Origin of the sequence: Enterobacter cloacae complex sp. IR5458, from assembly GCF_049238025.1 — a bacterium.
GTDB lineage: Bacteria > Pseudomonadota > Gammaproteobacteria > Enterobacterales > Enterobacteriaceae > Enterobacter > Enterobacter kobei.
Genome location: NZ_JBMKIF010000026.1, coordinates 1 through 57671, shown reverse-complemented (window position 1 = coordinate 57671; position 57671 = coordinate 1). Strand labels below are relative to the sequence as shown.

Annotated in this window: 50 protein-coding genes, 7 tRNA genes and 1 other RNA gene (1 of these 58 running past the window's edge); 35 read left to right on the top strand and 23 right to left on the bottom strand. The window is 53.7% G+C overall.

Annotated elements, in window-relative coordinates; genetic code table 11:
* The 9 genes from ACOTYN_RS19430 to pdxK form a co-directional block, all read left to right on the top strand.
* A protein-coding gene (locus ACOTYN_RS19430; protein ID WP_045268316.1) for a DUF2919 domain-containing protein crosses the window boundary here: on the top strand, positions 1–280 show its 3' portion. It extends 170 nt beyond the left edge of the window; only the last 280 of its 450 coding nucleotides appear in the window; its start codon lies off the left edge, out of view; it ends in the stop codon at positions 278–280.
* A gap of 63 nt (positions 281–343) precedes the next feature.
* The gene (locus ACOTYN_RS19425) at positions 344–919 is read left to right on the top strand and encodes an RpoE-regulated lipoprotein (protein WP_071921981.1); all 576 of its coding nucleotides are present in this window, start codon (positions 344–346) and stop codon (positions 917–919) included.
* A gap of 92 nt (positions 920–1011) precedes the next feature.
* Positions 1012–1911, top strand: coding sequence for a Dyp-type peroxidase (locus ACOTYN_RS19420; RefSeq protein WP_023331044.1), 900 nt, complete (start codon positions 1012–1014; stop codon positions 1909–1911).
* Positions 1912–2074: 163 nt separating this feature from the next.
* Positions 2075–3088 (top strand): sulfate ABC transporter substrate-binding protein, encoded by a 1014-nt coding sequence (locus tag ACOTYN_RS19415; protein ID WP_248178352.1) that lies wholly within the window; start codon positions 2075–2077, stop codon positions 3086–3088.
* A complete protein-coding gene (gene cysT, locus ACOTYN_RS19410; RefSeq protein ID WP_023331042.1) occupies positions 3088–3921 on the top strand; it encodes a sulfate/thiosulfate ABC transporter permease CysT in 834 nt (277 codons plus the stop codon). Before ACOTYN_RS19415 ends, cysT begins: the two co-directional genes overlap by 1 nt.
* Positions 3921–4796 (top strand): sulfate/thiosulfate ABC transporter permease CysW, encoded by an 876-nt coding sequence (gene cysW / locus ACOTYN_RS19405; protein ID WP_023331041.1) that lies wholly within the window; start codon positions 3921–3923, stop codon positions 4794–4796. Before cysT ends, cysW begins: the two co-directional genes overlap by 1 nt.
* Complete coding sequence (cysA, locus tag ACOTYN_RS19400; protein WP_008501607.1) at positions 4786–5880, top strand: sulfate/thiosulfate ABC transporter ATP-binding protein CysA; 1095 nt, start codon at positions 4786–4788, stop codon at positions 5878–5880. The genes cysW and cysA overlap by 11 nt, the downstream gene beginning before the upstream one ends.
* 117 nt (positions 5881–5997) lie before the next feature.
* Complete coding sequence (gene cysM / locus ACOTYN_RS19395; RefSeq protein WP_023338620.1) at positions 5998–6909, top strand: cysteine synthase CysM; 912 nt, start codon at positions 5998–6000, stop codon at positions 6907–6909.
* A 5-nt stretch (positions 6910–6914) separates the two neighbouring features.
* A complete protein-coding gene (gene pdxK, locus ACOTYN_RS19390) occupies positions 6915–7751 on the top strand; it encodes a pyridoxine/pyridoxal/pyridoxamine kinase (protein WP_023338619.1) in 837 nt (278 codons plus the stop codon).
* 44 nt (positions 7752–7795) lie between these two features.
* On the opposite strand, the gene crr is transcribed toward pdxK, so the two are convergent.
* The 5 genes from crr to cysZ form a co-directional block, all read right to left on the bottom strand.
* The gene (gene crr, locus ACOTYN_RS19385) at positions 7796–8305 is read right to left on the bottom strand and encodes a PTS glucose transporter subunit IIA (RefSeq protein WP_003861316.1); all 510 of its coding nucleotides are present in this window, start codon (positions 8303–8305) and stop codon (positions 7796–7798) included.
* Positions 8306–8345: 40 nt separating this feature from the next.
* Positions 8346–10073 carry a phosphoenolpyruvate-protein phosphotransferase PtsI gene (gene ptsI, locus ACOTYN_RS19380; RefSeq protein WP_014884740.1) on the bottom strand — a complete coding sequence of 576 codons (1728 nt, stop codon included), beginning with the start codon at positions 10071–10073 and terminating at the stop codon, positions 8346–8348.
* A 44-nt stretch (positions 10074–10117) separates the two neighbouring features.
* Complete coding sequence (ptsH, locus tag ACOTYN_RS19375; RefSeq protein WP_000487600.1) at positions 10118–10375, bottom strand: phosphocarrier protein Hpr; 258 nt, start codon at positions 10373–10375, stop codon at positions 10118–10120.
* Positions 10376–10692: 317 nt separating this feature from the next.
* Positions 10693–11664 carry a cysteine synthase A gene (cysK, locus tag ACOTYN_RS19370; protein ID WP_014884739.1) on the bottom strand — a complete coding sequence of 324 codons (972 nt, stop codon included), beginning with the start codon at positions 11662–11664 and terminating at the stop codon, positions 10693–10695.
* Positions 11665–11827: 163 nt separating this feature from the next.
* Complete coding sequence (cysZ, locus tag ACOTYN_RS19365; protein ID WP_023338618.1) at positions 11828–12589, bottom strand: sulfate transporter CysZ; 762 nt, start codon at positions 12587–12589, stop codon at positions 11828–11830.
* 229 nt (positions 12590–12818) lie between these two features.
* On the opposite strand from cysZ, the gene zipA reads away from it, so the two are divergent.
* The 3 genes from zipA (at position 12819) to ACOTYN_RS19350 (ending at position 16104) form a co-directional block, all read left to right on the top strand.
* Positions 12819–13802, top strand: coding sequence for a cell division protein ZipA (zipA, locus tag ACOTYN_RS19360; protein ID WP_045134549.1), 984 nt, complete (start codon positions 12819–12821; stop codon positions 13800–13802).
* Between the two features lie 69 nt (positions 13803–13871).
* Positions 13872–15887, top strand: coding sequence for an NAD-dependent DNA ligase LigA (ligA, locus tag ACOTYN_RS19355; protein WP_071921986.1), 2016 nt, complete (start codon positions 13872–13874; stop codon positions 15885–15887).
* Between the two features lies 1 nt (position 15888).
* A complete protein-coding gene (locus ACOTYN_RS19350; RefSeq protein WP_014884735.1) occupies positions 15889–16104 on the top strand; it encodes a DUF3820 family protein in 216 nt (71 codons plus the stop codon).
* Here the strand turns inward: ACOTYN_RS19350 and ACOTYN_RS19345 are convergent.
* On the bottom strand, positions 16101–17096 hold the full coding sequence (locus ACOTYN_RS19345; RefSeq protein WP_014884734.1) for a bile acid:sodium symporter family protein: 996 nt from the start codon (positions 17094–17096) through the stop codon (positions 16101–16103). The genes ACOTYN_RS19350 and ACOTYN_RS19345 overlap by 4 nt on opposite strands.
* A gap of 89 nt (positions 17097–17185) precedes the next feature.
* Here ACOTYN_RS19345 and ACOTYN_RS19340 point away from each other — a divergent pair, with 89 nt between their 5' ends.
* The gene (locus ACOTYN_RS19340; RefSeq protein WP_014884733.1) at positions 17186–18121 is read left to right on the top strand and encodes a LysR family transcriptional regulator; all 936 of its coding nucleotides are present in this window, start codon (positions 17186–17188) and stop codon (positions 18119–18121) included.
* On the opposite strand, the gene ACOTYN_RS19335 is transcribed toward ACOTYN_RS19340, so the two are convergent.
* Positions 18118–18459: a FlxA-like family protein gene (locus ACOTYN_RS19335; RefSeq protein WP_014884732.1), complete on the bottom strand. Its 342-nt coding sequence runs from the start codon at positions 18457–18459 to the stop codon at positions 18118–18120. The genes ACOTYN_RS19340 and ACOTYN_RS19335 overlap by 4 nt on opposite strands.
* Positions 18460–18666: 207 nt before the next feature.
* Here ACOTYN_RS19335 and xapA point away from each other — a divergent pair, with 207 nt between their 5' ends.
* The 3 genes from xapA to ACOTYN_RS19320 all read left to right on the top strand — a co-directional run bounded on the left by xapA (position 18667) and on the right by ACOTYN_RS19320 (position 21757).
* Positions 18667–19491, top strand: coding sequence for a xanthosine phosphorylase (xapA, locus tag ACOTYN_RS19330; protein ID WP_014884731.1), 825 nt, complete (start codon positions 18667–18669; stop codon positions 19489–19491).
* Between the two features lie 51 nt (positions 19492–19542).
* Complete coding sequence (locus tag ACOTYN_RS19325) at positions 19543–20799, top strand: nucleoside permease (RefSeq protein WP_023331034.1); 1257 nt, start codon at positions 19543–19545, stop codon at positions 20797–20799.
* Between the two features lie 67 nt (positions 20800–20866).
* Positions 20867–21757, top strand: a complete 891-nt coding sequence (locus ACOTYN_RS19320) for a LysR family transcriptional regulator (RefSeq protein ID WP_032635933.1) — start codon at positions 20867–20869, stop codon at positions 21755–21757.
* A 55-nt stretch (positions 21758–21812) separates the two neighbouring features.
* Here ACOTYN_RS19320 and ACOTYN_RS19315 read toward each other — a convergent pair.
* The 6 genes from ACOTYN_RS19315 to ACOTYN_RS19290 form a co-directional block, all read right to left on the bottom strand.
* Positions 21813–21938, bottom strand: a non-coding RNA gene (locus tag ACOTYN_RS19315) — RtT sRNA.
* 29 nt (positions 21939–21967) lie between these two features.
* A tRNA-Lys gene (locus tag ACOTYN_RS19310) sits at positions 21968–22043 on the bottom strand.
* Between the two features lie 4 nt (positions 22044–22047).
* Positions 22048–22123: transfer RNA gene (locus ACOTYN_RS19305), tRNA-Val, on the bottom strand.
* Positions 22124–22152: 29 nt separating this feature from the next.
* Positions 22153–22228 (bottom strand) — tRNA-Val (locus tag ACOTYN_RS19300).
* A gap of 29 nt (positions 22229–22257) precedes the next feature.
* Positions 22258–22333 (bottom strand) — tRNA-Val (locus ACOTYN_RS19295).
* 41 nt (positions 22334–22374) lie between these two features.
* Positions 22375–22450, bottom strand: a tRNA-Val gene (locus ACOTYN_RS19290).
* Between the two features lie 258 nt (positions 22451–22708).
* Between ACOTYN_RS19290 and gltX the strand changes: the two genes are divergently transcribed.
* Positions 22709–24124, top strand: coding sequence for a glutamate--tRNA ligase (gene gltX, locus ACOTYN_RS19285; protein ID WP_332958512.1), 1416 nt, complete (start codon positions 22709–22711; stop codon positions 24122–24124).
* 44 nt (positions 24125–24168) lie between these two features.
* Here the strand turns inward: gltX and ACOTYN_RS19280 are convergent, their stop codons facing one another.
* Together ACOTYN_RS19280 and ACOTYN_RS19275 are read right to left on the bottom strand one after the other, a co-directional pair.
* The gene (locus tag ACOTYN_RS19280; RefSeq protein WP_032629138.1) at positions 24169–24561 is read right to left on the bottom strand and encodes a YfeC-like transcriptional regulator; all 393 of its coding nucleotides are present in this window, start codon (positions 24559–24561) and stop codon (positions 24169–24171) included.
* Between the two features lies 1 nt (position 24562).
* Positions 24563–24925, bottom strand: a complete 363-nt coding sequence (locus tag ACOTYN_RS19275; RefSeq protein WP_023338614.1) for a YfeC-like transcriptional regulator — start codon at positions 24923–24925, stop codon at positions 24563–24565.
* Between the two features lie 217 nt (positions 24926–25142).
* On the opposite strand from ACOTYN_RS19275, the gene ACOTYN_RS19270 reads away from it, so the two are divergent.
* The 3 genes from ACOTYN_RS19270 to ACOTYN_RS19260 all read left to right on the top strand — a co-directional run bounded on the left by ACOTYN_RS19270 (position 25143) and on the right by ACOTYN_RS19260 (position 27740).
* Positions 25143–25218, top strand: a tRNA-Ala gene (locus tag ACOTYN_RS19270).
* A 41-nt stretch (positions 25219–25259) separates the two neighbouring features.
* Positions 25260–25335, top strand: a tRNA-Ala gene (locus tag ACOTYN_RS19265).
* 215 nt (positions 25336–25550) lie between these two features.
* A complete protein-coding gene (locus tag ACOTYN_RS19260) occupies positions 25551–27740 on the top strand; it encodes a sensor domain-containing phosphodiesterase (RefSeq protein ID WP_032635939.1) in 2190 nt (729 codons plus the stop codon).
* Positions 27741–27784: 44 nt separating this feature from the next.
* Here the strand turns inward: ACOTYN_RS19260 and ACOTYN_RS19255 are convergent, their stop codons facing one another.
* Complete coding sequence (locus tag ACOTYN_RS19255; RefSeq protein ID WP_014884725.1) at positions 27785–28972, bottom strand: NupC/NupG family nucleoside CNT transporter; 1188 nt, start codon at positions 28970–28972, stop codon at positions 27785–27787.
* A 346-nt stretch (positions 28973–29318) separates the two neighbouring features.
* On the opposite strand from ACOTYN_RS19255, the gene ACOTYN_RS19250 reads away from it, so the two are divergent.
* Positions 29319–30557 carry an Nramp family divalent metal transporter gene (locus tag ACOTYN_RS19250; protein ID WP_014884724.1) on the top strand — a complete coding sequence of 413 codons (1239 nt, stop codon included), beginning with the start codon at positions 29319–29321 and terminating at the stop codon, positions 30555–30557.
* A 40-nt stretch (positions 30558–30597) separates the two neighbouring features.
* On the opposite strand, the gene ACOTYN_RS19245 is transcribed toward ACOTYN_RS19250, so the two are convergent.
* Both ACOTYN_RS19245 and mgrA read right to left on the bottom strand, forming a co-directional pair.
* Positions 30598–30948: a DUF2502 domain-containing protein gene (locus tag ACOTYN_RS19245; RefSeq protein ID WP_014884723.1), complete on the bottom strand. Its 351-nt coding sequence runs from the start codon at positions 30946–30948 to the stop codon at positions 30598–30600.
* 127 nt (positions 30949–31075) lie between these two features.
* Positions 31076–32074 (bottom strand): L-glyceraldehyde 3-phosphate reductase, encoded by a 999-nt coding sequence (gene mgrA / locus ACOTYN_RS19240; RefSeq protein ID WP_332958509.1) that lies wholly within the window; start codon positions 32072–32074, stop codon positions 31076–31078.
* Positions 32075–32258: 184 nt separating this feature from the next.
* Between mgrA and ipdC the strand changes: the two genes are divergently transcribed.
* Positions 32259–33917 (top strand): indolepyruvate decarboxylase, encoded by a 1659-nt coding sequence (gene ipdC, locus ACOTYN_RS19235; RefSeq protein ID WP_014884721.1) that lies wholly within the window; start codon positions 32259–32261, stop codon positions 33915–33917.
* Here the strand turns inward: ipdC and ACOTYN_RS19230 are convergent, their stop codons facing one another.
* Entirely contained in the window at positions 33918–35153 is a 1236-nt protein-coding gene (locus ACOTYN_RS19230) for an ion channel protein (RefSeq protein WP_023338609.1), read from the bottom strand. It lies immediately after the preceding gene.
* A 205-nt stretch (positions 35154–35358) separates the two neighbouring features.
* Here ACOTYN_RS19230 and glk point away from each other — a divergent pair, with 205 nt between their 5' ends.
* Complete coding sequence (gene glk / locus ACOTYN_RS19225) at positions 35359–36324, top strand: glucokinase (protein WP_071921989.1); 966 nt, start codon at positions 35359–35361, stop codon at positions 36322–36324.
* 31 nt (positions 36325–36355) lie between these two features.
* On the opposite strand, the gene ACOTYN_RS19220 is transcribed toward glk, so the two are convergent.
* Positions 36356–37087, bottom strand: a complete 732-nt coding sequence (locus ACOTYN_RS19220) for a LytR/AlgR family response regulator transcription factor (RefSeq protein ID WP_023338608.1) — start codon at positions 37085–37087, stop codon at positions 36356–36358.
* Between the two features lies 1 nt (position 37088).
* The gene (locus ACOTYN_RS19215) at positions 37089–38795 is read right to left on the bottom strand and encodes a sensor histidine kinase (protein WP_014884717.1); all 1707 of its coding nucleotides are present in this window, start codon (positions 38793–38795) and stop codon (positions 37089–37091) included.
* Positions 38796–39182: 387 nt separating this feature from the next.
* Here ACOTYN_RS19215 and alaC point away from each other — a divergent pair, with 387 nt between their 5' ends.
* Positions 39183–40421: an alanine transaminase gene (gene alaC, locus ACOTYN_RS19210; RefSeq protein WP_014884716.1), complete on the top strand. Its 1239-nt coding sequence runs from the start codon at positions 39183–39185 to the stop codon at positions 40419–40421.
* 52 nt (positions 40422–40473) lie between these two features.
* Here alaC and ypdK read toward each other — a convergent pair whose 3' ends face one another.
* Together ypdK and lpxP are read right to left on the bottom strand one after the other, a co-directional pair.
* Positions 40474–40545, bottom strand: a complete 72-nt coding sequence (ypdK, locus tag ACOTYN_RS19205; RefSeq protein WP_099458937.1) for a membrane protein YpdK — start codon at positions 40543–40545, stop codon at positions 40474–40476.
* A gap of 358 nt (positions 40546–40903) precedes the next feature.
* Positions 40904–41824, bottom strand: a complete 921-nt coding sequence (gene lpxP, locus ACOTYN_RS19200; RefSeq protein ID WP_087529900.1) for a kdo(2)-lipid IV(A) palmitoleoyltransferase — start codon at positions 41822–41824, stop codon at positions 40904–40906.
* Positions 41825–42591: 767 nt separating this feature from the next.
* On the opposite strand from lpxP, the gene tssB reads away from it, so the two are divergent.
* The 11 genes from tssB (at position 42592) to ACOTYN_RS19145 (ending at position 57646) form a co-directional block, all read left to right on the top strand.
* Positions 42592–43089 (top strand): type VI secretion system contractile sheath small subunit, encoded by a 498-nt coding sequence (gene tssB / locus ACOTYN_RS19195; protein ID WP_014884714.1) that lies wholly within the window; start codon positions 42592–42594, stop codon positions 43087–43089.
* A gap of 32 nt (positions 43090–43121) precedes the next feature.
* On the top strand, positions 43122–44666 hold the full coding sequence (tssC, locus tag ACOTYN_RS19190) for a type VI secretion system contractile sheath large subunit (RefSeq protein WP_014884713.1): 1545 nt from the start codon (positions 43122–43124) through the stop codon (positions 44664–44666).
* Between the two features lie 18 nt (positions 44667–44684).
* A complete protein-coding gene (gene tssK, locus ACOTYN_RS19185) occupies positions 44685–46022 on the top strand; it encodes a type VI secretion system baseplate subunit TssK (protein ID WP_071921990.1) in 1338 nt (445 codons plus the stop codon).
* Positions 46019–46672 carry a type VI secretion system protein TssL, short form gene (tssL, locus tag ACOTYN_RS19180; RefSeq protein WP_071921991.1) on the top strand — a complete coding sequence of 218 codons (654 nt, stop codon included), beginning with the start codon at positions 46019–46021 and terminating at the stop codon, positions 46670–46672. The genes tssK and tssL overlap by 4 nt, the downstream gene beginning before the upstream one ends.
* A 3-nt stretch (positions 46673–46675) precedes the next feature.
* The gene (locus ACOTYN_RS19175) at positions 46676–48400 is read left to right on the top strand and encodes an OmpA family protein (protein WP_170860649.1); all 1725 of its coding nucleotides are present in this window, start codon (positions 46676–46678) and stop codon (positions 48398–48400) included.
* Positions 48401–48404: 4 nt separating this feature from the next.
* Positions 48405–48896: a type VI secretion system effector Hcp gene (hcp, locus tag ACOTYN_RS19170; RefSeq protein WP_014884709.1), complete on the top strand. Its 492-nt coding sequence runs from the start codon at positions 48405–48407 to the stop codon at positions 48894–48896.
* A 168-nt stretch (positions 48897–49064) separates the two neighbouring features.
* The gene (tssH, locus tag ACOTYN_RS19165) at positions 49065–51704 is read left to right on the top strand and encodes a type VI secretion system ATPase TssH (protein ID WP_071921996.1); all 2640 of its coding nucleotides are present in this window, start codon (positions 49065–49067) and stop codon (positions 51702–51704) included.
* Positions 51697–52251, top strand: a complete 555-nt coding sequence (locus ACOTYN_RS19160) for a hypothetical protein (RefSeq protein WP_045134535.1) — start codon at positions 51697–51699, stop codon at positions 52249–52251. Before tssH ends, ACOTYN_RS19160 begins: the two co-directional genes overlap by 8 nt.
* The gene (locus tag ACOTYN_RS19155) at positions 52245–52712 is read left to right on the top strand and encodes a putative T6SS immunity periplasmic lipoprotein (protein WP_081367660.1); all 468 of its coding nucleotides are present in this window, start codon (positions 52245–52247) and stop codon (positions 52710–52712) included. The genes ACOTYN_RS19160 and ACOTYN_RS19155 overlap by 7 nt, the downstream gene beginning before the upstream one ends.
* 370 nt (positions 52713–53082) lie before the next feature.
* A complete protein-coding gene (locus ACOTYN_RS19150) occupies positions 53083–55623 on the top strand; it encodes a type VI secretion system Vgr family protein (RefSeq protein ID WP_071921993.1) in 2541 nt (846 codons plus the stop codon).
* Between the two features lies 1 nt (position 55624).
* The gene (locus ACOTYN_RS19145) at positions 55625–57646 is read left to right on the top strand and encodes a lipase family protein (RefSeq protein ID WP_063433765.1); all 2022 of its coding nucleotides are present in this window, start codon (positions 55625–55627) and stop codon (positions 57644–57646) included.
* The last annotated feature ends 25 nt before the right edge of the window (positions 57647–57671 follow it).

Below are 57671 nucleotides of genomic sequence, written 5' to 3'. Positions count from 1 at the left end.
TCACGATGCCTTCTGGCTTGGCTTACTTCCGGGCGTACCGGCGGTGGTGGCATTTTTATGCAGCGGCCGACGGCATGCGATCCCGCGTGTGTGGCGCGCGCTTCGCTGGCTGCTGATCCTTGCCCAGATAGCGCTACTGTTCTGGCAACCCGTGCTCTGGTGGTTCGGTGAACCCCTTTCGGGTATCGGCATTGCGCTGGTGATCGCGGATATTGTGGCGTTGCTGTGGCTGCTGACAAATCCCCGGCTACGCGCCTGTTTTACGCAAGAGTCAGATTAGAACGGCACTTTTTACCGAAGTCGTACTCCAACAAGCGTTGATTTAACACGTAAGGACGTTTCAATGAAATCGCTGCGTTTACTTTTATGCGCTCTCCCGCTGGCATTAACCGGCTGTTCAACGCTCTCCTCCATCAACTGGTCCGCAGCCTATCCGTGGAACTGGTTTGGCGCGTCCACGGAAGTGACCGAGCAGGGCGTAGGAAAAATTACCGCATCAACCGCGCTCGATCAGGATGCCATTCAGGACGCCCTGAGCAGTGACTACCGCCTGCGTAGCGGCATGAAAACCGAGAATGGCAACATTGTGCGGTACTTTGAAGCGCTAAAAGGGGACAAACTGGCGCTGGTGATTAATGGCGATAAAGGCACGGTGAACCGCATTGCGGTGCTCGACGACGAAATCCCGACCGCCAGCGGTGTGAAAGTGGGTACGCCGTTTAGCGAACTGTATAAACAAGCCTTTGGCAACTGCACCAGCGCGCCTTCCGACGAGGGCGTCGCGGTGGAATGTAAGGCGGAAGGCAGCCAGCACATCAGCTATGTCTTCACCGGTACCTGGAGCGGTCCGGAGGGATTAATGCCGTCTGACGACACGCTGAAAAGCTGGAAAGTGAGCAAAATAGTCTGGAAGCAGTAATTTGCGCCTGAACAAACCGCCTCGCTGAAATCCGGGTATAATACCCGCCATCAATGCCACGCTGACGTGGCATCTTTATTTCAGGAGGAGCGATGTCTCAGGTTCAGAGTGGCATTTTGCCAGAACATTGCCGCGCGGCGATTTGGATCGAAGCCAATGTCAAAGGGGACGTGGATGCCCTGCGTGCGGCCAGTAAAGCGTTTGTTGATAAACTGGCGACTTTCCAGGCCAAATTCCCGGATGCCCATCTCGGCGCCGTTGTTGCTTTTGGCAATAACGTCTGGCGTCAGCTGAGCGGCGGCGAAGGGGCGGAAGAGCTGAAAGACTTTATCCCTTACGGTAAAGGTCTGGCTCCGGCCACCCAGTACGATCTGCTCATTCATATTCTCTCTCTGCGTCACGATGTTAACTTCTCCGTTGCCCAGGCCGCGGTGGCAGCGTTCGGCGACAGCATTGAGGTGCAGGAAGAAGTTCACGGTTTCCGTTGGGTAGAAGAGCGCGATCTGAGCGGCTTCGTCGACGGCACGGAAAACCCGGCGGGTGAAGAGACGCGTCGTGACGTGGCGGTCATCAAAGATGGCGTGGATGCGGGAGGCAGTTACGTGTTCGTGCAGCGCTGGGAGCATAACCTCAAGCAGCTTAACCGCATGAGCGTGCACGACCAGGAGATGATGATTGGTCGCACCAAAGAGGCGAACGAAGAGATCGACGGCGATGACCGTCCGGTGACCTCTCACCTGACCCGCGTTGACCTCAAAGAAGAGGGCAAAGGGCTGAAGATTGTCCGCCAGAGCCTGCCGTATGGCACCGCAAGCGGCACCCACGGTCTTTACTTCTGCGCGTACTGCGCACGCCTGTATAACATCGAGCAGCAGTTGATGAGCATGTTCGGCGACACTGACGGCAAGCGCGACGCGATGCTGCGCTTCACCAAACCGGTAACCGGCGGCTACTACTTCGCGCCGTCCGTTGAGCGTCTGCTGGCGCTTTAACGCCCCTCACCCGAACCCTCTCCCCGCAGGGGAGAGGGGGATTGCAGCCTTATTCCCTTTTCTGCTTCTAAATCACCAAACGGTATATAAAACCGTTACTCCTTTCGACCTCGTTATAAATATTATGACTATAAGATAGTCATCACATTTATAAGGGTGCGCAATGGCCGTTACTGTACTGAAAAAAGGAACTCTGGCGCTGGCAGGTTTATTGCTGGTGGCCCAGGCGCAGGCGACTGAGCTGCTGAACAGTTCGTATGACGTCTCCCGCGAGCTGTTTGCCGCCCTTAACCCACCGTTTGAACAGCAGTGGGCGAAAGACAATAACGGCGATAAGCTGACCATCAAACAGTCCCATGCCGGTTCTTCCAAACAGGCGCTGGCGATATTGCAGGGACTGAAGGCGGATGTCGTGACCTACAACCAGGTCACTGACGTGCAGATCCTGCACGACAAGGGCAAACTTATCCCTGCTGACTGGCAGAGCCGTCTGCCGAATAACAGCTCGCCGTTCTATTCCACCATGGGCTTCCTGGTGCGTAAAGGTAACCCGAAAAATATCCACGACTGGAGCGACCTGGTGCGTTCTGACGTGAAGCTGATTTTCCCGAACCCAAAAACCTCCGGTAACGCGCGTTACACCTATTTGGCGGCGTGGGGTGCGGCGGACAAGGCCGACAGTAACGATAAAGCCAAAACCGAGCAGTTCATGACCCAGTTCCTGAAAAACGTTGAAGTGTTTGATACCGGCGGCCGCGGGGCAACCACCACCTTCGCAGAACGTGGGCTGGGCGATGTGCTGATCAGCTTTGAGTCGGAAGTGAACAACATCCGCAAACAGTATGAAGCGCAGGGCTTTGAGGTGGTTATCCCGAAAACCAACATTCTGGCCGAATTCCCGGTGGCGTGGGTGGATAAAAACGTGAAGGCAAACGGTACTGAGAAAGCGGCAAAAGCCTATCTCAACTATCTGTACAGCCCGCAGGCGCAGACCATCATTACCGATTACTACTACCGCGTGAATAACCCGGACGTGATGAACAAACTGAAGGATAAATTCCCGCAGACCGCACTGTTCCGCGTGGAAGATCATTTCGGCTCCTGGCCTGAGGTGATGAAAACGCACTTTGCCAGCGGCGGTGAGTTAGACAAGTTGCTGGCGGCGGGGCGTAAGTAATGTTTGCAGTCTCGACCAAACGCGTGCTGCCGGGCTTTACCTTAAGTCTGGGGACCAGCCTGCTGTTCGTCTGCCTGATCCTGTTGTTGCCGCTCAGCGCACTGGTGATGCAACTTGCGCAGATGAGCTGGGCGCAATACTGGGACGTGGTCACCAACCCGCAGGTGGTGGCCGCCTATAAAGTGACGCTGCTGTCGGCGTTTGTCGCCTCCATTTTTAACGGTGTGTTCGGCCTGCTGATGGCGTGGATCTTAACCCGCTATCGTTTCCCTGGCCGCACGCTGCTTGACGCACTGATGGATCTGCCGTTTGCGCTGCCGACGGCTGTTGCGGGCTTAACCCTTGCGTCGCTCTTCTCCGTGAACGGACTGTACGGTGAGTGGCTGGCAAAGCTTGATATCAAAGTCACCTATACCTGGCTTGGTATCGCGGTGGCGATGGCCTTTACCAGCATCCCGTTTGTGGTGCGTACCGTGCAGCCGGTGCTGGAAGAGTTGGGTCCGGAATATGAAGAAGCGGCGGAAACGCTGGGGGCCTCGCGCTGGCAGAGTTTCCGCAAGGTCGTGTTGCCGGAACTCTCCCCGGCGCTGATGGCGGGCGTTGCGCTGTCGTTTACCCGCAGCCTCGGTGAATTCGGCGCGGTGATTTTTATCGCCGGGAACATTGCCTGGAAGACGGAGGTCACCTCGCTGATGATCTTCATCCGTCTTCAGGAGTTTGATTATCCGGCGGCGAGCGCCATTGCTTCGGTGATCCTCGCAGCCTCACTGCTGCTGCTGTACTCAATTAACACTCTGCAAAGTCGCTTTGGTCGACGTGTGGTAGGTCACTGATGGCGGAAGTTACGCAATTGAAGCGATACGATGCTCCCCGTATCAACTGGGGTAAATGGTTTCTGATTGGTGTGGGCGTGCTGGTGTCCGCCCTCATTCTCGTCGTGCCGACGGTGTATATCTTCGTTCAGGCGTTCAGCAAGGGGCTGATGCCCGCGCTGGAGAACCTGGCGAATCCGGACATGCTCCATGCCATCTGGCTGACCGTACTGATTGCCCTGATCACCGTGCCGGTGAACCTGGTGTTCGGGACGCTACTGGCGTGGCTGGTGACGCGTTTTAACTTCCCGGGACGTCAGCTGCTGCTGACCCTGCTGGATATTCCGTTTGCCGTGTCGCCGGTGGTGGCGGGTCTGGTGTACCTGCTCTTTTACGGCTCTAACGGCCCGCTGGGCGGCTGGCTGGATGAGCATAACCTGCAGGTCATGTTCGCCTGGCCGGGTATGGTGCTGGTGACCATCTTCGTGACGTGTCCGTTTGTGGTGCGCGAACTGGTGCCGGTGATGTTAAGCCAGGGGAGCAACGAAGACGAAGCGGCGGTGCTGCTGGGCGCGTCAGGCTGGCAGATGTTCCGTCGCGTGACGCTGCCAAATATCCGCTGGGCGCTGCTTTACGGCGTGGTGCTGACCAACGCCCGAGCGATTGGTGAGTTTGGTGCCGTTTCCGTCGTCTCTGGCTCCATCCGCGGTGAAACCCTGTCGCTGCCGTTACAGATTGAATTACTGGAACAGGACTACAATACCGTCGGTTCCTTTACTGCCGCAGCGTTACTGACGCTGATGGCTATTTTGACCCTGTTTTTGAAGAGTGTGGTGCAGTGGCGTTTAGAGAATCAGGAAAAACGTCAGCATCAGGAGGGAAATCATGAGCATTGAGATTGCCAATATTAAGAAGTCTTTTGGTCGCACCCAGGTGCTGAATGATATCTCGCTGGATATCCCTTCCGGACAAATGGTGGCGCTGCTGGGGCCGTCTGGCTCGGGTAAAACCACGCTGCTGCGAATTATCGCCGGGCTTGAGCATCAGACCAGCGGGCACATTCGCTTTCACGGCACCGATGTGAGCCGCCTGCATGCCCGCGATCGTAAAGTGGGTTTTGTGTTCCAGCACTATGCGCTGTTCCGCCACATGACCGTGTTTGACAACATTGCGTTTGGCCTGACCGTGCTGCCGCGTCGCGAACGCCCGGATGCCGCCACCATCAAAGCGAAAGTGACTAAGCTGCTGGAGATGGTGCAGCTGGCACATCTGGCGGATCGTTTCCCGGCGCAGCTGTCTGGCGGACAGAAACAGCGTGTCGCGCTGGCACGTGCGCTGGCCGTTGAGCCGCAAATTCTGCTGCTGGACGAACCGTTCGGCGCGCTGGATGCGCAGGTGCGTAAAGAACTTCGCCGCTGGCTGCGTCAGCTGCATGAAGAGCTGAAGTTTACCAGCGTCTTTGTGACCCACGATCAGGAAGAGGCGATGGAAGTGGCGGACCGCGTGGTGGTCATGAGCCAGGGCAACATCGAGCAGGTTGACGAGCCGGAGCAGCTCTGGCGTGAACCGGCGACCCGTTTCGTGCTGGAATTTATGGGTGAAGTGAATCGTCTGCAGGGCACCATTCGCGGTGGACAGTTCCACGTCGGCGCGCACCGCTGGCCGCTGGGCTATACCTCCGCGCATCAGGGGCCGGTCGATCTGTTCCTGCGTCCGTGGGAAGTGGACGTGAGCCGCCGCACCAGCCTGGATTCACCGCTGCCAGTGCAGGTACTGGAAGCTAGCCCTAAAGGGCACTACACCCAATTGGTGGTACAGCCGCTAGGCTGGTATACCGAGCCGCTGACCGTCGTCATGCGTGATGATGTGCCGCCGCACCGGGGCGAGCGTCTGTTTGTCGGCCTGCAGCATGCCCGTATTTATCACGGGAAGGAGCGCATCGAGACGCGCGAGGATATTGCTCTGGCGGAGTCAGCCTGATAGGTTATTAGGATGTTTATCGCCCGGTGGCGCTGCGCTTACCGGGCCTACAGTTATCACTGCGTCTTGTAGGCCGGGATCGCTGCGCGCCCCCGGCTTTTTTATTGAGTAAAAATCGTGACTACACTCGAACACACCATCGGCAACACTCCTCTGGTCAAGCTTCAGCGCATGGGGCCAGACAACGGCAGTGAAATCTGGGTCAAACTTGAGGGCAATAATCCGGCAGGCTCGGTGAAAGACCGTGCGGCGCTGTCGATGATTGTTCAGGCTGAAAAACGCGGTGAGATAAAGCCCGGCGACGTGTTGATTGAGGCCACCAGCGGCAATACCGGGATTGCACTGGCAATGATTGCGGCATTGAAAGGCTACCGCATGAAGCTGCTGATGCCGGACAACATGAGCCAGGAGCGCCGCGCCGCAATGCGCGCCTACGGGGCCGAGCTAATTTTGGTCACTAAAGAGCAGGGGATGGAAGGCGCACGCGATTTAGCCTTAGAAATGGCGGAGCGCGGCGAAGGTAAGCTGCTCGATCAGTTCAACAACCCGGATAACCCCTACGCGCATTACACCACTACCGGCCCGGAAATCTGGCAGCAAACCAACGGACGTATTACCCATTTTGTCTCAAGCATGGGCACCACCGGCACCATCACCGGCGTGTCGCGTTTTCTGCGCGAGCAGGAAAAAGCCGTCACTATCGTTGGCCTGCAGCCGGAAGAGGGGAGCAGCATTCCGGGGATTCGCCGCTGGCCAGCAGAATACATGCCGGGCATTTTTAATGCGCAGCTGGTGGATCAGGTGCTGGATATTCACCAGCGCGAGGCGGAGAATACCATGCGTGAGCTGGCCGTGCGTGAAGGCATCTTCTGCGGGGTCAGCTCGGGTGGCGCGGTAGCGGGGGCGTTGCGCGTTGCGCAGGCGAATCCAGGCGCCGTTGTGGTCGCGATTATCTGCGACCGCGGCGATCGCTATCTGTCTACCGGCGTCTTTGGTGAAGAGAGTTATTCGCAGGGGGCGGGAATTTAAGCGTCATGGAGATGATTTTATTCCGGGATAACACCCGGGCGCAGCAAACCGATATTGTCGCAGTGCAGTCGCAGGTGGTTTATGGCAGCGTGGGGAACAGCATTGCGGTTCCGAATATTCGTACCCACAGGCTGAACGTCACCGCCGTGCCGACGGTATTGTTCAGCAATACGCCGCACTATGACACTTTCTACGGCGGCGTGATCCCCGATGAGTGGTTCAGCGGCTACCTGAAGGCGCTGGAAGAACGCGAGATCCTGCGCGAGCTTAAAGCGGTTACCACCGGTTATATGGGCAGCGCCAGCCAGATCGCCCTGTTGGCTCAGTGGCTGAAGGCGGTCAAAGCGCACCATCCTGACCTGCTGGTACTGGTCGACCCGGTTATTGGCGACATTGACAGTGGAATGTACGTGAAGCCGGATATTCCGCAAGCGTATCGGGAGCACCTGTTGCCGCTGGCGCAGGGTATTACGCCAAACGTCTATGAACTGGAAGTATTAAGCGGAAAACCGTGCCGCACGCCGGAAAGCGCCGTCGCGGCAGCGCAGGGGCTGCTTTCCGATTCCCTGAAATGGGTGGCGATTACCAGCGCGCCGGTCGCTGACGACCCGCACAACATCCACGTGGTGCTGGTGACGAAAGAGGGCGTTACCGTTAGCGCGCATCCGCGCGTAGAAACCGATCTGAAAGGGACGGGCGATCTGTTCTGTTCCGAGCTGGTCAGTGGTATCGTTGAGGGGAAAACCGTTGCCGATGCTATCCGCATGGCGGGGGATCGGGTGACTGACGTGATGTTGTACACCCAGTCGAAAGGGTACGACGAGCTTATCCTTCCCGCATAAACAAAAATGGCGCCCGAAGGCGCCATTTTTCTGTACGGCAAGAATTACTTCTTGATGCGGATAACCGGGGTTTCACCCACGGTGACGCTGCCAGACAGTTTGATCAGTTCTTTGATTTCGTCCATGTTGGAGATAACAACCGGCGTCAGGGTAGACTTGGCTTTTTCTTCCAGCAGTGGCAGATCGAATTCAATTACCGGGTCGCCAACTTTCACACGCTGGCCTTCTTCCGCGATACGTTTGAAGCCTTCGCCTTTCAGTTCAACGGTGTCGATACCGAAGTGAACGAACAGTTCGATACCGCTATCAGATTCGATAGAGAACGCATGGTTGGTTTCAAAAATTTTACCGATGGTGCCGTCAACTGGAGCAACCATTTTGTTGCCAGTTGGTTTGATAGCAATGCCATCACCAACGATTTTCTCAGCAAACACTACATCCGGCACGTCTTCGATGTTGACGATCTCGCCGGAGAGCGGAGCAACAATCTCAATAGTTCCGGAGTCTTTCTTATCATCAGAAACCAGAGATTTCAGTTTATCGAACAAACCCATGATCTTCTCCTAAGCAGTAATTTGGGCCGCATCTCGTGGATTAGCAGATTGTTTTTTCTTCAATGAACTTGTTAACCAGCGTCATTAACTCGTCCGTTGTCGGTTGAGCAAGAGCCTGCTCTGCTAACACCTTCGCATCTTCGAAGTTCGTGTTACGGATAATCTTCTTAATGCGCGGGATGGAAATGGCGCTCATAGAGAATTCGTCCAGACCCATACCCAGCAACAGAAGTGTAGCACGTTCGTCGCCTGCAAGCTCACCACACATGCCAGTCCATTTACCTTCTGCATGAGAAGCATCAATAACTTGCTTGATCAAGTTCAGTACGGACGGTGACATTGGCTGGTAGAGATGTGAAATCATATCATTACCACGGTCAACTGCCAGGGTGTACTGCGTTAAATCATTGGTGCCGATACTAAAGAAATCAACTTCTTTGGCTAAATGACGCGCAATGGTCGCGGCTGCTGGGGTTTCCACCATCACGCCGATCTCGATTGACTCGTCAAACGCTTTACCTTCGTCGCGCAGTTCCTGTTTGTAGATTTCGATCTCTTTCTTCAGTGCACGCACTTCTTCAACAGAGATGATCATCGGGAACATGATGCGCAGTTTACCGAAAGCAGAGGCACGCAGAATTGCGCGCACCTGGTCACGCAGGATCTCTTTGCGATCCATGGCGATACGCACTGCACGCCAGCCCAGGAACGGGTTCTCTTCTTTCGGGAAGTTCATGTATGGCAGCTCTTTGTCGCCACCGATGTCCATAGTACGGACAATAACCGCCTGAGAGCCACACGCTTCCGCTACGGCTTTATATGCAGCAAACTGCTCTTCTTCAGTAGGCAGCGCGTCACGATCCATGAACAGGAATTCTGTACGATAGAGACCCACACCTTCCGCACCGTTGCGCTCAGCGCCTTCAACGTCACGTACGGTACCGATGTTTGCGCACACTTCAACCTGATGGCCGTCCAGGGTGATGGCTGGCAGGTCTTTCAGCTTAGCGAGTTCCGCTTTTTCAGTCGCAACTTGCTCCTGAACCGCGCGCAGTTTTTCGATCTCTTCGTTTGTTGGATTGACGTAAACCAGATTGTTTACGGCATCCAGAATCAGATAGTCGCCGTTTTTCACCTGAGAGGTGACGCTACCGGTACCCACGATGGCAGGCAGTTCCAGAGAACGGGCCATAATAGAGGTGTGGGAGGTACGGCCACCCGCGTCGGTAATGAAACCGAGGACCTTTTTCAGGTTCAACTGTGCGGTTTCGGACGGGGTGAGGTCAGCGGCAACCAGGATCACTTCATCCTGAATCGCGCTCAGGTCGATGATGGCCAGACCCAGGATGTTGCGCAGCAGGCGCTTACCGATGTCACGTACGTCAGCCGCACGTTCTTTCAGGTATTCATCATCCAGTTCTTCCAGGGCAGTTGCCTGACCTTCGATAACTTCATGCGCAGCCGCGTCGGCCGTCATGCCTTTATCTTTAATCAGGGCTATGATTTCCTGCTCCAGCTCCTCATCTTCGAGCAGCATGATATGCCCTTCGAAGATGGCTTCTTTTTCTTCACCGAAAGTTTCGCCAGCTTTAGTTTTGATTGCTTCCAGTTGCGCAGATGCCTTGGCACGACCGCTCAGAAAACGTTCAACTTCCTGATCAACCTTGTCGGCAGAAATTTTTTTCCGGTCGATGACGATCTCGTCTTCTTTCAGCAGCAGTGCTTTGCCGAAAGCGATACCCGGGGATGCTAAAATGCCTGAAATCATAACCCTACCTTACTTGTGACTGATATTTAAAAGAACCCGGAAACTTACTCGAGCTCAGCCATCAGTTTTACCAGATGCTCAACTGCTTTCTGCTCGTCTTCACCTTCCGCAGAAATGGTGACTACGGTGCCCTGAGTCAGGCCCAGAGTCTGCAGTTTGAACAGGCTTTTTGCGCTGGCGCTTTTGCCGTTGGAAGTCACAGTGATTTCAGAAGTGAAGCCTTTCGCTTCTTTAACAAACTGAGCAGCAGGGCGGGTGTGCAGACCGTTCGGAGCGGTAATGGTAACTTCTTGCTGGAACATTGTATTTCCCCAACTTATAGGTTTAGTGTTGTGGAACTAAAGTCTAGCCTGGCGACTGAACTTTAGCCTGTATTGTTAGCGCTGACGTTTCGATCGTCATTAAACATTATGCAGCGAAAGCAAGACTTGAACCAAATCATAAAATCGATTCAGCAAGGCTATTTCGTTCACTGATTAATTTCACGCATCAAAATAATTGCTGGTTTAAATACCAGACCCAACGGGGTGAAGCAATGCCAGGAGGGGCAAAAGTTTGAAGCAGGCCACAAAAAAGCACCTGAAAAGGTGCTTTTTTACGCGTTATTAACATGCTGGCATTACTGTTGCAGCTCTTTTTCAGTGAACAGATCGGCAAACAGTGCGGTGCTCAAGTAACGCTCACCCGAGGAAGGAAGGATAACCACAATATTCTTATTGGTAAAGGCTTCATCTTCCTGAAGTTTGAGCGCTGCCGCAACAGCAGCACCGGAAGAGATACCGGCGAGAATGCCTTCTTCATCCATCAGACGACGCGCGGTAGAGATGGCTTCTTCGTTAGTGATGGTGACCACTTTATCGATCAGCTTCAGGTCCAGGTTGCCCGGAATGAAGCCCGCGCCAATACCCTGGATTTTATGCGGACCCGGCTTGAGTTCTTCGCCCGCCAGTGCCTGGGTGATAACCGGTGAGTCGGTGGGTTCAACCGCAACGGTGATCAGATCTTTTTTACCTTTTGTGCCTTTTATATAGCGTGACACGCCGGTCAGGGTGCCGCCGGTACCAACGCCGGAGATAAACACGTCAACCTGACCGTCAGTATCTTCCCAGATTTCCGGTCCGGTGGTCTTCTCGTGAATTTCCGGGTTAGCCGGGTTGCTGAACTGCTGCAGCAGCAGATATTTTGCCGGATCGCTGGCGACAATCTCTTCCGCTTTCTGAATGGCACCTTTCATGCCCTTCGCACCTTCGGTAAGTACGAGGTTCGCGCCGAGTGCTTTGAGCAGTTTGCGGCGTTCGATACTCATGGTTTCCGGCATGGTCAGCGTCAGTTTGTAGCCACGCGCGGCAGCGACATAGGCCAGAGCGATACCGGTGTTACCGCTGGTCGGTTCAACCAGTTCAACGCCAGGCTTCAGCACGCCACGTTTTTCAGCATCCCAAATCATGTTTGCACCGATACGGCATTTTACGCTGAAGCTCGGGTTACGAGATTCGACCTTCGCCAGAATGCGTCCATTACCGATACGGTTCAGTCGAACCAGGGGCGTATGACCGATAGTCAGCGAGTTGTCTTCATAAATCTTACTCATGGCCTGTCCTTAACTGTATGAAATTGGGATACCGCCCCAGCATACCTGCTAAGCAGGGAGGGGGAAGTAAGGAATTCGCATATCTATATACTGCAAGGAAATAATGGGGATCAGTATGGAATAAGGGGCGGCATAAGCCACCCCTGCTTTACACATTTTTGCATTATTTCCATAACGCGTGCTTAGCACGGTAGCAGTCCACCCACATTGCCGTCGCGCCGCACACAGCAACCGGCATGATGAACAGGTTCAGGAAGGGAATCATCGTGAACAGGCTGGTTAGCGCGCCGAACTGCATATTGGCGACCTTCTGGGTACGCAGGGCGTTGCGCATCGCTTTAAACGGTACCTTGTGGTTATCGAACGGATAATCACAATACTGGATGGCGAGCATCCAGGCGCTGAACAGGAACCACAGCACCGGCGCCACGGTCTGGCCAATGCCGGGCACAAAATAGAGGATAAGCAGCACTACCGCGCGGGGGAGGTACCAGGCAAATTTCTGCCACTCGCGCTTCATGATGCGGGGGATATCTTTCATGATCCCGAGCACGCCCGTGTCCGGCGGCGTAGCGCCGGTAAGCCGCGCCTCCAGCTGTTCTGCCAGCAGGCCGTTAAACGGTGCGGCTATCCAGTTAGCGATGGTTGAGAAGAAATAGCCGAACACCAGCAGCACGGAGATAACCGCCACCGGCCAGAGCAGATAGTTCAGCCACTGTAGCCAGTCGGGCACATAGCTCATTAACGCAGGGATCCAGCTCTCGAGCTTTGTAAAAAGCCACCAGAACGCGCCGCCCATCAGAAGAATGTTGATCAACAGCGGAAGGATGACGAAGCGTCGGATACCCGGCAGTGAAACCAGTTTCCAGCCCTGAGAAAAATACCAGACGCCGCTGCGTGGGGGAGAAGACGATGTTGAAACCATAACCAGGCTGTACTCCTTTTTTCACAACCAGTGGAATTGCCGCCTATATTATCCACTTGTAGGCTAATGACCAGTTCGGAAATGTTCGAAAAACCAGCAAAAAGCACGATTTCCTTCATCTTTATGCTGTGAATGCTCTGCACACACTTGCACTTGACGTAAACGGCAAATACTCTTAGTGAGTAAATGTTTGCCGTGGTGGCAAGGTGTTAGAACAACAGAGAATATAATGATGCAGGATTTGCGTCTGATATTAATCATTGTTGGCGCGATCGCCATAATCGCTTTACTGGTACATGGTTTCTGGACCAGCCGTAAAGAGCGTTCTTCGATGTTCCGCGATCGCCCACTGAAGCGCATGAAGTCCAGTCGTGATGACGATGACATTGAAGATGACATCGACGGTCGCGACGATGACGGCGTGGGTGAAGTTCGTGTTCATCGGGTCAATACTGCGCCCGGCGCGGCTCATGGGGAGCATGAAGCCCCCCGTCCTGCGCAGCACCAGTATCAACCGCCGTACGCCTCTGCTCAGCCGCGCCAGCAGGCGCCGCAGCCGGTAGAAGAGCCTGTGCGCCAGCCGCCGCAACAGCCTGTCCATCAGCAGCCTGCTGCGCCACAGCCGGTTCAACCGCAGCCCGTGCAGCAGCCTGTGCAACAACAGCCCGCGCAGCCGGTACAACAGCCGCAGCAGCCTGTTCATGTGCAGCCAGCGCCGCAGCCTGCTCCAGCACAGCATGTTGAGCCAGAACCAGTAGCAGAGCCAGAACCGGTTGTTGAAAAACCGCAGCGTAAAGAAGCGGTGATCATCATGAACGTGGCCGCGCATCACGGTAGCCATCTCAACGGTGATGTGCTGCTTAACAGTATTCAACAGGCAGGCTTCAAGTTTGGCGACATGAATATTTTCCATCGCCACCTGAGCCCTGACGGTAGCGGCCCGGCGCTGTTCAGCCTGGCCAATATGGTCAACCCGGGTACTTTTGATCCGGAAATGACCGGTGATTTCGTGACCCCAGGTGTCACCATCTTTATGCAGGTGCCCTCTTACGGTGATGAACTGCAAAACTTTAAGCTGATGTTGCAATCCGCTCAGCACATCGCTGACGAAGTAGGCGGTGTGGTGCTCGACGATCAGCGTCGAATGATGACCCCGCAGAAACTGCGCGAGTATCAGGACCGCATCCGCGAAGTTAAGGAAGCCAACGCGTAATCATCGCGTTTACGTCAACTCCTCCTCAACCCCCGCATGTCGGGGGTTTTTTCTCATTGATGGTGCGATATGGACTCAATCGAACAACAACTCACTGACCTGCGAACCACGCTTCGCCATCATGAATATCTCTATCATGTTATGGACGCGCCGGAGGTGCCGGATGCGGAGTATGACCGCCTGATGCGCGAGCTGCGCGAACTGGAGGCGCAGCACCCGGAACTCATTACGCCGGATTCTCCCACCCAGCGCGTCGGTGCCGAGCCGCTGGGAGCGTTCAGCCAGGTACGCCATGAAGTACCGATGCTGTCGCTGGATAACGTCTTTGATGAAGAGAGCTTCCTCGCGTTTAACAAGCGCGTGCAGGACCGTCTGAAAAGCAGCGACGCTCTCACCTGGTGCTGCGAGCTGAAGCTTGATGGCCTGGCGGTCAGTCTTCTCTACGAAAACGGCGTGCTGGTGCGTGCCGCGACGCGTGGCGACGGCACGACGGGTGAAGACATCACCACCAACGTGCGTACCATCCGCGCAATTCCGCTGAAGCTGCAGGGGGACAATATTCCTGCGCGTCTGGAAGTGCGCGGCGAAGTGTTCCTGCCGCAGGCGGGCTTCGAGAAAATCAACGAAGAAGCGCGTCGCACCGGCGGGAAAGTATTTGCTAACCCGCGTAATGCGGCGGCAGGCTCTTTGCGCCAGCTTGACCCGCGTATCACCGCGAAGCGACCGCTCACTTTCTTCTGCTACGGCGTGGGGATCCTGGAGGGAGGTGAGCTGCCGGATACGCACCTCGGGCGCCTGATGCAGTTTAAGGCGTGGGGCCTGCCGGTGAGTAACCGCGTGCAGCTCTGTGACTCGCCAGAGGCGGTACTCGCGTTCTACCACAAGGTGGAAGCGGACCGTCCGACGCTCGGTTTTGATATTGATGGCGTAGTCATTAAGGTGAACTCTCTGGCGCTTCAGGAGCAGCTGGGGTTTGTGGCGCGTGCGCCGCGCTGGGCGGTGGCGTTTAAGTTTCCTGCTCAGGAGCAGATGACCTTCGTTCGCGACGTGGAGTTCCAGGTCGGCCGTACGGGCGCCATTACCCCGGTCGCCCGTCTTGAGCCTGTGCAGGTCGCGGGCGTGCTGGTGAGTAACGCCACGCTGCATAACGCCGATGAGATTGAACGTCTGGGCCTGCGGATTGGTGACAAAGTGGTGATTCGTCGCGCGGGCGATGTTATTCCGCAGGTGGTAAACGTCGTTGAGTCTGAACGCCCTGATGATACGCGTGAAGTGGTCTTCCCGACCCATTGCCCGGTGTGTGGCTCTGACGTGGAGCGTGTTGAAGGTGAGGCGGTAGCGCGCTGTACGGGCGGCCTGATCTGTGGCGCGCAGCGTAAAGAGTCACTGAAGCACTTCGTCTCCCGTCGCGCCATGGACGTCGACGGCATGGGCGATAAGATTATCGATCAGCTGGTTGAAAAAGAGTATGTGCATACGCCAGCGGATCTCTTCAAACTGACGGCGGGCAAGCTGACCGGTCTGGATCGCATGGGGCCGAAGTCGGCGCAGAACGTGGTTAACGCTCTGGAAGCCGCAAAAGAGACCACCTTCGCCCGTTTCCTTTACGCGCTGGGCATCCGTGAAGTGGGGGAAGCAACGGCAGCAGGTCTGGCGGCGTACTTTGGCACGCTGGAGGCGCTGGAAAAGGCAAGCATCGACGAGCTGCAGAAAGTGCCGGATGTCGGCATTGTAGTCGCCACGCACGTCTTTAACTTCTTTGCGGAAGAGAGCAACCGCGAAGTCATTGGCAAACTGCTGGCAGAGGGCATCAAATGGCCCGCGCCGATGGTGGTTAATGCCGAAGAGATCGACAGTCCGTTCGCCGGTAAAACGGTGGTGCTGACCGGCAGCCTGAGCCAGCTTTCACGCGACGATGCGAAAGCGCGTCTGGTGGCGCTGGGCGCAAAAGTGGCGGGCAGCGTGTCGAAGAAAACCGACCTGGTGATTGCCGGGGAAGCAGCGGGTTCGAAGCTGGCGAAAGCCCAGGAACTCGGCATTGAGGTTATCGACGAAGCGGAAATGATGCGTCTGTTAGGAGAGTAACGTGGAAAAAGAGCAGCTCGTTGCGATCGCCAATACGGAGATGCCGTTCGGTAAATATAAGGGCCGCAGGCTGATCGATTTGCCGGAGGAGTATCTGCTGTGGTTTGCCCGTAAGGATGAGTTCCCGGCCGGGCGACTGGGCGAGCTGATGGCTATCACGCTACTGATCAAAACCGAGGGGCTGACCCAGCTGGTTCAGCCCCTGAAACGTCCTTAAGCCTTCGCGGCGCGGGTCTCTTCCTGCGCCAGTTTTTCCGTCTGACGTTTATAGCGACGCGCCAGCACGGCGCAGACCATCAGCTGGATCTGATGAAAAATCATCAGCGGCAATACCATCATCCCAATTACCGAGGTCGGGAACAGAATGTTGGCCATCGGGATACCGTTCGCCAGGCTCTTCTTCGAACCGCAGAAAACAATCGTAATTTCATCTGCTTTGTTGAAGCCGCATTTACGTGCCACAAAGACGTTTACGGCAATGACAATCGCCAGCAGGACAATGCTGACCACCACGATAAACAGCAGTGAGCCTGCGCCCACCTTGTGCCAGATCCCGTTCACGACCGCTTCGCTGAAGGCGGAGTAAACCACCAGCAAAATTGAGGTCTGGTCGGTTTTGGAGATCCACTTTTTATGCTTCGTCACAAACGCACCTGTCCACGGGCGCGAGAGATGGCCCAGGACAAACGGCAGCAGCAGTTGCAGACAGATCCTGCCCACCTGCTCAAGGTTACCTTCCGCGCCATGCATGTTCATCAGCAGGCCCACCAGCAGCGGGGAGACGAAAATCCCTAACAGGCTGGATGCCGATGCGGAGCAGACCGCGGCCGCAACGTTGCCACCCGCGAGGGAGGTAAACGCAATGGCCGACTGCACGGTGGCTGGCAGAATACAGAGATACAAAAAACCGGTGTAGAGTGCCGGGTCGACGTTAACCGGCGCCCACCACGCAAACAGCACTCCGAGGATGGGGAACAGAATAAAGGTGCTGCACATCACCCAGAGGTGCAGTCGCCAGTGGCCACCACCCGCGATAATCGCTTCGCGGGAGAGTTTTGCGCCGTGCATAAAGAACAGCAGCGCGATAGCGGCCGTCGTCAGCCCCTCAAAAAACGGGACGAAACCACCGCGGGCCGGGAAAAACGAGGCCAGTAAAACGGTGACCACCAGAGTAAGCGTAAACGGATCAACAATACGAAATAGTTTCATAATGACTCCTGAAAACAGATGTCGCTATTGTGCTTTTTTCCATTTGAGAAATAAAATTGATTTATTGCATTCATTCATGAATTAAACAGATGAATTACTCCTTACGCCAGCTTCGTATTTTTGTCACCGTCGCCCATGCCCGTAGCTTCAGCCGGGCAGGAGAGATGATTGGCCTCAGCCAGTCAGCCGTCAGCCACAGCGTGAAAGAGCTGGAAAATCAGACCGGCGTGCGGTTGCTTGACCGTACCACACGCGAAGTGGTGCTGACCGAAGCAGGGCAGCAGCTGGCCCAGCGCCTCGAACGTCTGCTGGATGAACTGAACAGCACGCTCAGAGACGTGGGAAGGCTGGGGCAGCAGCTTTCGGGTACCGTGCGGGTCGCAGCCAGCCAGACAATATCGGCACACCTTATCCCGCAGTGTATCGCGGAGGGAAACCACCGCTATCCGGACATTGATTTTGTGTTGCATGACCGGCCGCAGCAGTGGGTGCTGGAAAGCATCCGTCAGGGAGATGTGGATTTTGGTATTGTGATCGACCCCGGCCAGGTGAGCGACCTGGCGTGCGAAAGCGTGCTTTCTGAGCCTTTTTTACTGCTCTGCCGGGATGACGATCCGCTGGCAACCTTGCCGGCGGTCAACTGGCAGTCCCTGCAGGGCGCGAACCTGGTTTTGCAGGATTATGCCTCCGGCAGCCGTCCGCTGATCGATTCCGCGCTGGTTAATCAGGGCGTAAAGGCCACCATCGTGCAGGAAATTGGGCATCCGGCCACGCTGTTTCCCATGGTGGAAGCCGGAATTGGGATCAGCGTGTTGCCCGCTCTGGCACTCCCCCTGCCGCAGGGGAGCCGACTGGCCGTGAAGCGTTTAACGCCTGTTGTCGAGCGAAAACTGATGTTAGTCCGGCGCAAAAATCGTTCCCTCTCGGGGGCGGCGCAGGCTATATGGGAAGTGGTGCGTATCCAGGCACAGCGATTAACCGAGGCCCGCATACGCGACCCACTGTTTAACGCATCCGACGATTAAATATAGATATCGATCTGATGATCGTCTGTCGGGCTATTCACCCCTTCCACTTTACCCGGCGCTTGCTCCTGTTTCTTTTGCTCCTCTTCAGCCTGCTGGTGCTGCAGCGCGGCGAGCTGCGCCTGTAGCACGGTGATTTGGGTCTGAATGAGCTCCTGCTGCTTTTTCTTTTCATCTGCACTGCCGGAACTGTCCGCCAGCTCTTTTAACTGCTGAGTCAGCTGTTGGATTTTGTCGAGAATACGGCTGATTTGCGCAGCAATATCGTTCCCGCCGGAAGCCCCACTCCCGCCGCCGCTGGTTTGAATGGGTGGGGCTGAAGCCTGAATGGTCGTCATACTTTTTCCTCGCGTTATAAAACAGAGGTATCGGCACTGACGGGATTAGCTTGAGCAAAACAGCCATATCTGGCAGGGCGTTACATTGATACAAAAACAGTATTGATGGTGTCGGGAAAGTGTATTGGAGGTCACCCGCAGGCTCCGGATATAAGACTAGGGTCATGCGATCCATGCTATCGCGATCTTCATTCTCAAGGAGCCTCTATGACCCTCTCAAATAACCCGTGGTACTGCGCCGATATTATCCGTGCGGCTAAGCCTGACTTCACGCCTCGCGTGGCGTTTATTCTCGGCTCTGGCCTTGGCGCGCTCGCCGACCAGATTGATGATGCCGTTTCCCTGAGCTATGAAAAACTGCCGGGCTTCCCGGTGAGCACCGTCCACGGCCACGCAGGCGAGCTGGTGCTGGGGCATCTTGCCGGGGTGCCTGTTGCCTGTATGAAAGGGCGAGGGCACTTCTATGAGGGGCGCGGGATGACCATCATGACCGATGCGATCCGCACGTTCAAACTGCTGGGATGTGAGTTGCTGTTTAGCACCAATGCGGCAGGCTCATTGCGCCCGGAAGTTCTGCCGGGGAGCCTGGTTGCCCTGAGCGACCATATCAATACCATGCCTGGCACGCCGATGGTGGGGCTGAACGATGAGCGCTTTGGCGACCGTTTCTTCTCCCTGGCCAATGCTTACGACGCGGATTACCGTGCGATGCTGCAAACCGTGGCGGCGAAAGAGGGTTTCCCGCTGCATGAAGGGGTATTTGTCTCTTATCCGGGCCCGAACTTCGAGACGGCGGCAGAGATCCGCATGATGCAAATTATCGGCGGCGATGTGGTCGGCATGTCCGTGGTGCCGGAAGTGATTTCCGCACGCCACTGTGGCCTGAAGGTTGTAGCCGTTTCTGCAATTACCAACCTCGCCGAAGGTTTGGGCGAGGTAAAGCTGTCGCATGAGCAGACGCTCGCGGCGGCTGAGCTCTCACGCCAGAACTTCATCAATCTTATCTGCGGTTTTCTCCGCCATATTGCCTGAGTAAAACAATAAAGTGGCCCGTCAGGGCCACACTGCTATAAGGAATGGGCTATGAACATCACGACTCGCTTAAAGATGATGTCCTTTATGCAATATTTTATCTGGGGGAGTTGGCTGGTTACCCTCGGTGCTTACATGATCAACACCCTACACTTTACCGGCTCCGACGTGGGCATGGTCTACAGCTCCAAAGGCCTTGCCGCGATCGTTATGCCTTCGCTGGTGGGAATCATTGCCGACAAATGGCTACGGGCAGACCGCGCCTACGTCATTTGCCACCTCGTCTGTGCCGCCGCACTCTGTTACGCCGCGCAGGTGAATGAGCCCGGCCTGATGTTCTGGGTCATGCTGGTCAATGCGATGGCCTTTATGCCCACCATTGCGCTGTCGAATACGATCTCCTATTCCTGTCTTGAGCAGGCGGGTCTGGAGACGGTAAGCCATTTTCCGCGCGTGCGGGTGTATGGCACCGTGGGCTTTATTGCGGCAATGTGGGCCATAAGCCTGATGGGGGCGGAGCTAAGCAACGTGCAGCTTTATATTGCAGCTGGCGCGTCTCTGCTGCTGGCGCTCTATTCTTTGACGTTGCCGGCCATTCCCGTGGCAAAGCAGAAAACGTCCCAGTCTCTGGCCAGCAAGCTGGGCCTTAATGCCTTTGTTCTTTTTAAACAGCCTCGCATGGCGGTGTTCTTTTTGTTCGCGATGCTGCTGGGTGCTGTGCTGCAGATCACCAATACCTTCGGTAGCCCCTTCCTGCATGATTTTGCCCGTAATCCGGCGTATGCAGATAGCTTTATCGTCAGGTACCCGTCCATTTTGCTCTCCGTTTCGCAAATGTCAGAGGTGTTCTTCATTCTGACCATTCCGTACTTCCTCGGACGGTTTGGTATTAAAGCCGTGATGCTGATGAGCATGGTGGCCTGGATGCTCCGGTTTGGTCTGTTTGCCTTTGGCGACCCCTCCGCAACGGGCTTTGTGCTGCTCATGCTTTCCATGATTGTCTATGGCTGTGCATTCGACTTCTTCAATATTTCCGGCTCAGTGTTTGTCGAACAGGAGGTCAGCACCGATATTCGCGCCAGCGCACAGGGGCTGTTTATGACGACGGTTAACGGTATTGGGGCTTATTTCGGATCGGTATTGAGCGGTATGGCAGTTGATTATTTCTCGGTGGATGGGGTGAAAGACTGGCAGACGATCTGGCTGGTGTTTGCAGCCTATGCCCTGGTACTGGCCGTAGTGTTTTATTTCAGCTTTAACTACCACCACGCCAGTAAAAACAGCGAGATGCGCACAGTTGCGCACTAAATTTCCCCTCTCTGCGGTGAAAGGCTTTAAGGTAGGCGCTTAAGTGTTATCGCCAGGATATGTTTTGATGGAACGCGTCTATCGAACCGACCTCAAGCTGCTGCGCTATTTTCTGGCCGTGGCGGAGGAACTGCATTTTGGACGGGCTGCGGCCCGTCTCAATATGTCCCAGCCGCCATTAAGCCTGCACATTAAAGAGCTGGAAAGCCAGCTGGGCACGTTACTGTTTATTCGCCACTCGCGAAGCGTCGCGTTGACGCATGCGGGTAAAGTGCTGATGGAAGAGTCTCGTCGGCTGCTTGCCAGCGCAAATCAGGCTCTGGCGCGCGTCGAACAAATTGGCCGGGGTGAGGCAGGGCGTATTGAGCTGGGTATTGTCGGTACCGCCATGTGGAGTGAGGTGCGCACGGTTATGCGCACTTTTTTGAAAGAACATCCGAATGTTGATGTCGTTTTTCGCGAAAAGTCGCCGGTCATGCAGATGGCGCTGCTTGAGCGTCAGGAGCTGGATATTGGGATCTGGCGAATGGCAACGGAACCCACCGCGGGGTTTACCAGCGTGCGGTTGCGCGAGGCGGCGTTTCTTGTGGCGATGCCGGAAGATCACCGGCTGGTTAGGGAACCCTCCGTTGCGCTTGCTGATTTACAGGACGAGTATTTCGTCACGATGCCGTCAGCACATTCTGACTGGGCATTTTTACATCGCGTCTGCCAGCAGGCCGGTTTTTCACCGATGATTGTACGCGAAGCCGTAGAGCCACAAACGGTACTGGCGATGATAAGCATGGGGATGGGGATTACGCTCGCTGCCGACAGTTACGCGCAAATGCAGTGGCCGGGCGTGGTGTTTCGCCCGCTGAAAGAGCGTATTCCGGCAGATTTGTATGTCGTGTATAACGAGAAACAGGTGACGCCGGCGGTGAAGACGTTGATTGAGACGTTGACGGCAGGAAAGTAGACAAACTGCAGATGCGCAGATAGCAAAAAAGCGCCTTTAGGGCGCTTTTTTACATTGGTGGGTCGTGCAGGATGACTCGCTTCGCTCGCCCTTCGGGCCGTCGCCGTAAACGACTCCGGTGCCTCACTGCGTTCGGCCCGAACCTGCTGCAGGTTCGAATCATCCATATCGCAGATAGCAAAAAAGCGCCTTTAGGGCGCTTTTTTACATTGGTGGGTCGTGCAGGATTCGAACCTGCGACCAATTGATTAAAAGTCAACTGCTCTACCAACTGAGCTAACGACCCGAAATGGTGGGCGATGACGGGCTCGAACCGCCGACCCCCTCCGTGTAAAGGAGATGCTCTACCAACTGAGCTAATCGCCCATTTCGGAACTACTGCGATAAGATGAGAATGGTGGGCGATGACGGGCTCGAACCGCCGACCCCCTCCGTGTAAAGGAGATGCTCTACCAACTGAGCTAATCGCCCATTTCGGAACTACTGCGATAAGATGAGAATGGTGGGCGATGACGGGCTCGAACCGCCGACCCCCTCCGTGTAAAGGAGATGCTCTACCAACTGAGCTAATCGCCCAATCTCAAAACTTATCTATACTGCGAGTCTACCGAAGTAGATGGTGGGTGATGACGGACTCGAACCGCCGACCCCCTCCGTGTAAAGGAGATGCTCTACCAACTGAGCTAATCACCCCCGCTGTGTGGAGTCGCATTATAGGGAGAGTTGAAAATGAGTCAACGCATTTTCTAAAGTTTTTATTCGTTCGTCGTAAAATTAAACAAAACGATCGCAAAACGGGCGGTGGCGCATGATTTCTAAACAAAAACAGCAAACTCGCTCATGATAAAGGGATGAACATTGAGGAATCCCCCCACAGTGATAGAATATTGCCCATTGTTTTTTCCCCGGGATTTGCCGATTGCCGGCATCTTTATAACGTAAGGCCATTTCATGAAAATCAAAACTCGCTTCGCGCCGAGCCCGACAGGCTATCTGCACGTCGGTGGTGCTCGTACTGCTCTCTATTCCTGGCTTTTTGCACGCCACAACAAAGGTGAGTTCGTGCTGCGTATTGAAGACACCGATCTTGAGCGCTCCACGCCGGAAGCAATTGAAGCCATTATGGATGGGATGAACTGGCTGAACCTGGAGTGGGATGAAGGCCCGTATTTCCAGACCAAACGTTTTGACCGCTATAACGCAGTTATTGATGAGATGCTGGTCGCGGGCACGGCGTATAAATGCTACTGCTCCAAAGAGCGTCTTGATGCGCTGCGTGAAGAGCAGATGGCAAACGGTGAAAAGCCGCGTTATGACGGCCGCTGCCGCCATGACCATAGCGAGCATGCTGCTGATGAACCGTGCGTGGTGCGTTTTGCTAACCCGCAGGATGGCTCGGTGATCTTTGACGACCAGATCCGTGGCCCGATCGAATTCAGCAACCAGGAGCTGGACGATCTGATCATCCGCCGCACCGATGGTTCCCCAACCTATAACTTCTGCGTTGTGGTTGACGACTGGGATATGGAAATTACCCACGTTGTCCGTGGTGAAGACCATATCAACAACACGCCGCGCCAGATCAACATTCTGAAAGCGCTGAACGCCCCTGTGCCTGTCTATGCACACGTTTCCATGATCAACGGCGATGACGGGAAAAAACTGTCTAAACGTCACGGCGCGGTCAGCGTTATGCAGTATCGCAATGACGGTTATTTGCCGGAAGCGCTGCTGAACTATCTGGTGCGTCTGGGCTGGGCCCACGGCGACCAGGAGATCTTCAGCCGCGAAGAGATGATCGAACTCTTTTCTCTGAGCTCAGTGAGCAAATCAGCGAGCGCATTTAATACCGATAAGCTGCAGTGGCTGAACCATCATTACATCAATACCATGCCGCCAGAATACGTGGCGACTTACCTTCAGTGGCACATTGAGCAGGCAAATATTGATACCCGTACAGGCCCTGAACTGGCGGACCTGGTGAAACTGCTCGGCGAGCGCTGCAAAACGCTGAAAGAAATGGCTGAAAGCTGCCGCTACTTCTATGAAGAGTTTGATGAGTTTGACGCGGATGCGGCGAAGAAACACCTCCGCCCGGTTGCGCGTCAGCCGCTGGAATTGGTGCGAGACAAGCTGACTGCGATCGCTGACTGGACCGCAGAGAACGTGCATCACGCTATTCAGGCGACGGCGGACGAGCTGGAAGTTGGTATGGGTAAAGTCGGTATGCCGCTGCGTGTTGCGGTGACCGGTGCGGGCCAGTCCCCGGCACTGGATGTGACCGTGCATGCAATTGGTAAATCACGCAGCGTGGCGCGTATTAACAAAGCGCTGGACTTTATTGCGGCACGTGAAAACCAGCAGTAATCACATTTTAGTCTGGCAGAACGGCAGGGGGACCTGCCGTTTTTTTATGCCGTATATTCAGCCAGATTCAGACGGGTAAGAAAGCCGCGTAACCCTTCGCGCTTCAGGAATGCATCCAGACGTTCCTGTTCAGACGGCGTCAGGTTTTCCAGCGTCGCAATGATATCCGGTCGCAGAGTAGAGGAGGGGACAATGTATGGCGCTGTTGTCTCTGCCAGGTGGTATACTGCCTGACGGTTTCGGATAGCCGGGAGGCGCATGATATGTTCCTTCACGCGCGCATCGACGTGTATGAGCCTCGCCCGACCGCCTTTCACACCATTGAGACCTTCGGTCTCCCATCCCTGCTGGCGTATCCAGCGATTCACCGTTTGCCTGGCAACGCCTAAACTCTCCGCCAGCTCTTCCGTGGTCATTTTGCTACGTAATCTTTTCATATTAATTCTGGTCGCGAATTCCTAGACGTTGTAACAAACCGGTAATCCCTTCCCGCAGTAACAGTGATGTCATCTGCTTCTGCTCTTCTGGCGTCATTTCATTTGCCAGCGTCAGGAGGAGGGTATGAAGCGAACGCTCATTGCTGACGCCGTCAGGCATTGCGGATGTCTCCGTTGCCCGTCGCGCGCTGCGGATAAAGTCACGCACCTTTTCATTCACATGTACCAGGCGTGCTTTGCCCCCCTGGACGCCTGGTTTTGGTGACGTTATCCAACCCTCTTTGCGTACCCATTTATTGATGGTCTGTCGGCTATAGCCGGTGAGCAGGGCTAACTCTTCCGGCGTCATTCGTTCCTTGATCATACAATTTCCTGAATATTCGTGGGGTTAATTAACGGCTCATTTTATAGCACCGTTTAACGTGAAAACGTGACAGGCTTAACTCATGACTGCGAGCAGGCTCGCAAAGTGATTCATTTGCATGAATTTTCGGCGATTGAATCACGGTCAATGAATTTGCCGTTGACACTCCGCGGCGGAATTCATATTATGCCGCCCGTCAACATGACAGCTTTACGATGGGGCTATAGCTCAGCTGGGAGAGCGCTTGCATGGCATGCAAGAGGTCAGCGGTTCGATCCCGCTTAGCTCCACCAAACTCTGAACCCAACAGAGTGCGGTCAGTAAAGTCACATGTGGGGCTATAGCTCAGCTGGGAGAGCGCTTGCATGGCATGCAAGAGGTCAGCGGTTCGATCCCGCTTAGCTCCACCAAAATTTTAAACCCTCGTCAAAAGACGAGGGTTTTTTTTATCTGTTTGTAACGTTCACCACCGCATTTTGTTATCAAAAAGAAGGTATTCCTGTACCTGACCTCAATCGAAATCAATAAACCTGTCCATAAATAGACTTCAACTTGATTCGCACAATTAATAAACCTATTATCCATCCGGTCAATGATATGAACGGATAATAATCGCATCAGCTTAATGAATAGAAAAACGTACAATAATGTAAAGATATTTATAATTGCCCTGGCGATATGCCTGATTGCGGTTCCTTTCTCCCGTTATCTCTCCCCGCGCGCGATTGTGAATGGTCACGACGTTTATTTAGCGTGGTTACCCCTGAGCGTTATGCTGGCGGTAATTCTGTTATTTGGTCGTCGGGCAATTCTTCCCATTCTGTTAGGTTTTACTGTCACTAATTTATTCTATATTAATTTAGCACCGCTACAATATTCAGTATTGCTGTTTTGTCAGACCTTTGCGTTGTTCGCGGCGTGCGGCCTGTTGCGCCTCATGCTGGGCAGGCGCTGGCGCTACTGCATTCCTAACAAGCACATTGGATTACGGATATTCTGGCTCGGTTTTATTGTGCCACTCGGCATTAAAATGTCGATGTATTTAGCGGGCTATTTGTTTGATTTCCCGGTAACTATCTCCACCTTCTTCGGTGAAGGGACGGTAATTTATAACGTCGTGGATATTCAAAGTCTGATAGGCGCGGCGCTGATTTTTACCATGATGTTCTATTACCCGTTAAGAATGATTATTAATCCTCGTTATGCCATCACCTTCTGGCGACGAAGCGTGAAGCCCATTTTTTTCCATAAGAATTCATTGTTTATATTTGTCTGGCTCATGCTTCTAGGCTTCATTCTCGCTGTTTTATGTGGCCCTTTTGAATCCCCTGTTATTGCGGGCTATTTAATGCCGCTGATTTTTATTCTCTTTACCTTAGCGATAAGTCGCCTGACCTATGCACTTATCTCTCTGCTTTGGGCTGCTTCAGCGCTTCTGCTGTTGACCTACAACTATAACTTCCTGAATGGTGTGGAGTCGGGCCATTCACTCTCCTTTATCCTGTCCGTGCTGATCTCGTTTGCCATCTGCTTGCTTTACATGTCGCGGATTTACCAGCGTAGCGAGTGGCTGAAGCGGGGATGGCAGGGCAGAGCGCTGACCGATCCGCTGACCGGTTTGCCCAATATCCGTGCGCTGGAGGAGTATCTTGAGATTCACCAGGATGCCAAAGTGTGCATTCTGCGCATGGATAACCTGGAATTTTTGAGCCGCCATTACGGGATCCTGATGCGGGTCCACTGCAAACGCACGATCGCCTCGTCGCTGCAGCCCCTTCTGCAAAAGGACGAGATGCTCTTCCAGTTGCCCGGAAGCGAGCTGGTGGTGGTCTTGCTGGGGCCGGAAATTGCTGAGCGTCTCCAGCATATGGTTGATCGGTTGAACAGCCGGAAAATTTTCTGGAACAACACCGGGCTGGATATTGAGTTTGGTGCCTCCTGGGGGATGGTCGAAAACGGTGAAAAATTGCATCACACGCTGGGGCAACTAAGCTGGCTGGCTGAGCAATCTTGTGCAGGACAGAACGTACTTGCGCTGACGAATAGCCTGGAGGCTGCATCAGGACAAACAACAGAGCGCGTCCTGATGTTAGCGCGGATTAAGCATGCCCTGGAGGCGGGTCAGTTCCATTTATACGCGCAACCGATCCAGAAGGCAGACGGTAGCGGTTACTACGAAATTCTGACGCGTATGGAGAGCGAGGGCGAAATCATCACCCCTGATCGCTTTATTCCGCTGATTGCCCAGTTCAACCTTAGCCACCGGTTTGATATGTGCGTTATGGAAAAATTACTGCTGTGGCTGCGCGATCATCCAGCGACGCAGCCTGGGGCCCGTTTCTCCGTCAATCTGATGCCGCTCACGCTGATGCAAAAAGAGGTGGCGACCGAGATTTGTGCGCTGTTTGAACGATACGGCGTTGCCCCTCAAACCGTGGTCATTGAGATCACCGAAGAGCAGGCTTTCTCCAATTCAGGTTGCAGCATCAATAATATTCAGCAACTGCGGGATTGTGGATTCCGGATTGCTATTGATGATTTTGGTACAGGCTACGCTAACTACGAGCGTCTCAGACGTCTGCAGGCGGATATCATCAAAATTGACGGCTGCTTTGTTAAAGACATTTGTACTGATGACATGGATGCGATGATCGTCCAGTCGATGTGTAATCTGGCGAAGACGAAATCGCTATGTGTGGTGGCGGAGTATGTCGAAACACCCGCACAACGGGAGATGTTGCTTCGCTTCGGCGTGGATTACCTGCAGGGCTACCTGATAGGTAAACCCAAACCGCTGGAAGAAATTCGGGCATAAAAAAACCGGGAGCTTGCTCCCGGTTTTTTGTTTTGCAGTAAACGTTACAGGACCAGCGCTGCGATGGACGCGGACAGAACGCTCACCAGAGTGGAGCCATACACCAGTTTCAGGCCAAAGCGTGAAACCACGTTACCCTGTTCTTCGTTCAGGCCTTTAATCGCCCCGGCGATAATACCGATGGATGAGAAGTTCGCGAAGGAGACCAGGAACACGGACAGGATGCCTTCCGCGCGCGGAGAAAGCGTGCTGGCAATTTTCTGCAGATCCATCATCGCAACGAATTCGTTAGAAACCAGTTTGGTTGCCATGATACTGCCCACCTGCAGCGCTTCGTGAGCCGGAACACCCATCACCCAGGCAACAGGATAGAAGATGTAGCCCAGAATACCCTGGAAGGAGATACCCAGCACCGCGGCGAACAGGGCGTTCAGCGCAGAGATCAGCGCAATGAAGCCGATCAGCATGGCGGCAACGATAACCGCCACTTTGAAACCGGCCAGAATGTACTCGCCCAGCATTTCGAAGAAGCTCTGGCCTTCGTGCAGGTTGGACATCTGGATGTTCTCTTCGCTGGCGTCAACGCGGTATGGGTTGATCAGCGACAGCACGATAAAGGTGCTGAACATGTTCAGAACCAGCGCAGCGACAACATATTTTGGCTCCAGCATGGTCATATACGCGCCCACGATAGACATGGAAACGGTAGACATTGCGGTTGCCGCCATGGTGTACATGCGGTTACGCGACATTTTGCCGAGAATATCTTTATACGCGATGAAGTTCTCAGACTGACCGAGGATCAGGGAACTGACGGCGTTGAAAGACTCCAGCTTGCCCATGCCGTTGACTTTGGATAACAGGAAACCAATTCCACGAATCACGAACGGCAGAACACGGATGTGCTGCAGAATACCGATGAGCGCGGAGATGAAGACGATGGGGCACAGCACCTTCAGGAAGAAGAACGCCAGACCTTCGTCGTTCATTTTACCGAAGACAAAGTTGGTCCCTTCGTTGGCGAATCCGAGCAGTTTTTCGAACATTTCGGAGAAGCCTTTTACGAAGCCGAGACCTACGTTGGAGTTCAGGAAGAACCACGCAAGTAAAACTTCAATGACCAGCAGCTGGACAACATAACGAATACGAATTTTTTTGCGGTCTGTGCTGACCAGCAATGCGAGTGCAGTAACGACAACAAGTGCCAGGACAAAATGAAGGACGCGGTCCATATTTGCTCCAAATATGAGGCAGGTTTAATTTTCGTGCACATTCTATGCAACAAGCGAAAAGAAAACGAGATCAAGGACACACTATAGTTACATCCTGTGACGAGTCTCAAAAATAGTGATCCACAATACATTTTCGTTATGTTAGGTAAATGAGTGAAAAGTTAAGTTTGTGTGCTACGCTTCACAAATGACTGCGCATTTTCACATTCTGTGATGTCGCACCACCTGCCCATCTATCGTTCTTAGCTATCAGAGAAATCATGTTTAACCACTTAAATGATCTTGATAATCATTCTCATTTTGATAGCATTAAACATAGCAAAGGCTATATTTCCAGAGGCAGATAATGACTAACAGTCGCGTAGAGGGTAGCAGTGGCAGAGCGGCGCGCAAGCTGCGGTTCGCATTAATGGGACCTGCGTTCATTGCTGCCATTGGCTATATCGATCCGGGTAATTTTGCGACCAATATTCAGGCCGGGGCCAGCTTCGGCTATAAGTTGCTGTGGGTGGTCGTCTGGGCGAACCTGATGGCGATGCTGATTCAAATGCTCTCAGCAAAACTGGGGATTGCTACGGGCAAAAACCTGGCAGAACAAATCCGCGACCACTACCCACGTCCGGCCGTCTGGCTCTACTGGGTGCAGGCTGAAATCATCGCCATGGCAACCGATCTCGCTGAATTTATCGGTGCGGCGATCGGCTTTAAGCTGATTCTGGGCGTATCGCTATTGCAAGGGGCGGTCCTGACCGGGATTGCCACTTTCCTGATCCTGATGTTACAGCGTCGGGGGCAAAAGCCGCTTGAAAAGGTGATTGGTGGGCTGCTGCTGTTTGTCGCGGCGGCCTATATTGTCGAGCTGATATTCTCCCAGCCAAACCTGGTACAGCTTGGTAAAGGCATGGTGATCCCCAGCCTGCCAACGTCGGAAGCCGTCTTCCTGGCTGCCGGGGTGCTTGGGGCGACCATTATGCCACACGTCATTTATCTGCACTCTTCGCTGACCCAGCATCTTCACGGTGGGACGCGTAAAGAACGTTATTCGGCAACCAAATGGGATGTGGCGATTGCCATGACCATCGCGGGTTTTGTGAACCTGGCGATGATGGCCACCGCAGCCGCCGCTTTTCACTTTAACGGTCATACCGGTATTGCCGATCTCGACCAGGCGTATCTCACGCTGGAGCCGTTACTGAGCCATGCTGCTGCCACGATTTTTGGTTTGAGCCTGGTGGCTGCCGGTCTCTCTTCCACGGTGGTGGGCACGCTGGCGGGGCAAGTGGTGATGCAGGGATTTGTGCGTTTCCATATTCCCCTGTGGGTTCGTCGTTCCGTCACCATGCTGCCATCGTTTGTTGTGATTCTGATGGGGCTTGATCCCACGCGAATTCTGGTGATGAGTCAGGTGCTGCTGAGTTTTGGTATCGCACTGGCGCTGGTTCCTCTGCTGATTTTTACCAGCAATCCAGCCCTGATGGGCGATCTGGTTAACTCGACGCTGGTGAAACGGACAGGATGGGCAATTGTAGTAGTGGTTGTGGCGCTAAATTTATGGCTGTTGATTGGCACAGCGCTGGGGTTATAAAATAGAAAGGAGCCGAAAGGCTCCTTTTTTACATTTTACATTAATGACGACCGTGGCCGTGACCACCGTGTCCTTTTGGGCCGTGACCCCAGCCACCGCGGCGGTCGTCACGATCGTTCCAGCCCTCGCGGTAGCCGCGTTCATAGGCGTTGTTTTTGTACCAGCCGCGATGCAGGCCATTATCGTGCCTGCGCCAGCGGTCACCGCGCCATTCATAATGACGGTTCCAGTAGTCACGGTCGCGCCAGTAGCCACCGTCCCAGTATCTGCCGTAGTCGTCACGATCGCCAATTTGTAATTTTACTGATGGCAACAGGGTGATTTCGCCAGCAGTGGCGATGAGCGGGGCGGAAGCCAGTAATACCGCTGCAAGAATCAGTGACCTGAACATACTCTTTCTCCTTCACGATCGGGGCCTTTGTGGGGCCTGTTAACGCAATATTACGAGTTGGTAAAGCCTCGTTTCATCGCCTCAACTCCGAATTCCAGGTTCAGAGCACTTTTTGCTAAAAGTGGTTTTATTTTGAGCTACTCAGTATTTCTTCAATAAGGTTCAGCTCTTCCGCGGAGAAATGGCGGTTTTCCAGCATGCCAACGGCGTCATCAATTTGAGCCGCTTGACTTGCCCCAATCAGCACCGACGTCACGTCGTCATGGCGCAACACCCAGGCCAGCGCCATCTGCGATAGCTTCTGGCCGCGGTCTTCCGCCAGGGCATTGAGCTTACGCACTTTCTCCAGCTTCTCTTCGGTGATCTGATCCGGGTTGAGGAACTGACTGCCACTTGCCGCACGGGAGTCTGCGGGAATACCGTTCAGATATCGGTTGGTGAGCTGTCCTCCCGCCAGCGGCGAGAAGGGAATACAGCCGACGCCTTTTTCCTGTAGCACGGCCAGTAAACCCCCTTCCGGTCCTCGTTCAAACATGGAGTATTTCGGCTGGTGGATCAGGCAGGGCGTGCCAAGGTCATTCAGGATATCAATCGCTTTTCGCGCCAGCTCTGCAGGATAGTTGGATAACCCGACATACAGCGCTTTTCCCTGGCGCACCAGATGGTCAAGCGCTTTCATGGTTTCAATCAGCGGGGTTTCCGGGTCAGGACGGTGATGATAGAAGATATCGACATACTCCAGCCCCATGCGTTTCAGGCTTTGATCCAGGCTTGCAAGCAGATATTTACGCGATCCCCAGTCGCCGTAGGGGCCCTCCCACATGGTATATCCCGCTTTCGTCGAGATAATCAGCTCGTCGCGCCAGGGCAGAAAATCCTCCTGCAAAATACGCCCAAAATTACGCTCGGCCGACCCCGGTGGAGGACCATAGTTATTGGCAAGGTCGAAATGCGTAATACCCAGGTCGAAGGCGCGCTGTAAAAGTTGACGGCTGTTTTCGAGACGCGTGGCGTCCCCAAAGTTATGCCACAGACCCAGCGATATGACGGGCAACCTGAGCCCGCTTTGACCGCAGCGACGATACTGCATTGTCTGGTAACGATTTTTATCCGGCTGATAACCCATTTTATGACCTCGTGCGCAGATGAGAAAAATCAGTGTATGCGTTTACATTAACGTGAAAAAAAGCAGCATAGCGCAGCCTTTTTTGTAAAGCATTCTTTCCATACCCTTCTTACCGCTGATTCTGGACAGCCATCACGCTTCTCTAATACTCAAAGTGAGGTCAACATTAGAAGGATACCTGTTCATGCGTACCCCATACTGCGTCGCCGATTACCTGCTGGACCGTCTTACTGATTGTGGAGCCGATCATCTGTTTGGCGTGCCGGGCGACTATAACCTGCAGTTTCTCGACCATGTAATAGACAGCCCCGACATCTGTTGGGTGGGCTGTGCCAACGAATTAAACGCATCATATGCTGCTGACGGATATGCCCGCTGTAAGGGCTTCGCCGCGCTGCTCACAACATTTGGTGTCGGCGAGTTAAGTGCCATGAATGGCATCGCGGGAAGCTATGCCGAGCACGTTCCGGTATTGCATATTGTCGGGGCGCCGGGGACGGCGTCACAGCAACGAGGGGAACTGCTGCACCATACGCTGGGTGATGGGGAGTTCCGCCATTTTTATCATATGAGCGAGCCGATTACCGTCGCGCAGGCGATCCTGACCGAACAAAACGCCTGCTATGAAATCGACCGGGTTCTGACCACCATGCTCCGGGAGCGTCGTCCCGGCTATTTGATGTTACCTGCCGACGTGGCAAAAAAAGCCGCCACGCCTCCTGTAAACGCTCTCACACTTCACCATGCCCATGCCGACAGTGCCTGCCTTAAAGCGTTTCGGGATGCTGCGGAAAATAAACTGGCAACCAGCAAGCGCACCGCGCTGTTAGCTGATTTCCTTGTTCTGCGCCATGGACACAAGCATGCGCTACAGAAGTGGGTGAAGGACGTGCCGATGGCGCACGCCACGATGCTAATGGGTAAAGGGATATTCGACGAACGTCATGCCGGTTTTTACGGCACATACAGCGGCTCGGCAAGCGCAGGCCCGGTAAAAGAGGCGATTGAAGGGGCGGATACGGTACTGTGCATCGGCACCCGTTTTACCGATACCCTCACCGCCGGTTTCACCCATCAGCTAACCCCGGCCCAAACGATAGAAGTTCAGCCTCACGCTGCCCGCGTCGGTGACGTATGGTTTACCGGCATTCCGATGCTTCAGGCAATCGAAACGCTGGTGGAACTGTGCAAACAGCATGTGCATGATAAACCTGCGCCAGCTTCCCATCGCGCAATGAGCTTCCCTCAGCCGGAGGGCGCGCTGACCCAGGAGAATTTCTGGAAAACGTTGCAAACGTTTATTCGCCCAGGAGACATCATCCTTGCCGATCAGGGAACTTCGGCCTTCGGCGCCATTGACCTGCGCCTTCCGGCTGACGTGAATTTTATCGTCCAGCCGCTGTGGGGGTCGATCGGCTACACGCTGGCCGCAGCGTTTGGCGCACAAACGGCTTGCCCGAACCGGCGTGTGATAGTGCTGACGGGGGATGGCGCGGCGCAGCTGACTATTCAGGAGCTCGGGTCGATGTTGCGTGATAAACAACGTCCGATCATTCTGGTGCTGAACAACGAAGGGTACACGGTCGAAAGGGCCATCCATGGACCAGAGCAACGGTATAATGATATTGCGCTCTGGAACTGGACGCACCTTCCTCAGGCGCTGAGTCTCGCGCCTCAGGCCGAGTGCTGGCAGGTGAGTGAGGCGGGCGAGCTGGTGGATGTGCTGGAAAAAGTGGCGCACCACGAGCGGCTTTCGCTGATCGAGGTCATGCTGCCGAAATCCGACATACCGCCGCTGCTGAGCGCGCTCACCAAAGCGCTGGAAGCGCGCAACAGCGCCTGATTACTTATCGTTTCGCCAGGCCATCATCATCGGTTTGCCCGCCAGCAGGAGCCAGGCGGGCAACATCACGATGCAGAGCAGCGGGAACAGCGTCGAATCCGGCACCACAACCGCCGCCATAAACAGGCTCAGCCATGCGTCACGCGTCACCACCAGAACCAGACCCAGAATCGAGCAGGAGACGGTAATTGCCGCCGGAACCGCATCCACATGTTCGTGCAACATCAGCCCCAGCGCCACGCCGACAAAGACTGCCGGGAAAATGCGTCCACCGCGGAAACCGCACGCAGCCGCGACGACCAGCGCCGCCAGTTTGATGACGGCAAACAGCAGATAGTCGGAAACGCTAAATACCTGACTGAAGGCCAGCTGCTGCATCTCGTCCAGGCCTTTAAACAGCGTCACCGTCCCGCCGATGGTGCCTAAAATACCGAGGATCAATCCCCCTGTGCCCAGAATCAACACCGGATGCTTGAGTTTATGCATTAGCCGGTGCAGGCGTGGCAGACACCATACCGCGACCATCCCCAGCGCGATGGCAATTGCAACGACGATGGCACCGCTGAAAATATCCGCTATTCGCATCTCTCCGTAGTGGGGCAGAGAGAGGGAGAAGTGGGGATGGAAAAACAGACTGGTTGTTAGCGCGCCCGCCGCCGCGGCCATCAGGGGAGCAAACAGTTTGTCCCAGAGCGGGACATCATTATTGCTGGTAAGCGTCTGTGAAAAAATCAGCGCGGCAGCGACGGGCGTGCCGAAAAGCGCCCCGATGGTGCCTGCGGAGGCGAGGATCGTCCAGTCCAGCGCACCCACGCGCGGTAAAATGCGTGAGCCCAGGAACACCGCCAGACCAATATTCACCGCCATAATGGGATGCTCGGGTCCGAGGCTGACGCCGCCCGCCAGGCCCACAATTAACGCGATGATCAACCCCGGCAGCGCAGAGGGCGGAACCGGGGCGCCAATCAGCGGCTCCAGCGCCGGGTCCGGTCCGGCGTGGCCGGGACTGAATCGGATCACCAGGCCTACCGCAATACCGGTTAACGTCAGCATCAAAATGATCCACGCTGAAGAATCAGCGGTGATCCCCAGTTTCGCCGGAAGCGCCGTCCATAGCAGGGCTTGCAGCACCGACGCGACTTTCATCACGACAATGAGTACCAGGCTTGACGCCACGCCAATGATGAGCGCCGGAATTGCCAGCAACAGCATGGTTCTGGCTCGCGGGTGGAGCATGATGATTTCCTTGTACAAAACGGTATAACGTTACTCTGCACAATCAGCTTTATGGCAATAGTGCAAAAGGTGCTGAAACGGTAAAGTTATTCTGTGACGAAGATCGATAATCCATGGGCATTCACCTTCCAGTCGTTGTTGTTATCACGCCTTGAATTTACAGTGTCCCAAAGATTTATTCTGACTTTAGCGGAGCAGTAGAAGAATGACAAAGTATGCTTTGGTAGGTGATGTGGGCGGCACGAACGCGCGCCTCGCATTATGCGATGTAAGTAGCGGTGAAATTTCCCGGGCGAAAACCTACTCGGGGTTGGATTATCCCAGCCTTGAGGCCGTTGTCCGCGTCTATCTGGATGAACATCAGGTGAGCGTCGAGGATGGCTGCATTGCCATTGCCTGCCCGATAACTGGCGACTGGGTCGCCATGACCAACCATACCTGGGCATTCTCTATTGCAGAGATGAAAAAGAACCTCGGTTTTGCGCATCTGGAAATCATCAATGACTTCACCGCCGTGTCTATGGCGATCCCGATGCTCAAGCCAGAGCATCTGATCCAGTTCGGCGGCGCTGAATCGGTCGAGGGAAAGCCGATTGCGGTTTACGGTGCCGGTACGGGCCTGGGCGTTTCGCATCTGGTGCATGTTGATCGGCGCTGGGTAAGCCTGCCGGGTGAGGGCGGTCATGTAGACTTTGCGCCAAACAGCGAAGAAGAGGGCATTATTCTCGAAGAGTTACGTGCTGAGATCGGTCACGTCTCTGCCGAGCGCGTCCTGTCTGGACCCGGGCTGGTGAACCTGTACCGTGCAATTGTGAAATCGGACGGACGTCTGCCGGAAAACCTGCAGCCGAAAGACGTCACCGAACGCGCGCTGGCGGACAGCTGCATCGACTGCCGTCGTGCTCTGTCGCTGTTCTGCGTCATCATGGGGCGTTTCGGCGGCAACCTGGCGCTAACGCTGGGCACCTTTGGTGGGGTCTATATTGCGGGCGGGATCGTACCGCGCTTCCTCGACTTCTTTAAAGCTTCAGGTTTCCGCGGTGGGTTTGAAGATAAAGGACGCTTCAGAAGCTACGTGCAGGATATTCCTGTTTATCTTATCGTGCATGATAACCCTGGCCTGCTGGGTTCGGGTGCCCATCTGCGTCAGGTTCTCGGGCAAATCCTCTGACACAAAGCCCTCTCCGCCGGGAGAGGGCGTTTTACAGGTGCATCAGCTGACGGAACTCTTTCACCTTGCTGCGGCTCACCGGCACCTGAAAATCCAGATCCTTGAGACGCAAAATATAGGTATTGTTAAACCACGGCTCGATCTCGCGGATCTTATTTAAATTCACGCAGAACGAACGGTGGCAGCGGAAAAAGTGGGCCGACGGCAGCTTGCCGCAGAATTCGGTAATGTTCATCGCCATGACAAACGATTCCCGCCGCGTATAGACAAACGTCATCTTCTCATGCGCTTCGGCGTAGTAGATATCATTCACTGGCGTCACGATGATGCGTTCATCCTTGACCAGATTAATGGTGTCGTTTTCCCGTACCGTCGGGCTGGCGGTGACCGGAGCGCTCTGTTGCTGCCATGCGGCCTCCAGCTTTTGCAGCATGCTGACAATCCGCGACTCCTGGTAAGGTTTCAGAATATAGTCAAACGCCTCCAGTTCGAAGGCCTCAACGGCATGCTCTTTCCAGGCGGTAACGAACACAATAAACGGCTTATGGGCAAACTGATTGATGTTTTGCGCCAGCAAGACGCCGTCCAGCGAAGGAATATTAATATCCAGAAAAATGGCGTCGACCCGGTTATGCTGCAGAAATTTCAGCACGTCCAGCCCATCGTCAAAGGTACCCACAATCTCCATCTGACTGTGGGTTTTGATGAGCCAGGTGAGCTCCTGTTGAGCCAGAATTTCATCTTCAACGATAATGACTTTCATATTACTCACCCTGAGGTAACAGTGATGCCGTCGCATGAACAGGGGAGCGTTCATTCGGGACGTAAAAAGCGATTTCAGTGCCGGGTTCAAGACGGTGAATATGCAGCCCATCGCCGTAGAGCAGCTTGACCCTGTGATGCACATTCAGCAGCCCGATTTTATTCCCCGGCATCTCATTAGACTCCACGCGCTCGATGACTTTTGGGTCAATCCCGTGGCCGGTATCGCGCACGGCGATACGCACCCGGTTGCCGCTTTCGGTGATGCTAATGGTGACCACACCTTTGCCTTTACAGGGCTGAATACCGTGAACAATGGCGTTTTCGACCAGCGGCTGGATCAGCAGGCTCGGGATCACGCAGTTGACCTCTTCATCAATATCGTAAATGACCGTCAGTTTGTCGCCGAAGCGCGCCTGCTCGATCGCGATGTAGTCTTTAATCTGATACAGCTCTTTTTTGATGTCGATCTGCTCGTCATCCTTCAACTCAATGTTGTAGCGCAGATAACGCGACAGGTTGAAAATCAGCTGGCGCGCGGTGTCCGGATTCAAACGAATTGAAGAGGAGATGGCGTTTAACGCGTTAAACAGGAAATGGGGATTGATTTTGCTCTGCAGCGCGCGCAGCTCTGCCTTATTTGCCATCTCGCGTAACTGTTCCGCCCGTGAGACCTCAAGCTGCGTGGAGATGATCTGCGACAGACCTATCGCCATCTCCTGCAGCGTTGAGGTGATCTGGTGCGCGTGACAGTAATAAATTTTCAGCGTGCCCGTCACCACGCCTTTCTCCCAAAGCGGGATCACCAGCATGGAGTGGATCTCCGGCGTTCGGTGGGCTTCATCATTGTTTTTAATAATGATTTTACCGTAGTTAATCGCTTGTCTGGTGGTCGGGCTTATCGTGTCATCATTGTCGCGGTAGTTGTGCTCGCCAACGCCGACGTAAGCCAGCACGTGGTCAATATTGGTGATAGCGACGGCATCCGCGTGAATGTCGTGGCGAATAATCTCGCAGACCTGACGCAACGACTCCGCGTTAACGTGGCGGAAAAGCGGCAGCGTTTTGTTGGCGATATCCAGCGCCAGCTTGGCCTGGCGAGCGGCACTGGCCTCTTTTTCCCCTTCCACACTCTGCACCAGCAGCACGATAAAACCGATGCACACGCTACCCAGAATCATAGGGATACCGATTTTCGAGACGATATCCAGCCCCAGCGCGGTCGTGGGAGCCCAGACGACAACCAGGATCATGGTCAGCGTTTCGCACACCATACCCGCGAGGATCCCGGCGCGCCAGCGCTGCTTTTTCGGGATTTTACGGCTGATCCAGCCGGATAGTACCCCGGCGATAATGCTGGTGATAAAGCACGGTACCGCCGTGACGCCGCCGATATCAATCAGGTAGCGATGGGTTCCGGCAATCACGCCGGTGATGACACCTACCCACGGACCAAACAAAATTCCGCCAGACATGACGGCGATAATCCGCACGTTAACCAGCGAGCCCTCTACCGGCACGCCGGACCAGGTGCTGAACAGCGCAAAGAGCGAAAAGATAGCGGTGACGGCCAGCAGCTCTTTCGGCGAGTGAGCAGATTTATGCAACAGCTCGCGAAACAGGCGAATGCGAATAAGGAAGAACAGGCAAATCAGCATTAATGCTGCGCGATCAAAAACCGCCAGCAGCATAGTGAATATTTCGTGCACGAGCAGACCTGGGAAAACGGGAAAGAACCATGATAAAAAACCTGGGGCATATTGACCAGCTATCCGTCAGGTTTATCAAATGAGGAAAAACCCTGTTTTAGAAAGGGGATTATCGAATGAGGATTGATACCTCCCGATCTTTTCCTGCTGTCGCATCGTCCGGTAACTATTTTGATATCATTGTGTTAAACAATAGATAACGGAAAGCCGATATGAGTCCCCCTCCTTCCGCTTTAAGGCGTACCCGTGTTCCGGTTTTCATGGGGTTCTCTTTTTTTTCATTTCCCTCTCGACAGCGTGATTTTTTTCAGGTTATTTTCTAAGCATGTCACATCAGTGGCAGCGTCGCTCGGACGGTCCGGGCGCTAACGTTAATCTGAGGAATCTATGGCTGAATTCAGTCCTGAACGCCGTTTTACGCGTATCGATCGTCTCCCCCCTTATGTTTTCAATATCACCGCTGAACTGAAAATGGCTGCGCGTCGGCGCGGCGAAGACATCATTGATTTCAGCATGGGCAACCCTGACGGCCCAACGCCACCGCATATCGTTGAGAAGCTCTGCACGGTTGCCCAGCGTCCGGATACGCACGGCTACTCAACCTCGCGCGGTATTCCCAGATTACGCCGCGCGATCTCGCGCTGGTATCAGGATCGTTATCAGGTTGATATCGATCCTGAAAGTGAAGCCATTGTGACCATCGGCTCGAAAGAGGGGCTGGCGCACCTGATGCTGGCCACGCTGGATCACGGTGATACGGTACTGGTTCCCAATCCGAGTTACCCAATCCATATTTACGGCGCGGTGATAGCCGGGGCGCAGGTACGTTCTGTACCGCTGGTGGAAGGCGTCGATTTCTTCAACGAACTGGAGCGCGCCATTCGCGAAAGCTATCCGAAACCCAAGATGATGATCCTGGGTTTCCCGTCCAACCCGACGGCGCAGTGTGTGGAGCTCGATTTCTTTGAGAAGGTTGTGGCCCTGGCTAAGCGTTATGACGTGCTGGTGGTACATGATTTGGCGTATGCGGATATCGTCTATGACGGCTGGAAAGCGCCTTCAATCATGCAGGTACCGGGGGCGCGTGACGTGGCGGTAGAATTCTTTACCCTGTCGAAAAGCTACAACATGGCGGGCTGGCGTATTGGTTTTATGGTGGGTAACAAAACGCTGGTGAGTGCGCTGGCGCGAATCAAGAGCTATCACGATTACGGCACCTTTACGCCGCTACAGGTTGCCGCTATTGCGGCGCTTGAAGGCGATCAGCAATGCGTTCACGACATTGCAGCCCAGTATAAACGCCGCCGCGACGTGCTGGTAAAAGGGTTACATGAAGCGGGCTGGATGGTGGAAATGCCGAAAGCGTCCATGTACGTCTGGGCGAAAATTCCGGAGCCGTATGCGGCAATGGGATCGCTTGAGTTTGCTAAAAAACTGCTGCAGGACGCGAAGGTGTGTGTTTCACCGGGCATTGGCTTTGGTGATTACGGTGACACCCATGTGCGCTTTGCTTTAATCGAAAATAGCGACCGTATTCGTCAGGCGGTGAGGGGCATCAAGAGTATGTTCCGGGCCGATGGCCTGCTCTCAACAAAGAGCGTCTCCGAACACCCCGCATCATCATGACATAAAAAGACAGGAGCCTATGGCTCCTGTCTTTTTGACTGCATGTTCTTCACTAGATCATCAGGGCAAAGGTTCCGGCCCAGACTAAAACGATCACCGAAATGCCCATAAAGAAATATTTCACGTTTCATCGCTCCGCGTATCTTGTGGTACGCATTTAAAAACAGAGTCCAACTGAGTATAGAGAACTGAAATCCGGCCAAAACGGAAATGAGAATTTTCCCGCTATGCCGCCGACTCCAGCTCAGAATTCTGTGCTTTCCTGTAGCCAGACGGCGCTAATGTACGCCTAAAAAAGAGGGGTGACAAGAGGGATTTTTTTAAATAATTTCCGACACTTACGGGTGTCGTGGAACGGCGACAGTTTGATTTCACAACGCAATAAATTCACTTTGAGCGACGCGACGAAAAACCGTTACACGGGGTTATTACAGGTGATTGAAAAGGTTAGTTTCTTATCGAAACTAACCGTCACGCGGGACTTAAATATAGAGCGAGGCTTCGCCAAGTGGGCGCGTTTTGAAACGGCGATGCATCCAGAGATATTGCTCTGGCGCGCGCATGATTTCAGTTTCGATGACCTTGTTGATAAACGCTGCGGCTTCGCATTCGTTTTCAGGATAGTTAGCCATTTCAGGAGAGATGTGCAGACGATAGCCTGATTTATCCGCTTTTCTCACCATCGTCACGGTCAGCATGGCGGCGCCTGACAACCGCGAAATCACAAAGGTACCGTTGGTTGTCGCCACGTCTTTAACGGCAAAGAAGGGGGCAAAGCTGCTGCCTTTACGTCCATAATCCTGGTCAGGGGCAAACCAGACGGCTTCACCTTTCTTCAGGGCACCGACCATTCCACGCAGATTATTACGGCTGATCATCGCTTTATTGGAACGCATGCGGCCGCGCGTCTGTACCCACTCCATTACCGGGCTATTGTGCGGTCTGTAGGTCGCCATCATTGGCTGGCAAAGACCCATCACCCGGCCACCCAACTCAAGCGACATAAAGTGAACGCCCACAACCATCACACCGCGGTTTTGCAACTGCGCGCGTTTAAGGTTGTCCAGCCCTTCGACATCAAACCACTTGCGGACGCGTTCATCCGACCAGAACCAGGCCATACCGGTTTCGAGCAGCGCCATACCGATAGATTTAAAGTTTTCAGAGATCAATTTTTCGCGCTCTTCAGCATTGTACTGAGGAAAGCAAAGCTCGATGTTTTTGCGCGCGATGGCTTCGCGACGTTTCAGGAAATAGCGAGAGGCGCTGCCCAGTTTCGACCCCAGCAAACGCAGCACAGGGTAGGGAAGTTGCACCAGCAGCCAGAGTACGCCAAGACCAAACCATGTAAACCAGTAACGCGGGTGTAAAAACGCACGTTCAAATTTGGATTGAGACAAGATAGTAAAACCTATGTGAAGCCTGTAAAGGTAGCGCAGCGTGTGCGATACGACGTGCCATTAAGACCGTTCTTCAAGGTGATGGTTTCAGGCTTTACCGAACTTTACGGCGTTGCCTGACCACTGCTGATTTGGGTGGGCGGCGTAATGTAGCACCGTTATATGTTATGTGCTATTACTCGTTTTTGATTAAAAAAGCGGCAGTCAAGGAGGTGGTTGATTTTACAGTTTTTATAGGCAGTCAGTCATGAGAACACCTTCCACCTGAGTCGGGCAGGAAGCCTCTTCGAGAGAGGATGGATTAAAAGCGCTATTTTTTTGTGGCAGATTCCGTATTCATATTTTTTTTTACCTCTTCGTTTAATAAATAAGAATTTTCTTTGTGAAAGTTCTTATTTATTATTCATCCAATGAATGGAGTGCCTGAGCCCATAATTTATTCATCTTTCCTTTTATCGAGTCTAAAGCAGTTCTCTCCTGTGTTTTTGATATAGTGCTGTGATGCAAATCAAAACAATATTGTTTTTTTAGCATCTGACTGGCTGCAACCTCTTTTACGATACAAATATTTGTTTTACAGAAAAAGAGTAGCTTCTTTTTCTGGGTTGGTCTGATAAGTTGCAATAATATCTTAGAGGAAAATTCTTAAGAATTTTCTAATTGCGGATAAATGATCTGTGTATTTGATTTGCGGTCGATCATTGTTCTAATATTGCGCATCAAGAACGATACCGTGAAGTTTGCATCGCAAAACAAAGAGGGATGATCAAATGTCTGACAGTTTTCAGAATGAAGTGCCTAAGGCACGTATTAACCTGAAGCTTGACCTGCATACTGGCGGAGCAAGCAAGAAAATGGAATTACCCTTAAAACTGCTTGTTGCTGGTGATTTCAGTAATGGTCAGGATGCTGCGCCAATATCTGAGCGTGAAAAAGTTAACATCACCAAAAATAATTTCGACAGTGTTCTTTCCGAATATTCCCCAAAAGTTAATCTGAGCGTCAAAAACACCCTGTCAGATGATGGTGGTGAGGACAATATTGAGCTGACTTTCCAGAGCATGAAAGATTTTACGCCAGAGCAGGTGGCTGCCCAGATACCACAGCTGAAGGCGATGCTGGCGATGCGCAACTTACTCCGCGATCTTAAGGCCAACCTGTTGGATAACCAGACTTTCCGAAAAGAGCTGGAAAAAATCGTTCTTGACCAGTCGCTTAGCGCTGAATTGCGCAATGAATTATCCGCACTGGCACCCAAAAAAGCTTAACCATCACGATGTTTTAACGGATTAATCAAGGAATGCTCATGTCTGTACAAAATAATATTGCTGGCGGTGAAAGCATGGTGCTGGAACGTCCTGCTGCGGGTGGGGTTTACGCCTCCCTGTTTGAGAAAATCAACTTAAGTCCCGTCTCTGAATTGAGCGCCCTGGATATCTGGCAGGACGCGCAGGCGATGTCGGATGCGACCGCTGATGAACGTCTGACGGCAGGTATGCAGGTCTTCCTGGAATGTCTGACCAAAGCCGGTGCGAAAGTCGAAAAACTGGATAAAAGCCTGATTGATCACCACATTGCTGAACTCGATTACCAGATCAGCCGTCAGCTGGACGCGGTAATGCACCATGAGGAGTTTCAGGCAGTTGAAGGTCTGTGGCGCGGAGTGAAGTCGCTGATTGATAAAACAGATTTTCGCCAGAACGTGAAAATTGAGTTGCTGAGTATGTCTAAAGAAGACCTGCGTCAGGACTTCGAAGACAGCCCGGAAATCATCCAGAGTGGCCTGTATAAACACACCTATATTGATGAATATGATACCCCAGGCGGCGAGCCAATTGCGGCACTGATTTCCGCATACGAGTTCGATGCTTCAGCGCAGGATGTCGCGCTGCTGCGCAACATCTCTAAAGTCTCCGCTGCTGCGCACATGCCGTTTATCGGCTCAGCAGGTCCAAAATTCTTCCTTAAAGAGTCCATGGAAGACGTCGCTGCGATAAAAGATATTGGTAACTATTTTGACCGCGCAGAGTACATCAAGTGGAAATCGTTCCGCGATACCGACGACGCTCGCTATATCGGCCTGGTCATGCCGCGCGTACTGGGACGTTTACCGTACGGGCCAGATACCGTTCCCGTTCGCAGCTTCAATTATGTCGAAGAGGTCAAAGGTCCGGATCACGACAAATACCTGTGGACGAATGCCTCCTTTGCCTTTGCTTCCAACATGGTGCGTAGCTTTATCAATAATGGCTGGTGCGTACAGATTCGTGGTCCGCAGGCCGGTGGTGCGGTTCAGGACCTGCCTATCCATCTTTACGATCTCGGTACCGGCAATCAGGTAAAAATCCCCAGTGAGGTCATGATCCCCGAAACCCGCGAATTTGAGTTTGCGAATCTGGGCTTCATTCCTTTGTCCTACTACAAAAACCGCGACTATGCCTGCTTCTTCTCGGCTAACTCAAGCCAGAAACCGGCGCTGTATGACACCGCAGATGCAACGGCTAACAGCCGCATCAACGCGCGTCTGCCGTATATCTTCCTGCTGTCGCGTATCGCCCATTACCTGAAGCTGATTCAGCGCGAAAACATCGGTACCACGAAGGATCGCCGTCTGCTTGAACTGGAGCTGAATACCTGGGTTCGCAGTCTGGTCACTGAAATGACCGATCCGGGCGATGAACTGCAGGCGTCTCACCCGCTGCGTGATGCGAAAGTGGTTGTCGAAGATATTGAAGACAACCCGGGCTTCTTCCGCGTGAAGCTGTACGCGATCCCTCACTTCCAGGTCGAAGGCATGGACGTCAACCTGTCACTGGTTTCCCAGATGCCGAAGGCGAAATCGTAAGGCGAGGGGTAATCAGGGATGAAAATTTACCGCCCACTTTGGGAGGATGGGGCCGCTCTGGCCCCGCAACAATTCCAGCAGCAAGCTCGCTGGGATGAAAACGTTGCCTACATGGTCGCTGGGATGGTTATTTCTCATCCCTGGGGGGTGATTGCTGCAGAGTTTGATGATGCCGCGCTTGCGCTTGCGCGTCTGAATGCTATCCGTCTGGTGGTGCGTTTCCAGGACGGCACGATTGTTGATACGGATCTGGCGGATAATCTTCCCCCGGTCTGTGATTTATCAGCCGCAAATGGCTCTGAGACAGTTGAGGTGGTAGCCGCATTGCCGCTGCTGAGCGCCAGTGGTGGTAACCTCGATAACGGACAGGACAGTGAACGCCCGCGTCGCTGGAAAGCAGAGCGTGTGGTAGTCCAGGAACTGGCCGGGCATGAAAGGGGGGAACTGGCCATTCTACGTAATGCCATCACTCTGCGTTTGTCCACTCAAGAAAATACCGCATACCTGACCTGCCCGCTCGCCCGTCTGGTGCGTAATGCTCAGGGACAATGGAGCCGGGACCCGGCTTTCATCCCACCGATGCTTTCCGTTTCTGCAAGCCCGTTGCTGATCACCGAACTGGGTGATCTGCTGGTGCGCCTGCAGGCACGACGTAAGCGTCTGATGGCCATGCGCCGTGAGAGTAACGAGCGAATGGCGGACTTTGCGGTCGCGGATGTCTCCCTGTTCTGGCTGCTCAATGCGCTAAACAGTGCAGAACCGGTGTTAACAGAACTGCTACAGACTCCGGGTCGTCACCCGGAACTGCTGTACCGCGAACTGGCACGCCTCGCCGGCAGTCTGCTGACCTTCTCACTGGAGCATGACGCTGGCGATATTCCTGCCTATCAGCACGATGCACCGGAGCGGGTATTCCCGCCGCTGCTGGCACTGCTCGATAAGCTGCTGGAAGCGAGCCTGCCGTCACGGGTGGTGAGTATCCACCTGGAGCATCAGGATCAGATCTGGAAAGGTGCCCTGCACGATGCGCGCCTGCGCGAAGGGGCAGATTTCTACCTCTCCGTACGCTCCTCCATGCCGAACCATGAGCTTCAGACGAAATTCCCGCAGCTGTGTAAAGCGGGCAGCTTTGAAGATGTTTCGGATGTGGTGAATGTGGCCCTGAGCGGGATGGTTATCAAGCCGCTGACCCATGTGCCGGCCGCTATCCCGTTACGCCTTGAGAACCAGTATTTCTCGCTGGATCTGAGTAGTGAGGCAGCGCGGGCGATGCTGGAAGCGGGAAGCTGCACCTTCTATACCCCGCGCTCACTGGGGGATGTGAAACTTGAACTCTTTGCGGTGCTGCGCACATGAATACATCAGAAATAAGTCAAATTGAGCGTATTTTCTACCCCGGCTGGCTGATGGCCAGCCAGCTGCGGGGCGGACAGGAGGTTCGTGACGGGGAAGGTCTCTATCGTCGGGCCTGCCGTCTGGTGCAGGAGGCAAAAGCGGCGCTCACGGAGGTAGGTTACAGCGACATCAGCTGTGACCATATGGTGTATGCCCTGTGTGCACTGCTTGATGAGAGCGTGATGAACCGGGGAACTACCGATGATGGTTACCTGACCTGGCGCCGTGACCCGCTTCAGGCACACTTCTTTGGTACCCTCAATGCCGGCGAAGAGTTGTGGGAACGGATCCGCAACCTGCTGAAAGAAACTGCCCCTGACGCCGCCGTCCTGACCTGCATGTACCGGACCCTGCAGCTGGGATTCGTCGGTCAGTATCGCGCCCAAGATGATGAGCGTCGGGAAGATATTGTTCGCGCGCTTGCAGGACGGGTGCCGGCCTTCTCACTGGCACAGGACGCCCCCCTCGTTGCCCGGGCATCACGCCTGCGCAGCGGCCGCCGCTGGTACTGGTTGAGCTGGGTTGTGGCCGCTGTCGTCCTGGTGGCGCTCTGGTTCTTCCTTTCATCTTCGCTTACCGACATGGTAAGCCAGACAGTCAGGCCGGGATAAGCGATGCGGGATGCGTACCGAAGTCTGTTAACTGCCATGGGTGTCGTACTGGCGCTGTGGCTCATCCTGGGATTCTGGCCACTGTCCTCGGGCAGCCGTGTGGCACTCAGTCTGCTGGTTGTGCTGGTGTCCGGGATGATGCTCTGGCGTCAGCGCCGGGCTTCTCAGGCACGGGCGACCGCTGTTCGGGAAATTGTGGATGAAAATCTGCCGCCGGAAGATTTTCAGGGTGCGGTGATCCTTGTTTGTGGCGACAACAGCCCACTGTTTGTGTCCGGCTCCCATAACCGGGAAACCCGACAGGGCTGGTATCTGTGGGTGAAGGATGCGGAGCAGTTGCCACTCCTGGCACAACACCTGACCCTGGTGCGTCCGGCTCAGGTGTCGCAAATCTCCGTCATGCTGGCGGTGGTACCTGAACAGCACACCTCCGGCGATGATTTTACCCAGCATCTTCGGGGCTGGCAGCGTGCTGTCGTCCGGTGCCGTGCGGCATTTGGCACTATCCCCCCGCTGTGGACCGTGACCTGGTTATCTCCTCCTGTGGCCTGTGCAGAGGCTGAGCCCGTCTGGTTTACCACGGTAAGCCCGCGAAGCGGTATTCAGGTGTATCAGCCCGGTCAGGGCAATGTGTCACTGGCGGATTGGCCTCTGGAAATTGGAACGGACAGGCGTCTTTCGCGTTTGAGCCATGGCCTGTGGCTGGACAGTCTGCTTGCCTGGCAAAACAGCGCGGTGAACGACCTGCTGTCGCTACGGCGGGGGGAGTTACCGGTGATGACGCCCTGCGTGCAGGGTATGTGCATAGTGCCGGTGAGTGGTATCGCGGGCAATCTCTGGCAACAACACATCACTTCCGTGACGGCGCTGCCACCGGATGCCTTTGTGAGCACCGAGCCACTGCCGCTGCCTGAACTGCTGCTGCCGGCGTTGCCGCGCCGATGTGGCGTGAGCCGCAGGATGGTGTTCTGGCGTTATGCCGGATTACTGGGCGGGATTTTTCTCGCGCTGGCGATGCTGGCGTCCTGGATGAACAACCAGCGCCTCATTCGTAACGTTGGCGATCACCTTGCGTTATATCACCAGCTGACGGGTCAGCCTGTTGCCCCGAAACTGCGTGCGCAGCAGCGCCTGCGGGCCGATGGCGCATTGCTGGACGACTGGCAACGTCGCGGGGAGCCACTGCGTTATCGCCTGGGTCTGTATCAGGGACTGCGACTGATTCCGCCCGTTGAGGCCGCAGTCAGTGACTGGGCACCTCCGCCACCGCCGCCTCCGGTCATTAAGAAAATTATTCAGGGTCCGAAAACCATTCGTCTCGACAGCATGTCGTTGTTCGACTCCGGAAAATTTGTGCTCAAAGCGGGGTCTACCAAAATGCTGGTGAATTCTCTGGTGGGCATCAAAGCGAAGCCGGGCTGGCTGATTGTCGTATCCGGCCATACCGATAACACCGGAAATCCGCAACTGAACCAGATGCTCTCGCTGAAACGTGCCGAAGCAGTGCGCAACTGGATGCGAGACACCGGCGACGTACCTGAAAGCTGTTTTGCTGTGCAGGGCTATGGCGAAAGCCGTCCTGCTGCAACCAACGACACCCCGGAAGGGCGTGCGCTCAACCGCCGTGTCGAAATCAGTCTGGTGCCGCAGGCGAACGCCTGTCAGCTACCCGGCAAACACCCGGCGCCATCGCAGGATGATGGCGCATCACAATTAAATGGAGAGTAATTCCATGGCAATTCCTGTTTATCTTTGGCTGAAAGACGATGGCGGCGCGGACATTAAAGGGTCTGTAGACGTTCAGGACCGTGAAGGCAGCATCGAAGTGGTGGCTCAGGAACACAACCTGTACATCCCGACCGATAACAATACCGGCAAGCTGACCGGGACGCGTATCCACACGCCATTCCTGTTCACCAAAGAAATCGATTCCTCCAGCCCATATCTTTATAAGGCTGTGACCACGGGTCAGACCCTGAAGTCTGCGGAATTCAAGTGGTACAAAATCAACGACGCGGGCCAGGAAGTGGAGTATTTCAACACCAAACTGGAAAACGTGAAGGTGGTGAAGGTGAATCCTGAAATGTATGACGTTAAGGATCCTTCTAAAGAGAAGCACAACCACCTTGAGCGCGTTGAACTGCGTTACGAAAAAATCACCTGGACCTACAAAGACGGCAACATCATTCATTCCGACTCCTGGAACGAACGCGCTACTGCGTAAGTCGCAAGCGGGCAGGTTTTCCTGTCCGCTTTTCTCTTTGCTGAACGTCTGCCGCTGCAGGCGCTGAGCAAAGAAAACATCACATCCCGGAAACAGACCTTATGGGCCTCGGTAACGGCCAGGGGCGGTAGCGTGTCCGAAAGGTCCACAACAGTGAGTAAAACCAACATGGAAAACCCGGCAATCCTCCTTCGACGTCTTAATCCATACTGCGCGTGGGCAATGGAAGGTGCAGCTTCGCTCTGCCAGACTCGCGCGCATGCAGAAATTCTGCCGGAGCACTGGCTGCTGAAGCTGCTGGAGCAGGGGGAAGGTGACCTGACGGTGCTGGCTCGCCGCTACGAATGGGATATGGACGGCATCTGGCAGGATTTACTGGGCTGGCTGGATAAACAGCCACGCTCGGTACGCCATCGGCCGCAGCTTTCAGAAAGCATCCAGTCTCTGATGCAGCAAGCCTGGCTGATAGCCTCACTGGCGGGTGAAGAACATATCCGCAGTGTGCATTTACTGATGGCACTGGTTGAGAAACAAAACCTGGTGCGCTGCAACGGTCTGTGGCCTTTGCTGACCCTGGGCCAGAGTCAGCTTGAGCGTCTTCGACCGTTGCTTGATGCGCAGTCAGATGAACGTCCGGAAGTGCAGCAGGAAGCGGAACTGGCGCAAAGTCATGGTGGAGAAGTCGAGTTCGTCGGGCGCCCTGTGGGTGCAGAAGTAAAAGAGGGAGAACTCAACCCTGCGTTGCAGAATGCGCTGGATAAATTCACCCTTGATGTCACTGCGAAGGCAAAAGAAGGCAAAATCGATCCGGTGTTCGGTCGTGACACCGAAATTCGTCAGATGGTGGACATTCTTTCCCGTCGACGCAAAAACAACCCGATTCTGGTTGGCGAGCCGGGCGTGGGCAAAACCGCACTGGTTGAAGGCCTGGCGCTCAGAATCGCCGAAGGCAATGTGCCGGAATCACTCAAAACCGTGGTGCTACGTACGCTTGACCTCGGCCTGCTGCAGGCGGGCGCGGGTGTGAAGGGGGAGTTTGAACAGCGTCTGAAAAACGTCATTGATGCAGTACAGCAGTCCCCGGTACCCGTTCTGCTGTTTATCGACGAAGCGCATACCATCATCGGTGCAGGCAACCAGGCCGGTGGCGCGGATGCAGCCAACCTGCTGAAGCCCGCGCTGGCGCGGGGTGAACTGCGGACAATCGCGGCCACCACCTGGTCTGAATACAAACAATACTTTGAGCGCGATGCAGCCCTGGAGCGCCGCTTCCAGATGGTGAAAGTCGATGAGCCGGATGACGATACCGCCTGCCTGATGCTGCGGGGCCTGAAATCCCGCTACGCCGAACATCACCATGTGCACATTACCGATGATGCGGTTCGTGCCGCAGTTACCCTGTCGCGCCGTTATCTGACGGGACGTCAACTTCCTGATAAAGCGGTGGATCTGTTGGATACCGCTGCCGCCCGCGTACGCATGAGCATCGACACGGTTCCGGAGCAACTTATTCGTTATCGCGCATCTATCACCGCGCTCGACATGGAGAAGCAGGCGCTGCTGGAAGATATCGTGATTGGCAATCAGAGTCATGCTGGACGTCTGAGCGCGATAGAGCAGGAAGAGGTAAACTTGATTGTGGCGCTCGATGAACTCGAAAGCCAGTATGGTCAGGAACTGAAGCTGACCGCTCAATTGCTCGAAAGCCGTCAGGATATCTCGCGCCAGAGCGAGACTCACCAGCTGCATCAGGAGCTTAACGAGATGCAGCGCGGTAACCCGCTGCTCTCCCTGGATGTGGATGTACGTACCGTTGCCAACGTGATAGCCGACTGGACAGGTGTGCCGTTGTCATCGCTGATGAAAGACGAGCAGACCGAACTGCTGACGCTGGAAAATGAAATAGGGAAGCGTGTGGTCGGGCAGGATACGGCGCTTAAGGCCCTCGCTCAGCGTCTGCGCGCGGCAAAAACGGGCCTCACGTCCGAGAACGGCCCGCAGGGCGTATTCCTGCTGGTGGGGCCGAGTGGTGTCGGGAAAACTGAAACCGCGCTTGCGCTGGCCGATGTCATGTATGGCGGCGAGAAGTCACTCATCACGATTAACCTTTCTGAATACCAGGAGCCGCATACGGTTTCGCAGCTGAAAGGCTCGCCGCCGGGCTATGTCGGGTACGGTCAGGGCGGTATTTTGACCGAAGCCGTGCGAAAACGACCATATAGCGTGGTACTACTGGATGAAGTGGAAAAAGCCCACCGTGACGTCATGAACCTGTTCTATCAGGTATTCGACCGGGGCTTTATGCGTGATGGGGAAGGTCGTGAAATCGACTTCCGCAATACCGTTATTCTGATGACCTCCAACCTCGGTAGCGACCACCTGATGCAGTTGCTGGAAGAACAGCCTGACGCCACCGAAGGCGACCTGCACGAATTGCTGCGCCCGATATTACGTGACCACTTCCAGCCGGCACTGCTGGCCCGCTTCCAGACCGTGATTTACCGTCCTCTGGCGGAAGCGGCTATGCGCACCATCGTGGAGATGAAGCTGTCACAGGTCAGTAAGCGGCTGAACCGACACTACGGCCTGCGGACGCATATTGAAGAGAGCCTGTATGACGCGCTGACCGCCGCCTGCCTGCTGCCGGATACTGGTGCGAGGAATGTTGACAGTCTGCTGAATCAGCAGATTCTGCCGGTGCTGAGTCAGCAGTTGCTGAGCCATATGGCGGCGAAGCAGAAACCACACTCCCTGACTCTGGGATGGAGTGAGGAAGAGGGCATAGGGCTGGAGTTTACACATGGCTGATGAAACGCAGGATGGGTTCAGAATCAAAGAGGGTGGTGTCAGACTACTCACGGCGGGGGAAATACAGCTGGCGCAATCCGTTTTTTTATCCACCATTGATTATTCGAAAGTATGGATACACAGAGAAAGTTATCTCCCTTTCAATTTACAGGATAACAATACGGCGATGACCCCGAACGGGGAGATCTATTTTCGTGATCTATATTTCGATGATTTCTCACAGACAACCGACAGTCTTCAGCATCTGTTCATCCATGAAATAAGTCATGTCTGGCAGCGTGGAAAAGGAATGAATGTGATCTTCAGAGGGCTGGTGAGCTGGATGGTGAGTTACCGTTATACACTTGATGGTCGTCTCTTAAGCGAATATCCGATGGAGCAGCAGGCGCAGATTATTGCAGATAATTTTGTTTTACAGACTTTTGGGTATGAAATCTGGAGTCACCTTGAAAATAAAAGATACCCCGATATTACGCTCGATGGGGATACTTCTGAGTCGGTGATACGTGAGGGATATAAAAATGCTTTGAGGGGCTTTCCATGGTGAGACGTAACTATTTTATTAAGCTTAACTCTTTGTTGTTAGCGTTTTTTTGTCTTCCAATCCTGACGGGATGCCCTGGACCAGGTGACAGATTTCGTTTTGATGAAACTGCAAAGGTGAGTAAAAAGGGTGATAATGTTTGCGTGAATATTGATAATGCACAAGATTATCAGCCAGTAGATATGGGTATCAATCTGCGAGGGACGCCTTCAATGGAGAAAGATTTTAATTTTTCCCCCGGCCTTAAGGTTATTGAAGGTGAATTATGTATTCCTCCATCTTATTTTAATTTTAAAGATGGTAGCAAGTATATAGTTGAGTTTGTACTTCATCCAACACTTGATAATAAAGAAGCGAGAAGCTTTGTTGTTGGTGTCGGTATTAATAATGATCAAGTGTATAATTTCCCTTTGACAGATCGCGAATTCGCAAGGCCGTATGGTTCAATTAAGGCTCCAGAATAGCAAGTGTAATAAGTGTCCGTATTTAAATTTTTTTGTAAATATATAGCTTAATCTTTTGTTTCCTGACGTTGGGGTGGCTAGTAGATTGAAATTTTCATCTTATTTCTGTTTGTTATCGTTGGTGTTCTATTTCTACCTGAAGCTTTTATTTACACGTTTGTTAAGCATTTTATTCCCATCAGTGGTAATGGGGAAAATGCGATGGACAACTTTGAAATGACCGTGTTGCTGGTTAAAGCCCTCATGTGTGCTGTCGGGGCTGGAGCCGTAATCACCCTTTTTCGTACTCGCTGAGTACCCTGATTGAACCTGTTACTTACCCGTTGGCAATAAAGTCATGGACTGCAGGTTATCCCATGGAGTCAATATCATGAGTCTGACAGATACGCTTAAGAACACCCTGTCTGCGCTAACTGATGGCGGGCTGAACCGCTATCGTCTGGATATTCCGTCCTGCACAGCCTTACTGGATGTGGAAACTTTCAGCGGTAAGGAGTTTATGAGTGAGCTTTATTACTACCAGGTTATCTTTACCAGCAGCGATCAAAATATCAGTTCAGCGCAACTGCTGACTAAGCCTGCCACGCTGACCATGGGGACCGGGCCTCTGATGGGGATGACCGGGCAGAAAGTGGTGCATGGTGTGGTGACGCATTTTAAGCGTATCAGTGGCTCACGTGACCAGGCTACGTACCAGATTATTATTGAGCCGTTCCTGTCTTTGCTGCGCAATCAATTCCGTACCCACCGCTTTTTCGTTAATAAGTCAGTACCGGAAGTTGTCACTGAAGTATTGCAGGAGCATGGTCTGAAAGGTTGGGAGTATGAGTTCACCCTCAAAGCTGACTATCCGAAGCGTGAACAGATTAACCAGTACAAGGAAAACGATCTCGCGTTCATTGAGCGTCTGCTGGCTGAAGTGGGGATTTTCTACTTCTTTACCTTGCAACCCGACACCCAGACTGAGGTGGTGCATTTTGCAGACAAGCAGAGTGCATGGACGTTCGGTAAGTCGCTGCCACTGAGCAGTCCATCGGGCATGAGTGACAATGCAGCGGACTCGGTATGGGGGGTTCACGTCCGACAGAACGTAGTTGAGCGCTCTGTCACCGCCAGTGATTACAATCACCGTGAAGCCCAGAATATCCTGACTTCTGTACCGGCAGACATGACGAGGGGTGATGGTGAAGGTGTGACCTACGGTGATGTGTATCACTACCTGCCACGTCATCTTGAACGCGGCGACAAAATCACCCCCGCAGCAGAAACCGGCAACTTCTGGGCACGCCTTGAACATGAACGTTTCCTGTCCGGGCAGACGACTATCAGCGGCAGTAGTAATGATGCCCTGCTTTCTCCGGCCCAGGTGCTGACCATCAGTGAACGTGTGGTGTCGCCTACCCTGCCATCAGAAACGGACAACGGCATTATCATTACCCGCACGAGCTATATCGCCAGTCGTAAAGATGCCCTGATGGTGATGTGGGAGGGGATGCCATATTACGAGAACCGATGCTGGCGACCTGCCGCTAAAAAGCGCCCGGTGGTCAGCGGCACGCTGATGGCGCGTGTGACCAGTGCCAAAGATAACGACATCTACGCCTGGCAGGATGCATCCGGCATGTACCGGGTGAAATTCGATGCTGACCGCGACGATAAACGCCAGGGCATGGAAAGTATGCCTGTGCGCTTTGCCAAGCCTTACGGAGGTGACAAATACGGCTTCCACTTCCCGCTGATACAGGGTACTGAAGTTGCCATTGCCTTCCATGAAGGCGATCCGGATCGTCCGTATATTGCTCATGCCCTCCACGACTCCCGCCACGTTGACCATGTTACGGAGGCCAACAGCACTCGCAACGTCATTCGCACAGCTGGCCTGAACAAACTGCGGATGGAGGACAAGCGCGGCGAAGAGCACATTAAGCTCAGTACCGAATACGGGGGTAAGACCCAACTGAATTTAGGGCACAACGTCAATGCTTCCAGGGTTCTTCGTGGTGAAGGGGCAGAGTTGCGTACTAACGACTGGGTCAGTGTTCGTGGTGGTAAGGGCATTCTGCTTACTGCAGATGCTCAGCCTGACGTCGGCAGTAAAATGCTTGAAATGGACAGGGCTGTAGAACAACTGGAACAGGCTCTCACGCTGGCAAGAAGCCTGCAGGCTGCGGCTAAAGGGGCGAAGGCAACGGTATCCGATATCGACAGCCAGAAGACACTTAACCGTTCACTGAAATATCTAAAAATGCCAGGAATGCTGGCCAGTGCGCCAGCCGGAATAGGCATTCTGAGCCCTGAGGCTGTCCGGCTTGCTTCAGGCGGGGCAAGTATTGGTCTGATGTCCGGGAAAAACACGGATATCAGCACCGGGCAATCGTTCACTGTAGCGGCAAGCGAGGCTGTAAGTTTGTTTGCACAGGCTGCAGGAATGAAAATGTATGCCGGGGCAGGGAAGGTTGATATTCAGGCGCAGGCGGATGCCATGAATGTCTCGGCGCTACAGGACATCACCATCACCAGTGGTCAGGGAAGTGTAAAGGTGAATGCCAGCCAGGAGCTGGTTTTTAGTTGTGGGGGCGCTTATATAAAGCTTAGCGGCGGGAATATTGAACTGGGATGCCCGGGGAATATTTTACTGAAAGCCGCGAATGTCAATCAGACCGGACCTGCCAGTTTAGATACACCACCTGTGACTTTTCCTAAAGGGTACAGCGAAGGGTTTACCACAACGTCATCAGCCAGTGGGGCAGTCAAGCCCTTCACCACATATAAAATTACGACGGCTGAAGGGGACGTTTATGAGGGCATTTCCGGTGCAGATGGAAAGACATCTCCAATATTTACGTCTATGCCATCGCAGTTAAAAATTGAATATCCGCGAAATATTGCCGACAGCCAGGAGGGCGAATAAAATGACTACAGCTGTATCCTCTCTCTGCCGTAAAAATCCTCATGCTCCATGCGAAGAGCAAATGCCATATTGGGTCGAAATTCAGCTTGTAGATGAACAGAATGATCCTGTCGCGAATATGCCATGGACTGTGGAAAGTGCCCATCCGGTTTCCGGGCTAGTAGAGGGATTCACTTATTCTGGTCACAGCGATGCTGACGGGCTAATCAGGGTCGACATGCCGCACGGTCTGGAGCTGAGACTGACTTTAGACAGTAATCAGCTGGTAACGGAAATGGAAAAACGCGCCTTGCGTGTTAGCAGGGATGCGGAAAATGATTCTGTTGTTCGTCCTGGGGCAGAAGGGAAGGGCTATATCTGGCACTATGCGGTAGTGGGAGAGCTCTGCCAGAGTTCCCCAAACCTGGAATTAAGGCCCGGAGAAATGTTGCCCGCATATCACTTCCCTGCAAAAACAGCATTTAAGGGAATTAAAATCCGTACAAATGAACTTGAAAAACGCCATGTGATTGAAATATGCCCCTTCAGGGCCTGGGAGCTTGTTCTGCATCATCAAAAGGATTATTCCATTACGAATGGAATTAACCTTGGGGCAGCAGCAACGCTTGCTTATGCAGATGACAGCACTCTGGATACGGTGTCAATCACGCGCTTTTTTATTAACCAGTGTCAGGATCTTTCCCGCTTGCCTCAGCTTTATAAAGACGGCTCTGCATGGAATACTCTGGTACAGGATATTCCCTTCAGCGATCGGTATTATCCCCCGGTGTTTATGGATACCTCACGGGATACTTCACCTAAGGTGGATAAGAAGAATTCACAGGCAACAGCACAGACAGGAGTCGATACTGCTGCGACAGAGGCAGACGGTGATACGCAGCTTTATTATGTTTATAACGCGAATAAGGTGATCGTTGCCTGGCGCGGAACGGCCAGCTTGTTTGATGTGGGGACGGATCTTGCGTTCAGGCCGGTAAGTTCTCAAGTCTGTGATAAAGATAAAACGCAATGTACTGGCTTACTACCTGCTGGAAAAGTGCATACCGGGTTCTGGAGTGGATACAGAAGAATTGATAAAAAATTTAGTAAAGAAATATCAAAGTTGGAGCAATTGGCCGGTGAGCGGGATTTGTTTATTTGTGGTCATAGCTTAGGTGGCGCATTGGCATTAATTCATTCGGCAAAATTGAAAAATATCAATCCAGTTCTTTACACCTATGGAATGCCCCGAACCTTCACCCGCGATGCCGTAATGCAATTGTCGGAGATTACCCATTTCCGCCATATCAATGATAACGATCCGATTCCAGCCGTACCCGCGGAAGCCAACCTGGATAATGAGTTATATAAACTCTGGGGATGGTTGGGGGGAACGCTCGGTTTTTTCTGGTCAGTGGGTGAACTTCTCGCTTACCAGATGGTTGCCTGGGGAGACTGCTTCTGGCACCACGGTAATACGGTGGCCTTTCTCACCGCCACCCAGAGCAGGGAGTGGAAAGAGTGTAAGAGAGACCTGCCAACGCCGGCAGGGTGTATTCCTATCAGAAATTCACTTCCTCTAAAGGCTAAACTTTACCTGGTGCCTGCGCTGGCGGAACAGGAGATGCAGCAGGCTGGCCAGCAGCAAAAAGAGTTTAAAGCGTCATTAACGCAGGCAGATCTAAATGACTTTTTCCCCAAAGGCAGCAATCCGGACAGAGGCGTTAATTTAAATCTTCTTGAACATTTTATGACCTCCTATATGCCCTATATGTATAACAAGGTGTTAGAGCTGATTGATAATGCCGGGATAGTGGAAAAGCGTACCTTTACTGAGCATCGTTATAATGTTGATTCATTCAGGGAGCAGATGGAAGAAAATAAAAATGGCATACCGGAGAAAGAGTTAGCAAGAAATAACATCTTTCTGAGTATAGAAGGGCTGCTTGGTGTATCGCTTTCCCCTACGTTGTCTATGCCGTCTGGCAACAATACGCTTTTGCGGTTTGCTCAATACGGAGAAGAGGTGATGGAAAATGTATAATCAATCAAAAATTATTCTGCTTTCC

Bases quoted from the DNA above. Each gene is read 5' to 3' on its own strand.
- ACOTYN_RS19425 (WP_071921981.1), top strand. From the start codon at position 344: ATGAAATCGCTGCGTTTACTTTTATGCGCTCTCCCGCTGGCATTAACC.
- ACOTYN_RS19420 (WP_023331044.1), top strand. From the start codon at position 1,012: ATGTCTCAGGTTCAGAGTGGCATTTTGCCAGAACATTGCCGCGCGGCG.
- ACOTYN_RS19415 (WP_248178352.1), top strand. From the start codon at position 2,075: ATGGCCGTTACTGTACTGAAAAAAGGAACTCTGGCGCTGGCAGGTTTA.
- cysT (WP_023331042.1), top strand. From the start codon at position 3,088: ATGTTTGCAGTCTCGACCAAACGCGTGCTGCCGGGCTTTACCTTAAGT.
- cysW (WP_023331041.1), top strand. From the start codon at position 3,921: ATGGCGGAAGTTACGCAATTGAAGCGATACGATGCTCCCCGTATCAAC.
- cysA (WP_008501607.1), top strand. From the start codon at position 4,786: ATGAGCATTGAGATTGCCAATATTAAGAAGTCTTTTGGTCGCACCCAG.
- pdxK (WP_023338619.1), top strand. From the start codon at position 6,915: ATGGAGATGATTTTATTCCGGGATAACACCCGGGCGCAGCAAACCGAT.
- crr (WP_003861316.1), bottom strand. From the start codon at position 8,305: ATGGGTTTGTTCGATAAACTGAAATCTCTGGTTTCTGATGATAAGAAA.
- ptsI (WP_014884740.1), bottom strand. From the start codon at position 10,073: ATGATTTCAGGCATTTTAGCATCCCCGGGTATCGCTTTCGGCAAAGCA.
- ptsH (WP_000487600.1), bottom strand. From the start codon at position 10,375: ATGTTCCAGCAAGAAGTTACCATTACCGCTCCGAACGGTCTGCACACC.
- cysK (WP_014884739.1), bottom strand. From the start codon at position 11,664: ATGAGTAAGATTTATGAAGACAACTCGCTGACTATCGGTCATACGCCC.
- cysZ (WP_023338618.1), bottom strand. From the start codon at position 12,589: ATGGTTTCAACATCGTCTTCTCCCCCACGCAGCGGCGTCTGGTATTTT.
- zipA (WP_045134549.1), top strand. From the start codon at position 12,819: ATGATGCAGGATTTGCGTCTGATATTAATCATTGTTGGCGCGATCGCC.
- ligA (WP_071921986.1), top strand. From the start codon at position 13,872: ATGGACTCAATCGAACAACAACTCACTGACCTGCGAACCACGCTTCGC.
- ACOTYN_RS19345 (WP_014884734.1), bottom strand. From the start codon at position 17,096: ATGAAACTATTTCGTATTGTTGATCCGTTTACGCTTACTCTGGTGGTC.
- ACOTYN_RS19340 (WP_014884733.1), top strand. From the start codon at position 17,186: ATGAATTACTCCTTACGCCAGCTTCGTATTTTTGTCACCGTCGCCCAT.
- ACOTYN_RS19335 (WP_014884732.1), bottom strand. From the start codon at position 18,459: ATGACGACCATTCAGGCTTCAGCCCCACCCATTCAAACCAGCGGCGGC.
- xapA (WP_014884731.1), top strand. From the start codon at position 18,667: ATGACCCTCTCAAATAACCCGTGGTACTGCGCCGATATTATCCGTGCG.
- ACOTYN_RS19325 (WP_023331034.1), top strand. From the start codon at position 19,543: ATGAACATCACGACTCGCTTAAAGATGATGTCCTTTATGCAATATTTT.
- ACOTYN_RS19320 (WP_032635933.1), top strand. From the start codon at position 20,867: ATGGAACGCGTCTATCGAACCGACCTCAAGCTGCTGCGCTATTTTCTG.
- gltX (WP_332958512.1), top strand. From the start codon at position 22,709: ATGAAAATCAAAACTCGCTTCGCGCCGAGCCCGACAGGCTATCTGCAC.
- ACOTYN_RS19280 (WP_032629138.1), bottom strand. From the start codon at position 24,561: ATGAAAAGATTACGTAGCAAAATGACCACGGAAGAGCTGGCGGAGAGT.
- ACOTYN_RS19275 (WP_023338614.1), bottom strand. From the start codon at position 24,925: ATGATCAAGGAACGAATGACGCCGGAAGAGTTAGCCCTGCTCACCGGC.
- ACOTYN_RS19260 (WP_032635939.1), top strand. From the start codon at position 25,551: ATGAATAGAAAAACGTACAATAATGTAAAGATATTTATAATTGCCCTG.
- ACOTYN_RS19255 (WP_014884725.1), bottom strand. From the start codon at position 28,972: ATGGACCGCGTCCTTCATTTTGTCCTGGCACTTGTTGTCGTTACTGCA.
- ACOTYN_RS19250 (WP_014884724.1), top strand. From the start codon at position 29,319: ATGACTAACAGTCGCGTAGAGGGTAGCAGTGGCAGAGCGGCGCGCAAG.
- ACOTYN_RS19245 (WP_014884723.1), bottom strand. From the start codon at position 30,948: ATGTTCAGGTCACTGATTCTTGCAGCGGTATTACTGGCTTCCGCCCCG.
- mgrA (WP_332958509.1), bottom strand. From the start codon at position 32,074: ATGGGTTATCAGCCGGATAAAAATCGTTACCAGACAATGCAGTATCGT.
- ipdC (WP_014884721.1), top strand. From the start codon at position 32,259: ATGCGTACCCCATACTGCGTCGCCGATTACCTGCTGGACCGTCTTACT.
- ACOTYN_RS19230 (WP_023338609.1), bottom strand. From the start codon at position 35,153: ATGCTCCACCCGCGAGCCAGAACCATGCTGTTGCTGGCAATTCCGGCG.
- glk (WP_071921989.1), top strand. From the start codon at position 35,359: ATGACAAAGTATGCTTTGGTAGGTGATGTGGGCGGCACGAACGCGCGC.
- ACOTYN_RS19220 (WP_023338608.1), bottom strand. From the start codon at position 37,087: ATGAAAGTCATTATCGTTGAAGATGAAATTCTGGCTCAACAGGAGCTC.
- alaC (WP_014884716.1), top strand. From the start codon at position 39,183: ATGGCTGAATTCAGTCCTGAACGCCGTTTTACGCGTATCGATCGTCTC.
- tssB (WP_014884714.1), top strand. From the start codon at position 42,592: ATGTCTGACAGTTTTCAGAATGAAGTGCCTAAGGCACGTATTAACCTG.
- tssC (WP_014884713.1), top strand. From the start codon at position 43,122: ATGCTCATGTCTGTACAAAATAATATTGCTGGCGGTGAAAGCATGGTG.
- tssK (WP_071921990.1), top strand. From the start codon at position 44,685: ATGAAAATTTACCGCCCACTTTGGGAGGATGGGGCCGCTCTGGCCCCG.
- tssL (WP_071921991.1), top strand. From the start codon at position 46,019: ATGAATACATCAGAAATAAGTCAAATTGAGCGTATTTTCTACCCCGGC.
- ACOTYN_RS19175 (WP_170860649.1), top strand. From the start codon at position 46,676: ATGCGGGATGCGTACCGAAGTCTGTTAACTGCCATGGGTGTCGTACTG.
- hcp (WP_014884709.1), top strand. From the start codon at position 48,405: ATGGCAATTCCTGTTTATCTTTGGCTGAAAGACGATGGCGGCGCGGAC.
- tssH (WP_071921996.1), top strand. From the start codon at position 49,065: ATGGAAAACCCGGCAATCCTCCTTCGACGTCTTAATCCATACTGCGCG.
- ACOTYN_RS19160 (WP_045134535.1), top strand. From the start codon at position 51,697: ATGGCTGATGAAACGCAGGATGGGTTCAGAATCAAAGAGGGTGGTGTC.
- ACOTYN_RS19155 (WP_081367660.1), top strand. From the start codon at position 52,245: ATGGTGAGACGTAACTATTTTATTAAGCTTAACTCTTTGTTGTTAGCG.
- ACOTYN_RS19150 (WP_071921993.1), top strand. From the start codon at position 53,083: ATGAGTCTGACAGATACGCTTAAGAACACCCTGTCTGCGCTAACTGAT.
- ACOTYN_RS19145 (WP_063433765.1), top strand. From the start codon at position 55,625: ATGACTACAGCTGTATCCTCTCTCTGCCGTAAAAATCCTCATGCTCCA.